Origin of the sequence: Rahnella sp. RFA10(1/100), assembly GCF_004195115.1 — a bacterium.
Lineage (GTDB): Bacteria > Pseudomonadota > Gammaproteobacteria > Enterobacterales > Enterobacteriaceae > Rahnella > Rahnella perminowiae.
This window is the reverse complement of sequence record NZ_SEWR01000002.1, coordinates 288,085-345,755: the sequence shown is the minus strand read 5'-3', so window position 1 is coordinate 345,755 and position 57,671 is coordinate 288,085. Positions and strand designations below refer to the sequence as shown.

The 57,671-nt window shown below is 52.0% G+C and carries 53 protein-coding genes (2 of these 53 only partly in view); 32 read left to right on the top strand and 21 right to left on the bottom strand.

The window, feature by feature from the left end; all coding sequences use genetic code 11:
• On the bottom strand, positions 1–38 hold the 5' end (the start) of the coding sequence (ompX, locus tag ETV65_RS08270) for an outer membrane protein OmpX (RefSeq protein ID WP_013574702.1). It extends 496 nt beyond the left edge of the window; 38 of the gene's 534 nt are visible here — the first part of the coding sequence; it begins with the start codon at positions 36–38; its stop codon lies off the left edge, out of view.
• Positions 39–435: 397 nt separating this feature from the next.
• On the opposite strand from ompX, the gene rhtA reads away from it, so the two are divergent.
• From rhtA to glnQ, 9 genes are all read left to right on the top strand, one after another.
• Positions 436–1,422, top strand: coding sequence for a threonine/homoserine exporter RhtA (rhtA, locus tag ETV65_RS08265; RefSeq protein WP_129952416.1), 987 nt, complete (start codon positions 436–438; stop codon positions 1,420–1,422).
• Between the two features lie 186 nt (positions 1,423–1,608).
• Positions 1,609–2,172, top strand: coding sequence for a fasciclin domain-containing protein (locus tag ETV65_RS08260; RefSeq protein ID WP_129952415.1), 564 nt, complete (start codon positions 1,609–1,611; stop codon positions 2,170–2,172).
• 65 nt (positions 2,173–2,237) lie between these two features.
• A complete protein-coding gene (locus tag ETV65_RS08255) occupies positions 2,238–2,819 on the top strand; it encodes a sigma-70 family RNA polymerase sigma factor (RefSeq protein WP_129952414.1) in 582 nt (193 codons plus the stop codon).
• Entirely contained in the window at positions 2,816–3,493 is a 678-nt protein-coding gene (locus ETV65_RS08250; RefSeq protein ID WP_129952413.1) for an anti-sigma factor, read from the top strand. Before ETV65_RS08255 ends, ETV65_RS08250 begins: the two co-directional genes overlap by 4 nt.
• Positions 3,494–3,906: 413 nt before the next feature.
• A complete protein-coding gene (gene dps, locus ETV65_RS08245; RefSeq protein ID WP_129952412.1) occupies positions 3,907–4,410 on the top strand; it encodes a DNA starvation/stationary phase protection protein Dps in 504 nt (167 codons plus the stop codon).
• Positions 4,411–4,536: 126 nt separating this feature from the next.
• Entirely contained in the window at positions 4,537–4,803 is a 267-nt protein-coding gene (locus ETV65_RS08240) for a DksA/TraR family C4-type zinc finger protein (protein ID WP_129952411.1), read from the top strand.
• 400 nt (positions 4,804–5,203) lie between these two features.
• Positions 5,204–5,947 (top strand): glutamine ABC transporter substrate-binding protein GlnH, encoded by a 744-nt coding sequence (gene glnH, locus ETV65_RS08235; RefSeq protein ID WP_129952410.1) that lies wholly within the window; start codon positions 5,204–5,206, stop codon positions 5,945–5,947.
• A gap of 107 nt (positions 5,948–6,054) precedes the next feature.
• Positions 6,055–6,714, top strand: coding sequence for a glutamine ABC transporter permease GlnP (gene glnP, locus ETV65_RS08230; protein WP_013574682.1), 660 nt, complete (start codon positions 6,055–6,057; stop codon positions 6,712–6,714).
• Positions 6,711–7,433, top strand: a complete 723-nt coding sequence (gene glnQ, locus ETV65_RS08225; RefSeq protein ID WP_013574681.1) for a glutamine ABC transporter ATP-binding protein GlnQ — start codon at positions 6,711–6,713, stop codon at positions 7,431–7,433. The genes glnP and glnQ overlap by 4 nt, the downstream gene beginning before the upstream one ends.
• A gap of 332 nt (positions 7,434–7,765) precedes the next feature.
• Here the strand turns inward: glnQ and ETV65_RS08220 are convergent, their stop codons facing one another.
• The 3 genes from ETV65_RS08220 to rlmF all read right to left on the bottom strand — a co-directional run bounded on the left by ETV65_RS08220 (position 7,766) and on the right by rlmF (position 11,172).
• Positions 7,766–8,035 carry a helix-turn-helix transcriptional regulator gene (locus ETV65_RS08220; RefSeq protein ID WP_129952409.1) on the bottom strand — a complete coding sequence of 90 codons (270 nt, stop codon included), beginning with the start codon at positions 8,033–8,035 and terminating at the stop codon, positions 7,766–7,768.
• A gap of 513 nt (positions 8,036–8,548) precedes the next feature.
• Positions 8,549–9,859, bottom strand: coding sequence for a PAS domain-containing methyl-accepting chemotaxis protein (locus ETV65_RS08215; RefSeq protein WP_129952408.1), 1,311 nt, complete (start codon positions 9,857–9,859; stop codon positions 8,549–8,551).
• A gap of 344 nt (positions 9,860–10,203) precedes the next feature.
• Positions 10,204–11,172, bottom strand: coding sequence for a 23S rRNA (adenine(1618)-N(6))-methyltransferase RlmF (rlmF, locus tag ETV65_RS08210; protein WP_129952407.1), 969 nt, complete (start codon positions 11,170–11,172; stop codon positions 10,204–10,206).
• A 206-nt stretch (positions 11,173–11,378) separates the two neighbouring features.
• On the opposite strand from rlmF, the gene ETV65_RS08205 reads away from it, so the two are divergent.
• Positions 11,379–12,008: a flavin reductase family protein gene (locus tag ETV65_RS08205; protein WP_129952406.1), complete on the top strand. Its 630-nt coding sequence runs from the start codon at positions 11,379–11,381 to the stop codon at positions 12,006–12,008.
• A gap of 83 nt (positions 12,009–12,091) precedes the next feature.
• Here the strand turns inward: ETV65_RS08205 and ETV65_RS08200 are convergent, their stop codons facing one another.
• The 4 genes from ETV65_RS08200 to dinG form a co-directional block, all read right to left on the bottom strand.
• Positions 12,092–13,954, bottom strand: coding sequence for a M3 family metallopeptidase (locus ETV65_RS08200; protein WP_129952405.1), 1,863 nt, complete (start codon positions 13,952–13,954; stop codon positions 12,092–12,094).
• Between the two features lie 112 nt (positions 13,955–14,066).
• On the bottom strand, positions 14,067–14,408 hold the full coding sequence (locus tag ETV65_RS08195) for a zinc ribbon domain-containing protein YjdM (RefSeq protein ID WP_129952404.1): 342 nt from the start codon (positions 14,406–14,408) through the stop codon (positions 14,067–14,069).
• 219 nt (positions 14,409–14,627) lie between these two features.
• Positions 14,628–15,590, bottom strand: a complete 963-nt coding sequence (gene ybiB, locus ETV65_RS08190) for a DNA-binding protein YbiB (protein WP_129952403.1) — start codon at positions 15,588–15,590, stop codon at positions 14,628–14,630.
• Between the two features lie 46 nt (positions 15,591–15,636).
• Entirely contained in the window at positions 15,637–17,811 is a 2,175-nt protein-coding gene (dinG, locus tag ETV65_RS08185; RefSeq protein ID WP_129952402.1) for an ATP-dependent DNA helicase DinG, read from the bottom strand.
• Here dinG and ETV65_RS24905 point away from each other — a divergent pair.
• The 3 genes from ETV65_RS24905 to ETV65_RS08175 all read left to right on the top strand — a co-directional run bounded on the left by ETV65_RS24905 (position 17,810) and on the right by ETV65_RS08175 (position 20,255).
• Entirely contained in the window at positions 17,810–17,950 is a 141-nt protein-coding gene (locus ETV65_RS24905; RefSeq protein ID WP_165383710.1) for a hypothetical protein, read from the top strand. The two genes, dinG and ETV65_RS24905, sit on opposite strands and share 2 nt — an antisense overlap.
• A 185-nt stretch (positions 17,951–18,135) precedes the next feature.
• Positions 18,136–19,245, top strand: a complete 1,110-nt coding sequence (gene ompC, locus ETV65_RS08180; RefSeq protein ID WP_047608711.1) for a porin OmpC — start codon at positions 18,136–18,138, stop codon at positions 19,243–19,245.
• A gap of 203 nt (positions 19,246–19,448) precedes the next feature.
• Positions 19,449–20,255: a 5'-nucleotidase, lipoprotein e(P4) family gene (locus tag ETV65_RS08175; RefSeq protein WP_129952401.1), complete on the top strand. Its 807-nt coding sequence runs from the start codon at positions 19,449–19,451 to the stop codon at positions 20,253–20,255.
• An 89-nt stretch (positions 20,256–20,344) separates the two neighbouring features.
• Here ETV65_RS08175 and ETV65_RS08170 read toward each other — a convergent pair whose 3' ends face one another.
• The 4 genes from ETV65_RS08170 to yieE form a co-directional block, all read right to left on the bottom strand.
• A complete protein-coding gene (locus ETV65_RS08170) occupies positions 20,345–21,181 on the bottom strand; it encodes an ABC transporter ATP-binding protein (protein WP_129952400.1) in 837 nt (278 codons plus the stop codon).
• The gene (locus ETV65_RS08165; RefSeq protein WP_129952399.1) at positions 21,181–22,263 is read right to left on the bottom strand and encodes an iron ABC transporter permease; all 1,083 of its coding nucleotides are present in this window, start codon (positions 22,261–22,263) and stop codon (positions 21,181–21,183) included. The genes ETV65_RS08170 and ETV65_RS08165 overlap by 1 nt, the downstream gene beginning before the upstream one ends.
• A gap of 233 nt (positions 22,264–22,496) precedes the next feature.
• A complete protein-coding gene (locus tag ETV65_RS08160; RefSeq protein WP_129952398.1) occupies positions 22,497–23,972 on the bottom strand; it encodes an amino acid permease in 1,476 nt (491 codons plus the stop codon).
• Between the two features lie 131 nt (positions 23,973–24,103).
• The gene (gene yieE, locus ETV65_RS08155) at positions 24,104–24,976 is read right to left on the bottom strand and encodes a DNA-binding transcriptional regulator YeiE (protein ID WP_129952397.1); all 873 of its coding nucleotides are present in this window, start codon (positions 24,974–24,976) and stop codon (positions 24,104–24,106) included.
• A gap of 188 nt (positions 24,977–25,164) precedes the next feature.
• Here yieE and ETV65_RS08150 point away from each other — a divergent pair, with 188 nt between their 5' ends.
• Both ETV65_RS08150 and nfo read left to right on the top strand, forming a co-directional pair.
• Positions 25,165–26,271: a YeiH family putative sulfate export transporter gene (locus ETV65_RS08150; protein ID WP_129952396.1), complete on the top strand. Its 1,107-nt coding sequence runs from the start codon at positions 25,165–25,167 to the stop codon at positions 26,269–26,271.
• 90 nt (positions 26,272–26,361) lie between these two features.
• Positions 26,362–27,228, top strand: coding sequence for a deoxyribonuclease IV (gene nfo / locus ETV65_RS08145; protein ID WP_129952395.1), 867 nt, complete (start codon positions 26,362–26,364; stop codon positions 27,226–27,228).
• 160 nt (positions 27,229–27,388) lie between these two features.
• Here nfo and fruA read toward each other — a convergent pair whose 3' ends face one another.
• From fruA to fruB, 3 genes are read right to left on the bottom strand one after another with little or no spacing between them, the layout of a single operon-like run.
• Positions 27,389–29,089, bottom strand: a complete 1,701-nt coding sequence (fruA, locus tag ETV65_RS08140; RefSeq protein ID WP_129952394.1) for a PTS fructose transporter subunit IIBC — start codon at positions 29,087–29,089, stop codon at positions 27,389–27,391.
• A gap of 15 nt (positions 29,090–29,104) precedes the next feature.
• Positions 29,105–30,040, bottom strand: coding sequence for a 1-phosphofructokinase (gene fruK, locus ETV65_RS08135; RefSeq protein WP_013574663.1), 936 nt, complete (start codon positions 30,038–30,040; stop codon positions 29,105–29,107).
• Positions 30,037–31,167, bottom strand: a complete 1,131-nt coding sequence (fruB, locus tag ETV65_RS08130; protein ID WP_129952393.1) for a fused PTS fructose transporter subunit IIA/HPr protein — start codon at positions 31,165–31,167, stop codon at positions 30,037–30,039. The genes fruK and fruB overlap by 4 nt, the downstream gene beginning before the upstream one ends.
• Positions 31,168–31,627: 460 nt before the next feature.
• Here fruB and ETV65_RS08125 point away from each other — a divergent pair, with 460 nt between their 5' ends.
• Positions 31,628–32,842, top strand: coding sequence for a sugar efflux transporter (locus tag ETV65_RS08125; RefSeq protein ID WP_129952392.1), 1,215 nt, complete (start codon positions 31,628–31,630; stop codon positions 32,840–32,842).
• On the opposite strand, the gene ETV65_RS08120 is transcribed toward ETV65_RS08125, so the two are convergent.
• Positions 32,839–33,093 (bottom strand): YkgJ family cysteine cluster protein, encoded by a 255-nt coding sequence (locus tag ETV65_RS08120; protein WP_129952391.1) that lies wholly within the window; start codon positions 33,091–33,093, stop codon positions 32,839–32,841. The two genes, ETV65_RS08125 and ETV65_RS08120, sit on opposite strands and share 4 nt — an antisense overlap.
• A gap of 244 nt (positions 33,094–33,337) precedes the next feature.
• On the opposite strand from ETV65_RS08120, the gene yeiP reads away from it, so the two are divergent.
• Both yeiP and ETV65_RS08110 read left to right on the top strand, forming a co-directional pair.
• Positions 33,338–33,910 carry an elongation factor P-like protein YeiP gene (gene yeiP, locus ETV65_RS08115; protein ID WP_015696520.1) on the top strand — a complete coding sequence of 191 codons (573 nt, stop codon included), beginning with the start codon at positions 33,338–33,340 and terminating at the stop codon, positions 33,908–33,910.
• A gap of 270 nt (positions 33,911–34,180) precedes the next feature.
• Positions 34,181–35,650, top strand: a complete 1,470-nt coding sequence (locus tag ETV65_RS08110; RefSeq protein WP_129952390.1) for a fructuronate reductase — start codon at positions 34,181–34,183, stop codon at positions 35,648–35,650.
• Positions 35,651–35,710: 60 nt separating this feature from the next.
• On the opposite strand, the gene ETV65_RS08105 is transcribed toward ETV65_RS08110, so the two are convergent.
• A complete protein-coding gene (locus tag ETV65_RS08105; RefSeq protein WP_129952389.1) occupies positions 35,711–36,442 on the bottom strand; it encodes an FCD domain-containing protein in 732 nt (243 codons plus the stop codon).
• 351 nt (positions 36,443–36,793) lie between these two features.
• Between ETV65_RS08105 and ETV65_RS25315 the strand changes: the two genes are divergently transcribed.
• The 9 genes from ETV65_RS25315 to yejF all read left to right on the top strand — a co-directional run bounded on the left by ETV65_RS25315 (position 36,794) and on the right by yejF (position 47,494).
• A complete protein-coding gene (locus tag ETV65_RS25315; protein ID WP_255466707.1) occupies positions 36,794–36,928 on the top strand; it encodes a hypothetical protein in 135 nt (44 codons plus the stop codon).
• A gap of 289 nt (positions 36,929–37,217) precedes the next feature.
• Positions 37,218–38,192, top strand: coding sequence for a GTP-binding protein (locus tag ETV65_RS08095; protein WP_129952387.1), 975 nt, complete (start codon positions 37,218–37,220; stop codon positions 38,190–38,192).
• Between the two features lie 60 nt (positions 38,193–38,252).
• On the top strand, positions 38,253–38,966 hold the full coding sequence (locus ETV65_RS08090; RefSeq protein ID WP_129952386.1) for a phosphatase PAP2 family protein: 714 nt from the start codon (positions 38,253–38,255) through the stop codon (positions 38,964–38,966).
• 428 nt (positions 38,967–39,394) lie between these two features.
• Positions 39,395–39,970 (top strand): bifunctional murein DD-endopeptidase/murein LD-carboxypeptidase, encoded by a 576-nt coding sequence (mepS, locus tag ETV65_RS08085; protein WP_013574652.1) that lies wholly within the window; start codon positions 39,395–39,397, stop codon positions 39,968–39,970.
• Positions 39,971–40,135: 165 nt separating this feature from the next.
• The gene (locus ETV65_RS08080) at positions 40,136–41,719 is read left to right on the top strand and encodes a cyclic di-GMP phosphodiesterase (RefSeq protein WP_240782819.1); all 1,584 of its coding nucleotides are present in this window, start codon (positions 40,136–40,138) and stop codon (positions 41,717–41,719) included.
• A gap of 194 nt (positions 41,720–41,913) precedes the next feature.
• Entirely contained in the window at positions 41,914–43,719 is a 1,806-nt protein-coding gene (locus tag ETV65_RS08075; protein WP_129952385.1) for an extracellular solute-binding protein, read from the top strand.
• Between the two features lie 10 nt (positions 43,720–43,729).
• Positions 43,730–44,824 carry a microcin C ABC transporter permease YejB gene (gene yejB, locus ETV65_RS08070; protein ID WP_129952384.1) on the top strand — a complete coding sequence of 365 codons (1,095 nt, stop codon included), beginning with the start codon at positions 43,730–43,732 and terminating at the stop codon, positions 44,822–44,824.
• Positions 44,824–45,873 carry a microcin C ABC transporter permease gene (locus ETV65_RS08065; protein ID WP_165383709.1) on the top strand — a complete coding sequence of 350 codons (1,050 nt, stop codon included), beginning with the start codon at positions 44,824–44,826 and terminating at the stop codon, positions 45,871–45,873. Before yejB ends, ETV65_RS08065 begins: the two co-directional genes overlap by 1 nt.
• Position 45,874: 1 nt before the next feature.
• Positions 45,875–47,494 carry a microcin C ABC transporter ATP-binding protein YejF gene (gene yejF, locus ETV65_RS08060; protein WP_129952383.1) on the top strand — a complete coding sequence of 540 codons (1,620 nt, stop codon included), beginning with the start codon at positions 45,875–45,877 and terminating at the stop codon, positions 47,492–47,494.
• Between the two features lie 43 nt (positions 47,495–47,537).
• Here yejF and ETV65_RS08055 read toward each other — a convergent pair whose 3' ends face one another.
• Complete coding sequence (locus tag ETV65_RS08055; protein WP_129952382.1) at positions 47,538–47,882, bottom strand: YejG family protein; 345 nt, start codon at positions 47,880–47,882, stop codon at positions 47,538–47,540.
• 678 nt (positions 47,883–48,560) lie between these two features.
• On the opposite strand from ETV65_RS08055, the gene ETV65_RS08050 reads away from it, so the two are divergent.
• From ETV65_RS08050 to ETV65_RS08040, 3 genes are read left to right on the top strand one after another with little or no spacing between them, the layout of a single operon-like run.
• Positions 48,561–49,178, top strand: a complete 618-nt coding sequence (locus tag ETV65_RS08050) for a sorbitol dehydrogenase family protein (protein WP_129952381.1) — start codon at positions 48,561–48,563, stop codon at positions 49,176–49,178.
• The gene (locus ETV65_RS08045) at positions 49,178–50,833 is read left to right on the top strand and encodes a GMC family oxidoreductase (RefSeq protein WP_129952380.1); all 1,656 of its coding nucleotides are present in this window, start codon (positions 49,178–49,180) and stop codon (positions 50,831–50,833) included. The genes ETV65_RS08050 and ETV65_RS08045 overlap by 1 nt, the downstream gene beginning before the upstream one ends.
• Positions 50,830–52,242, top strand: a complete 1,413-nt coding sequence (locus ETV65_RS08040; protein WP_129952379.1) for a c-type cytochrome — start codon at positions 50,830–50,832, stop codon at positions 52,240–52,242. Before ETV65_RS08045 ends, ETV65_RS08040 begins: the two co-directional genes overlap by 4 nt.
• Before the next feature lie 73 nt (positions 52,243–52,315).
• Here ETV65_RS08040 and ETV65_RS08035 read toward each other — a convergent pair whose 3' ends face one another.
• Entirely contained in the window at positions 52,316–53,071 is a 756-nt protein-coding gene (locus tag ETV65_RS08035; RefSeq protein WP_129952378.1) for an SDR family oxidoreductase, read from the bottom strand.
• An 11-nt stretch (positions 53,072–53,082) separates the two neighbouring features.
• A complete protein-coding gene (gene idnO / locus ETV65_RS08030) occupies positions 53,083–53,847 on the bottom strand; it encodes a gluconate 5-dehydrogenase (RefSeq protein ID WP_129952377.1) in 765 nt (254 codons plus the stop codon).
• 205 nt (positions 53,848–54,052) lie between these two features.
• Between idnO and ETV65_RS08025 the strand changes: the two genes are divergently transcribed.
• A complete protein-coding gene (locus ETV65_RS08025) occupies positions 54,053–55,036 on the top strand; it encodes a LacI family DNA-binding transcriptional regulator (RefSeq protein WP_129952376.1) in 984 nt (327 codons plus the stop codon).
• Between the two features lie 326 nt (positions 55,037–55,362).
• A complete protein-coding gene (locus ETV65_RS08020; protein ID WP_129952375.1) occupies positions 55,363–56,715 on the top strand; it encodes an MFS transporter in 1,353 nt (450 codons plus the stop codon).
• Positions 56,716–56,896: 181 nt separating this feature from the next.
• Here ETV65_RS08020 and ETV65_RS08015 read toward each other — a convergent pair whose 3' ends face one another.
• A protein-coding gene (locus ETV65_RS08015; RefSeq protein WP_129952374.1) for a Bcr/CflA family multidrug efflux MFS transporter crosses the window boundary here: on the bottom strand, positions 56,897–57,671 show its 3' portion. The gene runs 422 nt beyond the window's last position; 775 of the gene's 1,197 nt are visible here — the last part of the coding sequence; the start codon falls outside the window, past its right edge — the gene reads right to left on this strand; the stop codon is at positions 56,897–56,899.

Genomic DNA, 57,671 nt, shown 5'->3' with positions numbered 1-57,671 from the left:
ACGCAAGCTAATGCGGAAAGACATGCAATTTTTTTCATAAACCACCTCAAAAATAGAAACCAAAGTAACCTTCACGTTTGAAAATATAACAAAAACCAGTGTGAAACTCTGCCTCAATTAAGGTGTCCAAAGCATCATATGGTGTAACAGGAAGTTTCCAGTGAGTCCTATCCTTTTAATTTTATTGATATTTTAGCCCCATAAACTATAAGGTAAACTTATTGAACTTTTTGAGATTAGCAGATAATTCCTAAAATTATGCTTAAAAAAACACCGCTTTTTGCGTCTTTTTAACAGAAACGTTCCGGAAAAAACTTTTCTTTGAGGATTTTTTCTCGCCACATTTCCCTCTACACTGACAGCACTTTACCTTTCTTTTCAAAACTATAAATCTTGAGTTTGCGGATTCATGGATCACCTCAAAAGGCGCAAAGGATGACACAGTCAGGACAACATCAGCCGCAGGAACCGCAGAACACGCTGCAGACGGCGACGCATAACAACAGCCCGCCGGTTCCAGTGTTAGCAAAAAAAACCTCACCGCTGATAGCGATTTTATTGTTACTGATCGCCATGTTGTCATTACAAGGCGGGGCGTCGCTGGCCAAAACGCTTTTCCCGGTAGTCGGTCCGCAAGGTGTCACGGCATTACGTCTTGGGCTCGGCTCTGTTTTATTACTTCTCTATTTTCGTCCGTGGCGTCTGAAAATGCGCGGCGGTAATTTGCGTGCGCTGCTGATGTATGGACTGGCGCTGGGCTGTATGAACTATTCGTTCTATCTGGCCCTGCAAACGGTCCCGCTGGGCATTGCCGTTGCACTGGAATTTACCGGCCCGCTGGCAGTCGCGATGTTCTCCTCGCGACGCCCGGTAGATTTCATCTGGGTAGTACTGGCTGTGACGGGGTTGCTGTTGCTGTTGCCTCTCGGGCAAAGTGCTGGCGGTGTTGATCTCAAAGGCGCGTGCTTTGCGCTGATCGCCGGTGCCTGCTGGGCCGTTTATATCCTCGCAGGACAACGCGCAGGCAGCAGTTACGGGCCGGGTACCGCGGCGATGGGGTCACTGATTGCCGCGTTAATTTTCTTCCCGATTGGGGCAGTACAGGCTCACACCTCTATTTTTAGTTGGGAGATTTTACCGCTCGGTTTGCTGATCGCCCTGCTCACTTCTGCCATTCCTTATTCCCTGGAAATGATGGCGCTGACCAAATTGCCAGCCAAAACCTTCGGCACGCTGATGAGCATGGAACCGGCAATGGCGGCACTTTCGGGCATTATCTTCCTCGGTGAATTCCTGACCGCGACCCAGTGGATGGGTCTGGCAGCGATTATCGCGGCGTCGGCAGGTTCCACACTCACTATCCAGCGGAAGACCAAAATCGAGACAGTCGATATTCCCGGCAACCATCCTTCTGGCAAATAATCCTGCCCCTGCAACACATAAAGCCACGTTTGGCCGACGTGGCTTTTTCTTTTCAATCAACAGGTTGAAAATATTTTTCATGTAATTCTTTTTTTTATCGTTTTTCCTGCATCCAAAAGCGGGGGGTGATTCGTATGTATAGATGTGAGGCAAGACCTTACCTACTCAACTCCCAAGGACACCATCATGAAAACATTAATCCGTACCGCTATCTGTGCTTCTCTTCTGCTGAGCACCGCGTCAATGGCTGCAATGATGTCCCAAAGCACCACCATGGTCGGTGGTGCAGAAATGTACCCGTCCAAAAATATCGTAGAAAACGCCCTTAACTCGAAAGACCACACCACGCTTGTCGCTGCCGTGAAAGCCGCCGGTCTGGTAGATACCTTGCAAGGTAAAGGTCCGTTCACCGTATTCGCCCCGACCAATGCCGCCTTCGCAAAATTACCGGCAGGCACCGTGGATAATCTGGTGAAACCTGAAAATAAAGCCACCCTGACCAGCATCCTGACCTATCACGTCGTGGCCGGTAAATATGAGATGAAGGATCTCGAAAAACTGCTGAAAAAAGGTAACGGCACAGCGGAACTGAAAACCGTTAACGGCCAGCCGCTGTGGATCCTCAACAACGGCCCGCACAATATTCAGCTCAAAGACGCCAAAGGGAATATCGCCAATATCAGTACTTATGATGTCCAGCAGAAGAACGGTGTGATCGACGTCATTGATACCGTGCTGATGCCAAAATAATACCGGCTATACTGAGTGCATGATTTCTCTTATGAAACAGCATCTCAGCAAGTCAGGACGGGCGAATGCATGACAATCTTTTAATAAAGCCAACACCAGAGAAAGCGCTGGAAATCCAGCGGGAACTGATGAACGCGATGGCCGTTGGTGACCGACAGGCATTTGAACAATTATACCGTCTGACGTCACCCCGGCTGTTCGCCGTTGCATTACGTATGTTGCGGCGACATGCCTGGGCAGAAGAAGTATTGCACGACAGCTATATCACCGCGTGGAATCGCGCTGCCTCGTACAATCCGGCACTCAGTTCCCCGATGACCTGGCTCACCCATATTGTCCGCAACCGCGCTATCGACTGGATGCGCGGAAGCGACAACCAGTTAGATGAACTGGATGAGACAATGAGTGACGGTGATGCCAGCGACCATGATGAACCCTTGCAACGGCTGCAACAGGACAGTGATGCCAAAATTTTGGCCGCCTGCCTTGCACACCTGCCTGCCGAACAAAGACAAAGCCTGATCCTTGCCTATTATCAGGGCCTGTCGCACGGCGAGGTCTCATCGCATCTTCAACAACCTCTGGGGACGATCAAAAGCTGGATCCGTCGCGCCCTGGATCACTTAAAGAGCTGCGTAGGATTATGAAAAGCAGAAGCCATTATCATGCCGCCCTCGCGGCTGAATATGCGCTCGGCACCTTGCGCGGCGCGGCACGGATTCAGTTTGAGCAAAAAATGCAGGCCGACCCTGAACTGGCGGCCGAAGTGGCCCGCTGGCAGGAAGCCTTCACGCAACTGGATAATCAGATAACCCCGGTCATCCCGCCAGCCTCGGTGTGGAAACGCATTCAGCATAACCTTGCGCTACAACCGACAAGAGTTCCGGTAACGGCACGACGACCGGTGCGGGCTTATATGGGCTGGGCACTGGCCGCCGGGCTGGCCGCCTTATTGTTGATCCCACGCTTACTGGTTCAACCGCAAGCGCCGATGCCGGTGGCAATACTGGCCAGCAGCAACGCGCCGCAGGCCGGGCAATGGGTGGTCAGTGCTGACAGGAGCACCCGCAGTTTGTTGCTGACACCGATTAATGCGCAGAATATCGCCGCAGACCACAGCCTCGAACTGTGGGCCATCGCGCCGGGCGGAAAGCCGCATTCTCTCGGGTTACTGAATACGCAGCAACCGACACAACTGGCGCTGGCAACGAACATGCCGGATGCGGGCTTTACGCTGGCGATAAGCCTTGAGCCTCGCGGCGGTTCTCCGACGGGGCAACCCACAGGTGCCGTATTGTATAGCGGTGCGATGGCGCTTTGAAGGCAACACGCGCTGATTAACGGCGGGGATTATCCCGCCGTTATATTTCCCCTAATGAATACTACAGGTTGTTACCTTTTATTATTCCTATGCCCTGCCGGAAAAAACCTGATAAAGATATATCCGCATACTGTCACTTACACTTAAAAATATCCTGACCCCCGTAATGAAAATAATTATCAGTCCTGATTTATTTTATCCGGGTAATAGTAGATGAAGTTCCGGATGAATCCTATCTACCTTATAAATCAGCATGATAATTTAAAAGCGAACCTGTTGCAGAGCTTATAAGTCATACACTATCAGAACGATAGGAATGGTCGCCCTGCAATTTTTCAATTTATTGCTATACTGAATACAGTTATGAAATACATTAATAGCAATTAATTTTAATGAAACAAGGAGATATGTATATGAGTACCGCTAAACTGGTCAAAACGAAATCTTCTGAGCTTATCTATACACGCAATGATTTAGATGAAAGCGTCAAACTCAATACTATCAAGGTGCTGAACCGTCTGGTGACCGAATACATCGACCTGTCACTGATCACCAAGCAGGCACACTGGAATATGCGTGGTGCAAACTTTATTGCCGTACACGAAATGCTTGATGGCTTCCGTACCGCGATCATCGATCATCAGGACACCATTGCAGAACGTATTGTGCAGTTAGGCGGCGTGGCGTTGGGTACCGTTCAGGTTGTTAACGATAAAACTCCCCTGAAGAGCTATCCGACCAATATCCATAGCGTGCAGGAACACCTGAAAGCCCTGGCAGAACGTTATGGCGTCGTCGCTAATGACACGCGCAAAGCCATAAGCGAAGTCGAAGATGAAGACACCGCTGATATTTTCACTGCCGCATCGCGCGACCTGGATAAATTCCTGTGGTTCATTGAATCAAATATCGAGTAATCAGCGCCCCGGTAGCTGAAGGCATGTAACCGCAGCTACCCTACTTCTTCAAGTTCAGTACAAAACGGGCAGATGATAATCATCTGCCCGTTTCACCTTTTTACGAACCCTTGCGGGGAGGTCATAATGGCAAGCGGATGGGCGCAAGATGGCGCCGTGCAGGAACAGATTGATTCTACGGTAAATGATGCGGTCGATCGCGCACGTCAGTCTCTCGGGCATGGCGAAAGTGCGCATTACTGTAAAGAGTGTGGTGACCCGATCGCGGAGGCACGCCGTAAAGCGCTTCAGGGCGTGCAGTACTGCGTCACCTGTCAGGCAGTGCTGGATAAAAAGCAGCAGGATCACGCTGGCTACAACCGACGCGGCAGCAAAGACAGTCAGCTACGCTAATATTTTGTCATATGTCAGACTGCACCATTATGGTTCAATGAAAGTCCTCCCCCCCGTTATTATCTCCCCCTCATTGATATGTTTGCTTCAAAATTGAGCACACATTTTACTCATGTATCAATAAAGTTAGAGCAAGTTATCATTTGAGCAGCGTAGTTGTTAATTAATGATTGTTTAAAATACAAGATATGGTTAATGATAAAACCACGCACCATAAAAGAACATTGCCACATGTAACAATGCACTCATTTGGTGCTAACCGGCTTTCAATCACTGCTTAAACGGTTCAGCAACGCGATAAGACATTGAATTTTAATAAATATAAAATTTGGCATAAATATTGCATTATAGCGCCGTAACATAAAGTCGTTCCCATAATATGTACAAAGGAAATTCCCTGATGAAGTCACTCTTAAAAGTTTCCCTGGCCGCGTTAACCCTGGCCTTTGCCGTTAGCTCACACGCAGCAGACAAAAAATTGATCGTAGCTACCGACACTGCGTTTGTACCGTTTGAATTCAAACAAGGCGACAAGTACGTCGGCTTCGACATTGACCTGTGGGACGCGGTCGCAAAAGAGATGAAAGTCTCCTATGAACTGAAACCGATGGACTTCGGCGGCATCATTCCTGCCCTGCAGACACACAACATCGATCTGGCGCTGGCGGGGATCACCATCACACCTGAACGTAAAAAAGCCATCGACTTCTCTGACGGCTATTACAACAGCGGCCTGATGGTGATGGTTAAGAGCAATAACGACAGCATCAAAAGCGTGGCTGATCTGAAAGGCAAAACCGTTGCAGTGAAAAGCGGCACCAGCTCCGTTGATTACATGAAAGCTAACGTACAGACCAAAGATCTGCGTCAGTTCCCGAACATCGACAGCGCTTATATGGAACTGGGCACTGGCCGCGCTGATGCGGTAATGCACGACACGCCAAATATCCTGTACTTCATCAAAACGGCCGGTAAAGGTCAGTTCAAAGCAGTCGGTGATTCACTGGCTGGACAGCAGTACGGTATTGCTTTCCCGCAAGGCAGTGACCTGCGTGAAAAAGCCAACGCGGCGCTCAAAACCATCAAAGAGAATGGGACTTACGCGGCGATCTACAAAAAATGGTTTGATAGCGAACCTAAATAAGCCCTTTTTCATTTAAGTCGTTCCTTTTTCAGAAAGAGCACTTGATAAGAAGCGCCTGCCAGTGATGCTGACCAGGCGCAGTTTGTTGTTATACCAGGAGATAATCCATGCAGTTTGACTGGAGCGTAATTTGGCCCGCTCTGCCTATCCTGCTCGAAGGCGCCAAAATGACATTGTGGATTTCGGTCCTCGGTCTGGTTGGCGGCCTGATTATTGGTGTGATTGCGGGCTTTGCCCGCGCGTTCGGTGGCTGGTTTAGCAGCAACGTCGCACTGGTGTTTATCGAGCTTATTCGCGGCACGCCTATCGTCGTACAGGTGATGTTCATTTATTTCGCACTGCCGATGATGGTGCCCGATCTGCGGATCGACCCTTTCAGCGCGGCGGTGGTGACGATCATCATCAACTCCGGTGCTTATATCGCTGAAATTACACGAGGCGCGGTGTTGTCGATTCACAACGGTTTCCGTGAAGCCGGTCTGGCGCTGGGCCTGTCGCGCCGTGCGACGCTACGTTACATCATCATGCCGCTGGCATTGCGCCGTATGCTGCCACCGTTAGGTAACCAGTGGATTGTGAGTATCAAGGATACGTCGCTGTTTATCGTTATCGGTGTGGCCGAACTGACCCGTCAGGGCCAGGAAATTATTGCCGGTAACTTCCGCGCTATGGAAATCTGGAGTGCGGTTGCTGTTATCTATCTGATCATCACGCTGGCTCTGAGCTTTGTTCTGCGCCGCTTAGAACGCAAACTGAAAATTATATGATTGAATTCAAGAACGTCTCAAAACACTTTGGTAAAACCCAGGTGCTCCACGACATCGATCTGAACATTTCTCAGGGAGAAGTCGTGGTTATCATCGGGCCATCCGGCTCCGGTAAATCCACGCTGTTGCGTTGCATCAATAAGCTGGAAGAAATCACGTCCGGTGAACTGATTGTCGATGGCCTGAAAGTGAATGATCCGAAAGTGGATGAACGTCTGATCCGCCAGGAAGCCGGTATGGTGTTCCAGCAGTTCTATCTGTTTCCGCACATGACGGCGCTGGAAAACGTGGCTTTCGGCCCGATCCGCGTTCGTGGTGCGTCGAAGGATGAAGCCAATAAACTGGCGAAAGAGTTGCTGGCAAAAGTGGGCCTGTCTGAACGCGCCAACCACTATCCGTCAGAGCTTTCCGGTGGCCAGCAGCAGCGTGTGGCAATTGCCCGTGCTCTGGCGGTGAAACCTAAACTGATGCTGTTTGATGAGCCAACCTCTGCGCTCGATCCTGAACTGCGTCACGAAGTGCTGACCGTCATGAAACAACTGGCGGAAGAAGGCATGACGATGGTTATCGTGACCCATGAAGTCGGCTTCGCCGAGAAAGTGGCATCACGCTTAATCTTTATCGACAAAGGTCGCATTGCAGAAGACGGCAAACCGGCTGATCTGGTGAACAATCCGCCGAGTGAACGTCTGCGTGAGTTCCTGCAACACGTTTCGTGATGCAGAAGGCCGCTGCAACGGGGCGGCTAACCGAACGCTTTCTCACTCGCCGTGAAGGCTGAATTGTGAAAATTTCGGTTTCTCAAGTGCGGTGATCGCTTAACGCGCTGCGCCGAAACCGCCCAAAAGGGGAAAGTGCTTTTCCCCTTTTGGATTTCCCCTCGCTTTTTTACTGCGTGCTATCGCTGGAACGACGGACATGTTCTGTTACATCGGCAAGTGGCGCAAAATGTCATCGCTCCGCGATTCCCTCATTTCAGGTTTCGAGCCTTGGGTCTCGAACCATTCATTCGGTGCCATTTTTGAGCGCGCCATTCGACAAATTCAAAAAACTAGTCTCTTGATTTATCGTGGCTATTTCTTAATGTCTTGCTTATGAGTTGGCCTTGCGCATCAAAATAACGGCTTGGCCAGATTTGTGCTGGTGCAATATTGAGTGCAGAAGCAATCAGCATTTCGCCTTTCGGCCACGAACGTGACAACGCATTTGAAAGAGTCGAAGAGGACAAACCCGCTGCGCGTGAAACGGCGGCAAGCGTTGTTCCTTGCTTACGCAGTGCGGCAATAATGTCGGCCTGATGCCAGTCTGTATAGGTTTTCATTGGTATCCTCCATGCCAGAGGACAAAGTGAAGGTTGGGTATAAATGGCAGGAAAGTGGGATTGTGGAGAGTTCGCATATTTGCATTTCCAGTTTTGATGGAATTACGCCACCACCGGAGAGCCGCAATACTCTTGGGTGGTAGCCCAGACAGGGATTGCGGTACCGGATTACTGGAAACCGGCCTGACCGAAGTCAGCCCCACCTGAGCCACCATAGAACATCTATATTCACGCATGATGCGATCATTTTCGATGGATGTGACAAGGCATCAGTAAGAAACGAACGCGTTGAACGTTCCTTACCTCCAGTAATCTGGGCCGCAACTCCCAACTGCGGATGAGCCGCAGCGAAGTGATCATACCGTAATGACTTACCGCGTGCCAATTGCGAAATCAAGAAGTTGAGAACTTGATTCAGAGTAAATTTTAGCCGTTACATGGAGTTACATCAGATACAGGTTTTTTGCCCAAGGGCGATTCAGAAATCTTGCTGAACGGAGCGGCCTCCTGCCACTAATGCCTCGTCTGTTCCTTTTCCCTCGCGACGACAGAAAACTCCGCCATCATTCGCACCAGATCTTGCATGCCGAGATTTACCTGATTGATCACATCACCCGCATTGCGGCTCAGTGCAACGCCGCCGCCCGCGCGGCTGACACAATTCCCCATGCCGTCAATCGCAGCCATCACACCGTCGCGGATGTTTTGTGTGAGCTGATCTATCTCAACAGCCGCTTTGCGGGACTGATCGGCCAGTGACCGGACTTCCCCCGCCACCACAGCAAACCCCCTCCCTTGCTCACCCGCGTGCGCAGCTTCAATAGTCGCGTTGATGGCCAGCAAATTGGTCTGTGAGGAAATACGGCGGATGGTGTCAACCATTTCGCCAATGCGTTCCGAAGTCTGACCCAGTTGTCCGATGATATCGGAAGTCCGCCGTGCCAGCGCTTCCACTTCCTGCATATCTTCCACGGCTTGCCGGACGATGGTTACCCCCTCTGCCGCCGTTTTATCAGTGGTCAGCGACAGTTCATGCACATGTGTCATCATGCTTTCCTGCTGACGCTGCTGATGCATCTGATCCGTAATGTCATGCGCAATTTTAACGATCTTTATCACTTTGCCGTCATCATCTATCACCGGATTATAACTCGCTTCCAGCCAGACAGGCTGGCCGCGGCCATTGATGCGCTCAAAACGCCCGAGAATAAACTCACCGCTTCGCAGACGCTGCCAGTGATGGCGGTAATCGATGGAATCACGGTATTGCGGGAGACAAAACATCGTGTGGGAATGGCCCTTAATTTGCTGTAAAGAATATCCCATGAGTTTCAGGAAGTTATTGTTCGCAGAAATCACACTCCCCTCAGGTGTAAAGGTAATCAGTGCCATCGAGCGGTCTAGCGCTTGTAAAATTCCCTGGTGTTCGTGCGATTCGTTAATTCTTTCGGATACATCGCTGGCAATTTTAATTATCTCAGTCACTTTTCCTTGTTTGTTTTTTACCGGAACATACGTCGCTTCGAGCCAGATGATATTTCCATTCTTCTGTACACGTTTAATATTCCCGCTGACCGACTTTCCCTGCCGTAAACCTTCCCAATGGAGACGGTACGCATCACTGGCAACAAATTCCGGGGTGCAAAAAATCCGATGAGGCTGGCCCATCACCTCGCCTCTGCTGTACCCCATGCTGCTGAGAAACAGATCATTGACCTCAAGCACCACGCCTTCCGGCGTAAAGGCAATCATCGGAACCGCCAGCTGGATCGCAGCGAATTTATCACGCCATGCCGCACTAAACTGATGAGAAAATAATTGCATAGGACAGACACCCTGTGGCTGATAACGTGAATTAATGCGTAAACGCAATTAATTGATAAAAAATGCACGTGCTAATTTCCACAGGTGATAAGTAAAGTTACTCATACTCTGCGAAAGATTAGTCTGACCCCTGGGTGGGTTTTAGGCAGGCGTGTACAAAATATAAATATTGCGGTAATAAACAAACTCACCCGCAAAATCATTACTCTGATAATTAATCAATTTTATTATAGTGAATTAAGCTTAATTTAATTTACCGAAAAAGAAAGGGGCTGGCACCAGTATTTTTTCCAGCGCATACATCGTCAGATGAACACGCTGGGATACAGGAATTCACAACGTGATCAGGCTGACCAGCGTTTGATTGCCCAACTTTTTTGCTGCGAAGGTGTCAGGAAGGTCCAGGCGACAAAACGGCTGATCTTGTTGCCATGCACCATTTCGACCGTGCGGACATCTGTCGCGCCTTCTTCGCGAAGTGCATCATACAATAACGGCAGCGTGGTTTTTTTGGAAACCAGCACGGTATACCAGAAGCAGTTCTGCGCCTTACCGGCACTTTCTTCTGCCATGCGGACAACAAAGGCTTCTTCCCCGCCCTCACACCATAATTCGTTGTGCTGACCACCGAAGTTAAGCTCCGCCGTACCCGCACGTCTGTCCAGACCGAGATTCTGGCGTTTGCGCTGGCTACCGGATGCCGCATCTGCCGCCGACGCGTGGAATGGCGGATTACATAACACTGCATCGTAACGCTCATCGTGGCGGATAATGGTGTCGAGAATACGCTGCGGTTTCGCCTGTAAACGGAAACGCACCTGGTTGGTCAGTTGCGGGTTGGTGGCGACGATTTTTTTAGCCGCCGCCATCGATACCGGATCGATCTCACTGGCGGTAAAGCGCCAGCCATATTCGCGCAAGCCAATAATCGGATAAATACAGTTCGCGCCAACACCGATATCCAGCACAGAAATGTCTTTTCCCTGTGGGATATTGCCATTATTGCTGCCAGCCAGTAAGTCAGCCAGATGATGGATATAATCCGCACGCCCCGGGATTGGCGGGCACAGATAGTCCGCCGGGATATCCCAGTTTTCAATCTGATAGCAATCGCGCAGTAAAGCACGGTTCAGGGCTTTTACCGCCTGAGCATTGGCAAAATCAACCGACAAATCGCCCCATTTATTTTCGACCACGAACGGTGCAAGTTCCGGGCTGCTGGCAATCAGGGCCGGGAAATCATAGCGGCTGCGATGACGATTTCGCGGGTGAAGACCGCTTTTTTCCTGAGGGAAGACTTTCTTTTTTTCCACCTGAGTGACTCTCCGAAAGGTGTGCGCGACGCATAAGATATGCGATGGGGCGTTAGATATTCATCAATGGCGCACAAGATACCACAAAGTGCCGCCGCCTGCCGGATGCATACAGACTGAGACGGGCACATAAAAACGGTCACCCCCCGGTTAAATCGGGTAATGTACAAATCATAGTCTTTATGAATTATTTGCTGAGGAAAATCATGAGCACTGATGATCGCTATTACTATGAACCCGCTAAAGGCCACGGCCTGCCCCATGACCCGTTAAATGCCATTGTCGGCCCGCGTCCGATTGGTTGGATCTCATCACGTAATGCCGCCGGACAGCGCAATCTCGCACCCTACAGCTTTTTCAACTGCTTCAATTACCGCCCGCCGATCATCGGTTTCGCCAGCAGTGGCTGGAAAGACAGCGTGGCAAACATTGTCGAAACCGGTGAATTTGTCTGGAACCTGACCACCCGCGGGCTTGCCGTTAAAATGAATGAGAGTTCGGCTTCGCTGGAACACGGCGCGGATGAGTTTGAATTCGCGGGCCTGACGCCACAACCCGGCAGCCTCGTTGCCGCCGACCGCGTACTGGAAAGTCCGGTGAATTTTGAATGCCGGCTCACGCAATGCATTCAGCTGAAAACGGCAGCCGGCGGCGATATTGATACCTGGCTGGTCCTGGGCGAAGTCGTGGGTGTTCATATTGCCCGGCATTTACTGGTTGATGGTGTGTATCAGACGGCCCTCGCTGAACCGGTATTACGCGCGGGTGGCCCTTCCGCTTACTATGGTATTTCCGAAGATTTGCGCTTCGATCTTATCCGCCCGGACGCCCGCTGAGTTCAGATTCAGCCCAAAAAAAGCCACCGCACGATGGATACCGGCGGTGGCTTTTACAGGCGTATTATAACGTGCTGGCGTAACTATTTACGGCCGTAATTCTGCTCAACAAAATCGGCAAAGTCCTGACACATAGCATCATCGCCGTCCGCGCTGTCTGCCAGGATCAGCGTGCCATCCACTACGCGGATATGTACATTCAGGTCAAAGTCCGCTGCAGGCTGCTCACGTTCAGATGCTTTTTCAATCGTCCGCTGCGCGTCCTGCCAGGCCGCATCCACCGTCTGATTACAGGCCTGCGCCAGATAATCCGGATTAAATCCTTCACCGGTCAGACTGCGCAACGTATCGTCGTGACTGACGCTGTTCCCCGGCGTCCAGTAGTGTCTGGCCAGATCCGGGCCAATGGCCGGATTATCGGTCAGATAGCCATCACGTTTAAGGAAGAAGGCACGCGTCTGTTCAACGGCCATCATCGCCAGCAGATAGCCCTGATAGGAACAGGCAGATTCCATAGAAAGTAAGTGCGGAATGGCAAGCGTCGGACGCGGACTGCCGGTTACGCCCAGAATATGGGTTTCGACATCACGCGCCAGCGCTGTCATGGCTTCCGGTGTGCGCTTCTCATCCGGCCACTGATAAAGCTGCCACTCGAAATACGGCACCAGCAGAATGTGGCGTTCATTGAAGGAACGCATCGGCTGACGGGCTTCAATGCTTGCACGGATCAGTTCATCCGGCACCGGTTCACCCGCAGTATTTTTCGCGTAACGCTTCAGCCAGTCTGCATCTTCCAGCAGGCTGTCGCAGAACATGGACTGCGTTTCCGCATAGGCCATCGACGTCGGCGGAAATTCCTGCGAGAAGCATGGCGCATTCTGGCGGATATTGGCGAAGTGCGCCGCATGGCCACCTTCATGGAACAACGTATTCAAACCATTCGCACCACTCCCAATCTGATCAGGTTTCGCCAGGCTGGTGAAATTGATCACCGCCGGCACCCATTTACCGTTGTCGTAGAACGGCGGTACCGGCCCGTGCATAAAACCATTTTCAAACTTGCCTTCGCGCACCAGTAAATCCAGCTGCATCTCTGCACCGTTAAAACCGATATTCAGGCGTTTGAAACTGTCTATCCAGCGACGCAGGGAATCAGCGAACGGAAAGTAAGGATCGAGCTGACGGGTGACGTCACCGGCGCTGGCAAAGCGAATATTCCATGGCAGCAGCGCGGCGTCGCCTTCACGCGCCACCAGTTCATTGAGGCTGCGGGTGTTGCTTTCACGGGTTTGTTCTTCGAAACGATCGAGGATGGCGAATAATTGTTCCGGCGACATGCGCTCGGTTTTATTCACTTTGTAGTCGAAGTAATTGCGGTAACCAAGCTGACGCGCAAAGCGGTTACGCAAGCCAATCAACTCAGGTAAACCGTTATGCAGCAGCCAGTCCTCCAGTTCGCGCAACGCATTTTGCGAGCTCCGGCGATAAGCTTCGTTTTCGTTATTCGCCTGATTAGTCAGCAGCTCACCGAGGGAGGCATTAACACGCTCGCCTTTGCTGTTGATGTGCGTCATACGGTACTGCTTACGTTTGCCGAACAGTACGGATTCCGCCTGAATAATTTCATCAAGCAGCGCCTGCGCTTTGGGGTCTTCAATCACATTGCAGTCAAAGAAATTCAGCCAGCCATGCAGGCCATGCAGCAAGGCATCACGCGTCTCACTGGCAGATTCTTTTTCGACGCGGGTAATTGCATCACGTAATTCCTGCGGGCGGGAAGGTTCAGCGATAAAACGTTTGTAAGCCGTTTCGGCAGCGGAGAAAGCGGCGGAAACGCTATCATCACCGGTGCCCATATAGTATTGCCAGAATAAATTCTCTTTATCCTGATGGACTTTGAGGTAATCGCGATTGAGGGCGTTAAAGTAGTCCTGAGCCTGTGTCATGCATTCGTCTCTGCTGAAAGTTAACGAGATTATGCATTGAGTGTATGTTCGCAAAGCGGTTATGTCGATATGGCAGAACCGCTTTTGAATGTCAGGCTGGGGTGTGCGGAGATCAGTTTTTCTTAACAAATTCTGATTTGAGTTTCATCTGACCGAAACCGTCAATTTTGCAGTCGATGTTATGATCGCCCTCGACTAAGCGGATGCCTTTCACTTTAGTGCCGATTTTCAGCATTGAAGAACTGCCTTTCACCTTAAGGTCTTTGATCACGGTGACAGAATCGCCATCCGCCAGCAAATTACCATTGGCATCTACCACTTTCAGCACATCATCATCCGCAGCGGCATCGCCGTTCATGGACCACACATGTCCACATTCAGGGCAGTTAAGCATTTCACCGTCCTGCCAGGTGAATTCGGATTTACAAGTCGGGCAAGCGGGCAATGTTTCCATAGTTAAGTCTCCATAAATATTTATAAAAAAACGAATGAAATCATAAAATAAATTTCGTAGTTCCTTTATTTTAACGTTTAACCCCCCTTTTGAACAGGGTAACGGAGTTTTTGGGGAGCTGAGACAAACCTAAACGCAGGATTTATAGAGTAATAAGGGCTGTTTTTTAACTCCTCCCCTTCGCAGGAGAGGGAGCGGATCGAGTTCGCCAGAACGTAATCAGAAAATCTGATCCACAATCATTTTCGCTTCGGCCATATCGGCACAAACGCCGGTCGCCACCAGGCAGCACATCAGTTGAGTCAGAATTGCCTGCGGGATAGCGCGCTCGCCATTCAGACACTGGGTGATGTACGCGACGGTGGTCTCCACGTCTTTGGTTGCCGGTACGTCCGCGCTGAAAATCTCTTCCTTTTCTGCCAGTACACGCTGTTCACCACCGGCGATAAAGTGTGTCTGCGGGAAGCGTGAAGGGTTAGCATACACTTCACCTTCGGTGCCCTGTGTCAGAAGTGCACGGCCATCAATCTGGCGGAAGAACGACGAAACACGCTGCACATATTCAGGGTGCGAAACGCTTGATAAACGCAGGGAGTCCTGGCCGGTAAAGGGTGTGATAAGTTTCGCCAGTGTATGGCTGCTGTTTCGCACCCCCAACTGCCAGCGCAACGCGAGTTGTTGACTGACCGGCGGGCAAAGCACGGAAACCGGCACAAATACCGGCGCATTAGCGGCATCTGTCAGTTGTTGCGCGTCCTGTTGGCCTTGGGCTGCGCGGATACCCAGCGCGCGGAAAATCTCAGCGCTGGTGATGCGGGTCGGATCTTCATCCACGCCATGCACCAGCACCGGCAAACCAAGACGGCTGAGCAGGATCGCCAGCAGCGGCGTCAGATTCGCCTGTTTGCGTGCACCGTTATAGGAGGGGATCACCACCGGCAGCGGGCGCTCAGCAGGTGCCTGAAGGCGCATTACGCGCTCCTCCATCGCCTGATAAAAACCGAGCATTTCCTCTTCCGCTTCGCCTTTAATACGTAACGCAATCAGCAGCGCACCGAGTTGCAGATCCGCCACCTTGCCCGCCAGCATGTCGCGATATAACGCATACGACTGCTCACGATCCAAATCGCGGGCGTGATTTTTGCCCCGTCCTACTTCTTTGATGAGTCTGGTGTAATCCATCGTAGCCTTACCTTAATCTGTGCAAGCATATATGGGTGCAAAGACGCTACCGTCTGCGCGTGCGGCGGCGAACCGGGTCTTTCTTCGCAGCCTTGAGAATATCCGGGCGCTTCACTGAACCGGGCGCGGGCATTTCACGGTGTTCAATCGGGAATACCGGCAAAGCAGCCAGCAGGCGTGCACCATAATTTTTGGTCAGCAGGCGCTTATCGTAAATCACGATTTCGCCCGTACATTCATGGCTGCGGATCAGTCGCCCGACCTGCTGAATCAGATTGAATGATGCGCTGGGTAAACTCTGCACTTCAAACGGATAACGTTTCAGCGTTTTCAGCCACTCGCCTTCCGTCAGAATAACCGGACTGTCGACAGGGGGGAAAGCGATCTTATGGATGTGCACCTGCGTCAGCAGTTCCCCTTTGAGATCTAAGCCTTCCGCGAACGATTGCAGGCCGACCAACACGCTGGTGGTGCCGGCCGCAACCCGTTTACGGTGTTCCTCAACCAGCCGGTAACGCGGCTGATCGCCCTGAACCAGTAACATCAGACGTAAGTCCGGTAACAGGGCCACAAATTGTTGTAACGCACGGTTGCTGGCAAATAACACCAGCTGGCCGGTATGCAACCCTTTCGCCAGTTCAGCGCGGAAAAAATCCGCCATTTCCCCGATGTGCGCGGCTTCATTCGCCATCACCGGCTCCAGCGTCATTTGCGGAATGACCAGCTTGCCCTGCGTAACATGGCTGAACGGCGAATCCAGACTGACAAAGCGGTCACCGGCCTTTTCCGTCAGTCCGCTCATTTCCTGAAGCCGGGAAAAACTGTTCAGTGAGCGCAGTGTCGCGGAAGTGATGACGACATGCGGCACCTTTCGCCACAGCATTTTTTCCAGTTGTTCACTGACACGGATCCCCGCGCAATGAAATACCAGATGTGTCTGGTTATCGAAATAGGAACGCGTTACCCATTTACCAATCGGTGCATTCGAGGCTTTATCCAGCGCCGCCAGTCGCCACAGTTTACTCATGGTTTCGAGATAACCCTGCATGCGGCTCATATGTAAAATCGCGCGGTGTAAACGCAAAATATCGTGCTTGCCGGTTTTCTCGCTCAGATCGTTGACCATGTATTCTGCCAGGCTGCGCAAACCATCGGTGAGTTTAAACAGGCGGCTGCATTGTTCAGTCAGTTCCGGCGGCAAAATGCCCAGTTCAAAGCGGTACTCCGCTTCCGGTTCAGCAGGCGGCAGAGACTGGCTGACCGATTGCTCGACCAGCACCAACAGTTCGCGCATTTCAGCGCAGTGATTATGCAGGCGTTCCGCATTGGTCAGCGGTGGCGGATTTTTCGGGGTGAACAGCGTCAGACATTGCTCAATCTGGCGCACAAAGTTATCCAGTTGCAGGTTATTCCACACCGCCGTAATTTCGGCATCGACTTCCAGTGCATCCCGCGCCACGTCCGGTAAATGGTGGCCTTCATCCAGCACCAGCAGCAAATCTTTCGCTGGCGGCAATACCGATTCAGATTCCAGCGCGGCCATCACCAGTGCATGGTTGGTCACTACTACATCGGCGCTTTCAATTTCTTTACGCGCCACAAAGTACGGACATTCGCGGAAATAATGACAGTTACGGCTGAGGCAGTTGGCTTTGTCCGTGCTGATTTTTATCCACAGCGGATCGTCAATCGTTTTCTGGTAATGATCGCGCAATCCGTCCCACTCGTACCGGGAGAGTGCGGTTTCCAGCGTTTTACAGAATTTCTGCTCCTCTCCGCTGGAAGGCGCCAGCTCATCGCCGAGGAATAACCCGAGATCGCCCTGCGCATTCTCATTACTCATTGCCGCCAGGTTGCGCGGACAGACATAACGACCACGCCCGAACGCGCCCGTGAATTTCAGGTCAGGGATGATTTTTTTCAGCAGGGGTAAATCCTTACTGAAAATCTGATCCTGCAACGCCACATTCGCGGTGCTGACGATCAGCGGTTTTTCTTCCTCACGGCTGACGGCAATGCCGGGGATCAGGTAGGACAGCGTTTTCCCGACGCCGGTTGGCGCTTCGATGGCCAGATGCCGTGCCGAGTCACCCGAGAACGCTTTAGCCACCTCTGCAATCATCTGACGTTGCGGAGCGCGGGAAATAAAGTCCGGGATTTGCTGTTGCAGGGCTTTGTACCACTGGCTTATCTGATTTTTTACTGCGGGGGAAAGCGCCATGCATCTCTTTTTAGTTGAAAGTAAGACCGGAGTGTCAGCGGCTATTGTCACACAGACCGGCGGCTGGCGCAGCCCGAAATCGCGGATCCGGGCATTTGACGTGGTCGAATTTTATGGAGAAAAAAGGGAGGACGTGTAAAAAAAGAAAAAGTTCATTTCTGACTGTCATAAATTGATCACAAATATACGGTAAAAAACTCTCGCTGAGAAAAATCCGAGCCCACACGGAATGCACAGCAAAAAATGATGATTAACGTCTTTCCATAAGACTTCATATAAAGCTTTCCCGAAAAGCTTTTAATAGAAAATGCAGGGTAAAAATTCATGAAACGTAATATTCTGGCACTTTTAATTCCTGGTTTACTGATTGCATCAGGAGCTCACGCAGCGGAAGTTTATAATAAAGACGGTAATAAACTGGATCTGTACGGTAAAGTAAAAGGTCTGCATTACTTCTCTGACTCGGCCAGCAATGACGGTGACCAGAGTTATATTCGTTTCGGTTTTAAAGGCCAGACACAAATTAATGACCTGATCACCGGCTACGGCCAGTGGGAATACAACGTCATGGCTAACCATGCTGAATCTGACAGCAAAACGCCAAGCACCACCGGCACGAAAACCCGTTTGGCCTTTGCAGGTCTGAAATTCGGTCAGTACGGTTCCGTCGATTATGGCCGTAACTACGGCGCACTGTACGACGTTGAAGCCTGGACCGATATGTTCCCTGAGTTCGGCGGCGACGGTTATACCAAAGCTGACCGCTTCATGACCGGCCGTACCAACGGCGTAGCCACTTACCGTAACCGTGGCTTCTTCGGCCTGGTTGACGGTCTGAACGTTGCCGTTCAGTACCAGGGCAAAAATGAAAACGACGGTCGCGGCAGCAGCACAGCGAACGGCGACGGTTATGCACTTTCTACCACGTACGCACTGGGTGACACCGGCGTGAGCTTCGGCGGCGCGTATGCGTCTTCAGACCGCACCACGGCTCAGAGTAATTCCACTTACGGCAAAGGTGATAAAGCGGACGCATGGACAGGCGGCATGAAATATGATGCTAATGGCGTTTATTTAGCCGCCATGTATGCTGAAACCCGTAATATGCTGGCTATTACTGTGCCTGGCGGAATCGCTGGCGCACCGGCTGGCAGCGGTTTTGCGAATAAAACACAAACCTTCGAAGCTGTTGCACAGTATCAGTTTGAAAATGGCCTGCGCCCTTCACTGGGTTATGTCCAGACTAAAGCGAAAGATATTGAAAACATCGGTGATGCCGACCTGGTTAAATACGTTGACGTCGCAGCGACCTATTATTTCAACAAAAATATGTCCGCTTATGTTGATTATAAAATCAACCAACTGTCTGACGACAATAAACTGGCTCTGAACAACGACGATGTCACTGCTGTTGGCCTGGTTTATCAGTTCTAAATTTAAGCGTTAACCCCCTCATTGTTATTTCTCTGTCTTTGATTTTTTTGGCCGGACTCACCCTCCGGCCCTTTTCATTTCTGCCATTTTCCCGCTATATCTCGCGTAATGCGTCATTTATTCTTCCACACCCCGCTGAATCTGCTACAGTTTTAACGATTTTCATGAATGCGAATCTTTCTTAACAAGCATAGGGACAACCAATGAATAAAATTTCGCTTTGCACCACCAGTGCTTTAATCATGCTGGCCCTCAGCGGCTGTGCGCAGCAAAAACCAGATGCCCAACAGAAGCTGAACGATCAGTCCGTCATGGCGCTGAACTGGTTCCAGCAATCTGGTGAATATCAGGCACTGGCTTATCAGGCATTTAATACGGCAAAAATGGCCTATGACCAGGCGCAGCCTCTGGCCGGTCAGAAGAAAGCGGTTGTCGTTGACCTCGATGAAACTATGCTCGATAACAGCGCATACAGTGCGTGGCAGGTCAAAGCGAACAAGCCATTCGACAGCAAAACCTGGGCTCAGTGGACCGCAGCCCGCCAGGCAATGGCCGTTCCGGGCGCTGTTGAATTCGCCAATTACGTCAACACCCACGGTGGCACGATGTTCTATGTGTCTAACCGCAAAACCAGCGAATACGCCGCAACACTGGATAACATGAACCGTCTGGGCTTTACCGGCGCCAACGAAAAAACCTTGTTGCTGAGTTCTGATACCTCCAACAAACAGCCACGTTTTGATTCCATCAAGGCTGCGGGCTATCACGTGGTGATTTACATCGGCGACAACCTGAATGATTTTGGTTCTGCAACCTACCATCAGGGTAACGAGCAGCGCCGCGCGTTTGTGAATCAGAACCATCAGCACTTCGGCACACAATATATCGTGCTACCGAACCCGCTGTACGGCGACTGGGAAAGCGGTCTGGCGAAGGATTACAACAAGTTAACGCCTGAGCAGAAATTGTCAGCGCGCGAGCAGAATCTGAAAGCGTGGAACGGGAAATAAGCCCGTTGCGGTTTGCTCCTCCCCTTCGCAGGGGAGGAAGCGGATCGGTGAACGCCTGAGTAATGTCTGCCTTTTGTCAGGACATAACGTTAAATCTCCGGATCCCCCACTAACCCGTCAATCAGTATCTGCGGAGTCCCTTGCGAGCAGCGCTCAATTCTGCCGCGCACCCCGTAGACCCGCGCCAGACTGTCGGCGGTGATCACCTCTTCCGGTTCGCCATCGGCAATCAGATTGCCATCTTTAAGCATCAGTATACGGTCGCCGTGACGCAGGGCGATATTGATGTCATGCACGACAACCACCGTCACGATATTGCGTTTCCGGGTTTCCTTACGCACCAGATCCATGACATGGAACTGATAGTTGAGATCCAGTGCGCTGAGCGGTTCGTCGAGCAAAAGTAACGAAGGCTGACGGATCAGGGATTGTGCCAGGCCGACCAGTTGCTTCTGGCCACCGGAAAGCTGATCAAGATAACTCAGCGCCAGATGCTCGATACCCAGCTGGCGCAAAAGCGCCATCACTTTCTCCGTGCCTTGCGCATTCCTGCCTTTCCCACCGGAGGCGCGCTGTGCCACGATGATCGACTCCAGCACATGCAGATGCACACCCGCAGGCAGAGTTTGCGGCAGGTAAACCACCTGCTCTGCACGTCGCGCAAACGGCATCGGCATTAAATCATGTCCGTCAAGCATCAGCTGCCCTTCTGCCCGGTTAAGCCCGGCGAGGGCACGCAGCAACGTCGATTTACCGCTACCGTTTGGCCCGAGCAGTACCGTAATTTTCCCACGGGGTAACATTGGCACATTAAGATGGCGGATCACGTGGCGCTTCGGGTATCCCGCGTTAAAATCGCGGATTTGCAACCCCTGCGTAGCGACATTCAGTAAATCTTCAGGACGCATTTCTAACATCTCAGACATCAGACATTCCCCCGGTGACGAAGAATAATACTCAGGAAGAATGGCACGCCAACCAGAGACGTTACGATGCCGACAGGAATAATGACGCCCGGTACCAGATTTTTAGAGGCCACCGAAGCCATCGATAACACCAGTGCGCCAATCAGTGCACTGGCGGGCAGGTAGAAACGGTGATCTTCACCAAACATCAGGCGGGCGATATGCGGTGCCACCAGCCCGATGAAACCGATCGGCCCGACGAATGCCACCGCCAGCGCGGAAAGAATACTGATGCGCAGCAGCGTCCCCAGACGCAGACGGCGTACATCAATACCAAAGCTGACAGCGCGATCTTCACCCAGCCGCAGCGCCGTGAGTTTCCACGCGCTCATCATCGACCACGGCAGCAGGATCAGGAAAGCCAGAACCATCACACCGAGTTTGACCCAGGACGCCCTCGCCAGGCTGCCCATCGTCCAGAAAACCAGCCCCTGTAAGGTATCTTCGGTGGCGATAAATTGCATCAGCGAAACCAGTGCGTTGAAAGTAAAGACCAGCGCAATACCAAACAGCACGACGCCGGAGCTGGCAACGCGCGTCCAGCGGGTGATGCCGTCGAGCATCAGTGCGGCAAATAAGGCAAAAATGAAGGCGTTGGCGGAGATAAACCATTGATCCGGTACCCCCGGAATACCGATGCCAAGCACAATCGCCAGCGCGGCACCGAATGCCGCAGCAGAAGACACGCCCAGCGTAAACGGGCTGGCCAGCGGATTATTGAGGATGGTCTGCATTTCAGCACCGGCCAGGCCCAGTGACATCCCGACCGCCACCGCCATCAGCGCGTAAGGCAGACGAATGTCCCAGACAATGACCCGCGTACCCGGATCCGCCGCCGCAGCATCAAACAGCGTTTTCCACAGCGTGCCAAGTGATAACCCCGAAGGCCCCATAATGAAATCAATCACCAGTGAGACGACAATCGCCAGTACCAGGATCAGCATAATAAACAAACGGCGACGTACGATATTCTGGTATCGCCCCATAACGCTGTCTTCTGCGTTGCCTTTCACCGCCAGGGCGGGTTCGGTAGTTGCACTCATTTTCGCTACAATCTCATTAAGTTAAAAACTTACGGCGGAAGAACCTGTTCTGCGGTTCCCGTAGGAAGGCAATAAATGATAATAATTATCAATGTGTTTTGCAAAACCTATCAGGCATGCAGATTAAACAAGGGGTAACAAAGCATGACGTTATAAGTCTCCCGGCATGGATCGCAGGCAAAAAAAAGCGGAGCCTGAGCTCCGCGTTTCCAGAATATGAAAATCCGGGTCTGTTACTTATCGACGTGATCCGGGAATTCCATGTCGCTGTATTTCACCACTTTGGTGCCTTTGCTCAACTTGTAGCCGAACCAGATGATCAGGAACAGCGGCAGGCCGATGTAAGTTGCCGCAACACCGCCCCAGTCAATGGTGTCCTTGAGGAACGCCTGATAGTTCTGGCCCAACGTAATGATCAGACAGAGTACAAAGGCAAAAACCGGACCGAACGGGAAGAAACCTGACAGATAAGGCAATTTCTTCAGGTCACGTCCCTGCAGGACATAACCACGACGGAAGCGGTAATGGCTGACTGCAATCCCCAGCCAGGCGATGAACCCCGTCATGCCCGAGGTGTTAAGCAGCCACAGATAAACCGTCTGATTACCAAACATTGAACTCAGGAAGCACAGCGCAGCCACGATGGTGGTGGCATACAGCGCGTTACGCGGCACACCGCCTTTTGACAATTTGGCGAACATGCGTGGCGCTTTACCTTCACTTGCCAGTGTAAACAGCATACGGGTTGAGGCGTACATACCAGAGTTACCGGCAGACAGTACCGCGGTCAGGATCACGGCATTCATCACTGCCGCTGCTGACAACAGACCGGCATTACGGAACACCAGTGTGAACGGGCTGACGGAGATATCGCCAACTTCGTTACGCAGCAGGCTTGGATCGGTATAAGGAATGATCAGGCTGATGACCAGAATCGCCAGAATATAGAACAGCAGGATACGCCAGAAAACCTGACGCACGGCACGCGGAATATTCTTGCCCGGGTTCTCCGATTCACCCGCTGCCACACCGATCAGTTCTGTACCCTGGAAGGAGAAGCCGACAATCATTGCCACACCTATCATCGAGGCAAAACCGCCCGCAAATGGCGCATCACCGATGGCCCAGTTATGCCAGCCCGCTGTTTCAGCACCACGCATGATACCGGTGATCATCAGTACGCCGACGGCAATAAAGATGATGACAGTGACCACTTTGATCAGCGAGAACCAGTATTCCGCCTCGCCAAAACCACGCACGGAAATGTAGTTGAGCAGGAAGATCAGACCGAGGAACAAAGCGCTCCAGATCCAGCCAGGCGTGTCCGGGAACCAGTAATTCATCACCAGTTGTGAGGCCACCAGGTCAACCGCGATGGTGACAGCCCAGTTGTACCAGTAGTTCCAGCCCAGGGCGAAACCGAAGCCTTCTTCAACATAGCGGGAGCCGTAGGTAGAGAACGAACCTGAAACCGGCATGAACGCCGCCAGTTCACCCAGACTGGTCATCAGGAAGTAAACCATGATGCCGATTAATGCGTAGGAAAGCAGTGCCCCACCCGGGCCCGCCTGGGAAACTGTCGCACCTGAAGCAACAAATAATCCCGTACCAATTGAACCGCCGATGGCGATCATCGTTAGGTGACGTGCCTTAAGCTCGCGACGCAGTGTGGGAGCCACCTGCGTATTTTTTGTAGGTTGTTGAGCCATTTTTTCCCTATATCCGCTCGTCATGTGGAAATTTAAGCGCGGATTGTAGCAAAACCTGCCGCTCTGAATAGCAGGAACGACCTGTTATAAGACACCTTCATAACTGGCTGCAGATCATTAGTGAAAGACCGTTATTGGGCTTCGCGACAATAGGTCAGAAACCGTGATAATGCGCCGGAGATATGTTTTTGCCGATGATGGATCAGGTAAAGTTTGCGCACCATCGGCGCGACCGGCAACCGGATCTCTACCAGAGAACCACTGCTTAGCTGCTCAGAAATCACCCGACGTGAAAGGCAACTGATCCCGATGCCATGCCTGACAGCATGCTTAATTGCCTCGGAATTCCCCAGCTCCATGACCAGATTAAAATCCGGTAGCTGCGGCAACAGCAGGTGATCTAACACTTCACGGGTACCGGAACCGCGCTCGCGCAGGATCCAGGGTTCACGCGCCAGCGACTCCAGCGAAACCACCCGCCCCGCCAGCGGGTTTTCCGGTGCGACAAACACCACCAGTTCGTCATCCAGCCAGGGCTGTGTGATCAGTTCAGGCAACTGACACGGGCCTTCAATCAAACCGAGATCGACACGAAAGTCCGACACTGCATTAATGACATCGTTGGTGTTACCCACGTTCAGTTCCAGCGGTGTGTGGGGGAAATCCAGACGATAATCCGCAATCATCGCCGGCAGCATATAGTTGCCAATAGTGCTGCTCGCGCCGATGCGCAGCGAACCGTTGTCGTGATTAAACAGATGCTCGATTTCGCCAGCCTGTTCGAGCAATGCCAGCGCTTTCGGATACAACAAACGCCCATGCTCATTAATGACCAGCCGCTTACCGACACGGTCAAATAACTGCACGCCCAGTTGCCCTTCAATATCGGCCAGCGCCGCACTGACCGCAGATTGTGATAATGAAAGCACAACTGACGCCTGCGTGGTCGAACCGCTTTTCAGCACCTCGGCGAAAACCTCAAGTTGTCGCAATGTTATGTGCATAAATGTCCCGCTATTCTCATGCGCCCTATAGCACGCTGTGCTTTTAGTATAGACCCTTGCCTTGCAGGCCTCTTTTGAATGGATACTCTATACCACTTTTATAGATAGGTTATAAAGTAATAATCTATTTCATTTTTATATAAGCGCGGCGTAGCCTTATCTCATCACTCCTGAATGAGGAACGGACAATGAATACACTTGCGCTTAAAAACGAAAATAAAAAAGCGGCGGATAACCCGCATCTCCCTCATTTTTCGGGCTTTCGCCGCGTGTTACCCGGCCTGGCGCTGACCGGTATGATCACTGCACTGGCGATCTGGCTAAGTGATATTCCTGCGCTAAATCATCTCGGCCTGAGCGCACTGACGCTGGCGATTGTCATCGGCATGGTAATCGGTAACACGGTGTATCCGGCGGCAAAACCCTGGTGTGAGGAAGGTGTGACGCTGGCGAAGCAACGTCTTCTGCGTCTGGGCATTATCCTTTACGGTTTACGACTCACGTTTGCGCAAATTGCGGATGTCGGCGCGACCGGTATTCTGACTGACGCGCTGATGCTGTGTTCCACTTTCGCCCTCGCCTGCTGGCTTGGACAGCGGGTCTTTAAACTGGACCGCGATACCTCGATGCTGATTGGCGCGGGTAGCAGCATCTGTGGCGCAGCGGCGGTGATGGCGACGGAACCGGTGCTTAATGCCAAAGCCGAGAAAGTGACGGTTGCGGTGGCAACTGTCGTGATCTTCGGAACAGCAGCCATCTTTTTGTATCCGTGGTTATGGCATCTGAATGCTCAGTATCACTGGCTGAGCTTTACCGCTGCCCAGTTCGGCATCTATACCGGTTCGACGGTGCATGAAGTTGCGCAGGTCGTGGCAGCCGGTCAGGGTATCAGCCCGGATGCGGAAAACGCGGCAGTGATCGCCAAGATGATCCGCGTCATGATGCTGGCGCCGTTCCTGTTGCTGCTCTCTGGCTGGACGTCACGGAAAGCCGGGCAACAAGGCGGTCAGATGACGGGCATGCGTAACATTACTATCCCGTGGTTTGCCCTGCTGTTTATTCTGATAGCGGCAGTTAATTCACTCAATATTCTGCCCCACAGCTGGATCCCGATGCTGATTACGTTCGATACCGTGCTGCTGGCGATGGCGATGGCAGCGCTCGGGCTGACCACCCACATCAGCGCATTACGTCAGGCGGGCCTTAAACCGATGCTGCTGGCGGCGGTATTGTTCATCTGGCTGATTGTCGGCGGTGCCGGTATCAACCAGCTGGTTCAGCAGCTTTTGGGCTGATGTTGCTGCTTTTAACACTTCAGTGCTGCGCCTCCTGCCAGGAGGCGCTATCATTTGCCCATAAACGCGATGAATAACTGAGGAGCAAAAATGAAGTTTGTGGGAGCACACGTGAGTGCAGCCGGGGGGGTCGATCAGGCGGTTCTGAGGGCACACGAGCTGGAAGCCACGGCTTTTGCGCTTTTCACCAAGAATCAGCGTCAGTGGAAAGCCGCACCGTTGCCGGAAGACGTCATCGGAAAATTCAAAGTGGCTTGTGAAACATACGGCTACCAAAGCAGTCAGATTTTGCCGCACGACAGCTACCTGATTAACCTCGGTCATCCGGTCGCCGAAGCGCTGGAGAAATCACGCGAGGCGTTTCTTGATGAGTTGCAACGCTGCGAACAACTGGGCCTTTCACTGCTAAATTTCCATCCGGGCAGCCACCTGATGCAAATCGCAGAAGATAAATGCCTGGCGCTGATTTCTGAATCTCTGAACATTGCGTTGGATAAAACCAAAGGCGTGACAGCGGTTATCGAAAACACCGCCGGTCAGGGCAGTAATCTCGGCTTCCGTTTCGAGCATCTGGCCAAAATTATTGAAGGCGTGGAAGATAAAAGCCGCGTGGGTGTCTGCATCGATACCTGTCACGCCTTTGCGGCGGGTTACGATCTGCGTACGGTGGAAGAATGCGAGAAAACCTTTAAGCACTTTGACGATGTGGTAGGTTTTCAATACCTGCGTGGTATGCATCTCAATGATGCGAAAAGCGCATTCAACAGCCGCGTTGACCGCCACCATAGCCTCGGCGAAGGTAATATCGGCAATACCGTCTTTAGCTGGATCATGAAAGATGCACGTTTCGACGGTATCCCGATGATCCTCGAAACAGTCAATCCGGACATCTGGAAAGATGAAATCGCCTGGCTGAAAGCACAGCAAACGTCTGAAAGTGGCGAAGCGGCAGCTTAGTTTTTACAGTAAATTCCGGTCGGCTCCCTCCCCCTGCGAAGGAGATGAGTAAAAAAGAGAATGACTCATGCTCCATACTCTCTTTTCTTTCGCAGAGAAGGCGCAATAAAAAAGGCGCGACATTCACATGTCGCGCCTTTTGGCTTTTAACGATTTACCGTTATGCAGCAGCTTTCGCAGCTACCGCAGCATCTGAACGTTTCAGAATCGCGTATGCACCACCCGCCAGAACCGTACCGGCGATAATTGCCACCAGATAACCGAGTACCGGTGTGATTGCGCCAGGGATCAGCAGCACGAACAGACCACCGTGTGGTGCCATCAGTTGCGCATGGAATGCCATCGATAAAGCACCGGTCAGTGCACCACCTGCGATACAGCATGGCAGAACACGCATCGGGTCACGGGCTGCGAACGGAATCGCACCTTCAGAGATAAAGCACAGACCTAATACCAGCGCCGCTTTACCCCCTTCACGTTCGCTTTGCTCAAACTTATGACGCGCCAGCAATGTTGCCAGTCCCATCGCCAGAGGAGGTACCATACCGGCAGCCATGATGGCGGCCATAGGGGCGTAGACGGAAGAACTCAGCAATGCCACGCCGAACGCGTAAGCGGCTTTGTTCACCGGGCCACCCATATCGGTACACATCATCGCACCGAGAATTGCTCCAAGCAGTACCGCATTGGCTGTACCCAAAGATTGCAGCCATGCAGTCAGACCCGCCATGATTTTGGCAACCGGCGTACCGACCACGTAAATCATTACCAGACCGGTAATCAGGCTCGCCACCAGCGGAATAATCAGGATAGGTTTCAGCGCTTCCATACTTTGCGGTAATTTCAGCTTGCCGCTGATGGCTTTCGCCACATAACCCGCCAGGAAACCTGCAATGATACCGCCGAGGAAACCAGCACCGGTGCTGACAGCCAGCATGCCGCCGATAAGACCCGGCGTCAGACCCGGACGGTCAGCAATAGAGAAGGCGATGAAACCGGCCAGAACCGGCACCATCAGCGCGAAGGCTGAAGCCCCCCCGATTTGCATCAGCGCAGCGGCCAGCGTGCCTTTCACTTCAAAGGCTTTGATACCGAAGACAAATGACAGCGCGATACACAAACCACCCGCTACCACCATTGGCAGCATGTAAGACACCCCGGTCAGCAGATGGCGGTACGGGCCTGCGCCACCCGCTTCTTTTTTCCCTGTGCCCGTTGCTTTGCCCTGAGATTTCGGCTCAAACACATCAGCTTCAACCAGCGCTTTGTCCAGTTCCTGTTTGGTCTTTTTCAGGGCCAGACCGGTAGATGTACGATACATCGGCTTACCGGCAAACTTCGCCAGATCCACCTCTATATCAGCCGCGACGATCACCAGATCAGCCGCTGCAACTTCTTCCGGCGTAATAGCATTACCGGCACCGACAGAACCGCGGGTTTCGACTTTTACCCACCAGCCGCGTTTTTTTGCTTCGGTTTCAATGGCTTCAGCCGCCATAAAGGTATGTGCAACACCCGTCGGGCAGGCTGTGATAGCAACGATACGTTTCGGGCCGCTGGCGGCCGGAGCCGGCACAGCTGCCGCAACCGGGGCGACATACGGTTTCGCTTCAGCCAGCGCGCGTTGCAGGAAAGTCTCCGGATCACGGACTGCGTCAGACACGTCACCGGTATAAATATTTTTGCCAGCCAGGGCGGGCTCATTAGGTACGGTTTCACCGGCCACAACCACCACATCAGCCTCAGCGGCCTGTTCAGTCAGCTGGTGGCCTGCTTTCGCCGCAGCAGCAGCGAGCAAATTTTTCGCCAGTTGGCTGCGAGCCTGTCCCAGCGAACTGTCTATCATCAGCAGCATTTTCATTCTGCCTCCTGCGGGTTAAAAGGGTTTCAGATCAACACGGGCCATCATCGCCGCAAGTTGCGGACGATCGGTGACACCAACATTACTCTGGCTGACAGCCAGGGCAGCAACTGCGGTTGCCAGCCGTAACGTATGTTCACTGGATTCACGCATCAGCAAACCGTAGATCAGGCCACCGACCATGGAATCGCCGGCACCTACGGTGCTGACAACTTCACAGGCTGGTGGTTTGGCGATCCAGGCACCGGATGCGTTAACCCACAATGCACCTTCAGCCCCCAGAGAAATCACCACATGGGCGATCCCCTGATCACGCAAGGCGTGTGCGGCTTCTACTACGTCACTCAGTTCCGGTAATTTACGGCCAGCCCAGATTTCCAGCTCACGACGGTTAGGTTTAACCAGCCACGGAGCAGCTTTCAGACCGGCAACCAGCGCTTCACGACTGCTGTCGAAGATGATGCACGGGCACTGTGCGCGCAGACGTTTCATCCAGTCGGTGAAGGCATCAGGATCAACACCCGCTGGCAGACTGCCACTGACAGCCACCATGTCGAACTGACCCAGCCATGACAGTGAATCCGTCACGAAACGTTCCCAGTCCGCAGGCGTGACATTAAAGCCTGAGAAGTTGAAGTCGCTGACTTCGCCGTCTTTTTCAGTCAGTTTTACATTGATGCGGGTACGGCCGTTGACGACCTGGAAGCGGTTCGCGATACCCAGATCGCTGAATAACAGCTGGAAGCCATCCTGGTTTTCTTTTCCCAGGAAACCGCCAACGGTGACGTCAATGCCGAGATCTTTCAGCACTTTGGCAACGTTAATCCCTTTACCCGCCGCGTGCAGGCCGGTGGTTTGTACCAGATTGACTTCACCCCGTTCGATTTCAGGGCAGTAACCGACCAGATCGTAGGCCGGATTTAAAGTAATTGTGGCGACCCGACGGCTCATGCGCCCTCCCCAAGACCTTCAGCAATCGCTTCACCGATGGTTTTTAATGCCAGTTCTGCATCTTCACCGCTGGCAGTAAAGCGCAGGTGGTGACCTTTTTTAACGCCCAGCGCCACGACTTTCATCAGGCTGCGGCCGTTGGCAGGTTTACCGCTGCCATCAAGATTCGTTACCGTGATTTCACTGCTGAACTGTTTGATTACGTTCACCAGTGCGGTGCCCGGACGTGCATGCAAGCCGTGTTCGTTACGGATAACGTATTCAGCGGTCAGCACATTGGCTTGTTCTTCGACTTCGCTGGTCAGCAAGGCCAGCACACCGACGGAATCTGCCGTCAGCAAGCGTTCAGCTTTGTTGGCAATCAGCAAATCGCTGAGATAGTTCAGCACATCGAGCGGCTGACCGTCGGCAACGGAAATCGTCAGCAGCATGGAGACTTTTTCGCCATCCAGATCAAACGCCTGCTGCGCACGGCTTACTGTTGCCGCACTTTTCAGGTTGCCTTCGGTGCTGTCGCTCAGCCAGATGCCCTGCCCGAGGTTCAGCGGTTTTCGGCTGATGACATCGCTGACAAAAGCGTTATCGACCGCACCAATCTCTTTCAGGCGGCCTGCGTTCAGCGCCTGTAATGTGATCAGGTTTTCAGCGGCCACATCGACCGCGATAAGCTGGGTATCAAACAGGAATTCAGCCGCATTTTTTTCGCCCATCAGCAGGCTGCGTAATTCTTCAGCAGAATCTGTTTTTGCCAGGCGATCGGCCACACTGTCATCACTTAATACGTGCGTCAGCTGGCGAAGCAAACCGAGGTGTTCATCAGAACGGGCTGCGATGCCGATCACGACATATGCCGTCTGACCTTCACCCCAGGTAATCCCCTGCGGGAACTGGAAAACCTGCACGCCGGTATCAAGTACCAGGTCACGGGTATCCGTGGTGCCGTGCGGGATTGCGATGCCGTTGCCAAGGTAAGTCGAGGTTTGCAACTCACGCGCCAGCATGCCGTCTACATAACCTTCGCTGACGCGACCGGCCTGAGTCAGTGCTGCTGCAACCTGGCGAATAGCGTCCTGCTTATCGCTGGCAGCCGCACCGAGATGAATATCTTGCTGTGACAGTTGGAACATAATTCTCCTCTCCTGCTGAAATTGAATCGTTTCAGCTTTACTGAGAAAAAAGGAGCGCCATCAGATCTCAGGAGAAAAATGACAACGCTGAAACGTTTCAAGGAGTCTCAATCCGGCCTGTTTTTAAATCAAGCTTTCCCTGATTTTGCATAACAATTTTTTGATGTTACGCACAGTTTCCTTTTTGAGGGCTTTCCGAAACAGATTACTTAACGCAAATGCTGAAGCAGGCTGACGTAAAATGCTGACACAAGCTGACCGGTGGTGGTCAGGCATGATGCCGTAAAAAAAGCCCCCCTGATCTGGCGGTTTTTGACACAAAGTGCGGTTTTATTCTTCAGTATGGCAAATTCACGCCGGTTTACATTTTTGATGATCAAAACCTGTTTTTGTTTTTTTTAAACTGACGTAACATTCGCGCAAATTTTGTCCCCTCCCCTACATCCGGTTCATTTACCTAATGCGAATTTCTACAACGTCAGCCCGCCGTTTACCCGACATGACGTCGACTGCTTTTCTGATCATCGCCTTTCTCACGGGCATTGCGGGCGCATTACAGACGCCAACCCTCAGCCTGTTCCTGACGTCTCAGGTGCACGTCAGCCCGTTTATGGTCGGTATCTTCTTTACCGGCAGCGCCGTGATCGGTATTTTCGTCAGCCAGTTGCTGGCGACGTGGTCTGATAAACGCGGTGACCGCAAAACGCTGATTTTGTATTGCTGCATACTGGGTGCGCTGGCTTGTGTGCTTTTCGCCTTCAACCGTAATTACTTTATTCTGCTGTTCATCGGCGTTTTGCTGTCGAGTTTCGGTTCTACGGCAAACCCGCAGATGTTCGCGTTAGCCCGGGAGCATTCCGAAAAAACCGGCCGTGAAGCCGTGATGTTCAGCTCAATTTTGCGCGCACAGGTTTCGCTGGCATGGGTGGTCGGCCCGCCGCTGGCCTTCGCCCTGTCGATGGGATTTGGTTTTACCTTTATGTACTGCGCTGCCGCGCTGGCCTTCTTACTGTGCGGTGTAATGGTGTGGATGTTCCTGCCTTCAATGCCTAAAGCGCACATCAAAACCACCGCCACGCTGGAAGCACCCCGCCGTAACCGCCGCGATACACTGATGCTGTTCATTGCCTGTTCGCTGATGTGGGCAGCAAATAGCATTTATCTGATTAATATGCCGCTGTATGTGGTGCGTGAACTGGGACTGCCGGAAAAACTGGCGGGCGTGCTGATGGGCAGTGCCGCCTGTCTTGAAATTCCGACCATGCTGATTGCCGGGTATCTGGCTAAGCAGTTAGGGAAACGCTTCCTGATGCGTTTTGCCGTGCTGGCGGGGGTGATTTTCTACGGCTGCCTTCTGTTTACAACCGGTGCAGCCATGCTGATTGCTTTACAGTTGCTGAACGCGATTTTCATCGGCATTCTGGCCGGGATCGGCATGCTGTATTTTCAGGATCTGATGCCGGGTCAGGCAGGAGCCGCCACCACGCTTTTCACCAACTCAACACGGGCGGGCTGGATCCTCGCCGGTTCGCTGGCCGGAGTGATCGCGCAGTTCTGGACATACCATGCGGTATTTTACGCCGCACTGGTGATGGTGATCGGTTCAGTGTTGTGTATCTGGAAAGTGAAAAACGTCGATAAGCCGGCTGAAAGTATGCCAGCGGCGGCGGTTTAAGGCGCCGTATCCGCTTCCAGCTTAATCAGATAAGTCAGTGCCTGGTCGCGATGTGTAAAACACATTTCGCGGCTGGCCTGCAGACTGGCGCACACTTTCGGGCGCAGCGGTGAGGCGAAAATTTTACACAGGAAATTATCGGCCAGCTGAACACAGCGTGTATTCGCCGGCTTGCCGTCTGGCATCCCCGGGATCGGGCTTGAAATTGAGGGCGCTATGCAACAGGCTCCGCAATCAGTACGACAGTCCATCAACAGCCTCCTCAGGCCTCATTTTGAGCCGCGACAATAGCAGGCGAGGTAATGCGCCACCAGCGAAATATTGACGGCTTTTTAACATCATTACCCGAACATTTTTCATACCGGCAGGCGGAGCGCAAAAAATGCGCCGTAACGCGGAGTTTCGCGACTCTTTTTACGCTATCTGCTTGCCTGAAATCAGCGGCGCGAGTAACGTGTCGCAAATTATTTATCTCTCTGCTGACAGGTTATTTATATGGCACGTGCTAACGAAATTAAACGCGGCTTCGTTGTGAACTACGACGGCAAATTGCTGCTGGTAAAAGATATTGATGTTCAGAGCCCGAGCGCCCGTGGTGCCAGCACCTTGTACAAAATGCGTTTCGCTGACGTCCGTACGGGTGGCAAAGTGGAAGAGCGCTTTAAAGGCGACGATATCCTGGATACCGTTACCCTGACCCGTCGTAAAGTTAACTTCTCTTACGTGGATGGTGACGAATATATCTTTATGGATGATGAAGACTTCACGCCCTACACCTTTAATAAGGCACAGATCGAAGATGAACTGCTGTTCATCCCTGAAGAAGGCTTGCAGGGCATGCAGGTTCTGACGCTGGACAGCCAGCTGCTGGCGCTCGAAATGCCACAGACTGTGGATCTGGAAATCGTGGAAACAGCTCCGGGCATCAAAGGCGCATCCGCCAGTTCCCGCACCAAACCTGCGGTAATGAGCACCGGACTGAACATTCAGGTTCCTGAGTACCTGAGTTCTGGCGACAAAATCCGTATTCATATTGCAGAACGCCGTTATATGGGCCGCGCGGATTAATCAGCGCCCTGCCCTTAGGTAAAAGGAACGCTCCGGCGTTCCTTTTTTATTGTCTGCATTTTGCAATTCATCTCTCAGACAATGGATCTGTATCACAAAATGAGTGGCTGTCTGGACTTACCAATTCCCCTTTCTATCATATGACTTTACACTCTACACCCTGATTTCGGCTTAAATCGTCGCTTTATCCAGCATAAAATTGAACTGACGGGTAAACAGCCCCAATTTGGCCTGACCAATTATTTATTTCTGACTTGTCTGGAGTATTGCATGAAAACTATTGCCACAGCGTCCCTGCCTGCAGCAGTGTCATTGCCTGCTTATGATCGCGATGCGTTAAAAAGCCGTATTGTTCATCTCGGATTTGGCGCCTTCCATCGCGCTCACCAGGCACTGCTGACCAACCGCGTACTGAACCTTCAGGGGGGCGACTGGGGCATTTGCGAAATCAGCCTGTTTGGCAATGAAACCCTGATCAAAAGCTTACGTCAGCAAAATCATCTGTTTACCGTGCTGGAAAAAGGCGCGGACGGCAACCAGGCGATTATCATCGGCTCCGCGCATGAATCAGTGCATGGCGGGATTGACGGGCTGACAGCGGTACTTGAAAAACTCACCGAACCTCAGATAGCGATTGTTTCCCTGACCATTACCGAAAAAGGCTATTGCATTGAGCCAGGCACTGGCGAACTGGATCTGCAAAATCCAAAAATTCAGCAGGATCTGGCCGGTGATCAGGCACCCAGTACTGCGCCAGGCGTACTCGTTGAAGCGCTGCGCCTGCGCCATGAACGCGGCCTGCCGGGCTTCACCGTTTTATGCTGCGATAACATTCCTGAAAACGGTCTGGTCGTAAAAAAAGCCGTCCTGGGCATGGCGAAAGCCCGTTCCCCGGCGCTGGCGAAATGGATCACTGAAAACGTCTCTTTCCCAAGCACTATGGTTGACCGCATCGTTCCTGCGGCGACAGAGAACACGCTGGAAGAAATCACCGAAGCACTCGGTGGCGTGACCGATCCTTGTGGTATCGCCTGCGAACCGTTCATTCAGTGGGTGGTGGAAGACCATTTCGTGGCAGGCCGCCCTGACTGGGAGAAAGCCGGTGCGCAGATGGTTGACGACGTTCTGCCTTTTGAACAAATGAAGTTGCGCATGCTGAACGGCAGCCATTCTTTCCTCGCATACCTTGGCTATCTGGCCGGCTATCAGCACATCAATGATTGCATGGAAGACGCCAACTACAAAGCCGCTGCCCATCATCTGATGCTGCATGAACAGGCCCCGACACTCAGCGTCGGGGGGGTTGATCTTAACGCCTATGCTGACAGCCTGATTGCGCGTTACAGCAACCCGGCGCTGAAACACCGGACCTGGCAAATCGCGATGGATGGTACACAGAAGCTGCCACAGCGTATGCTCGACTCAATCCGCTGGCATGTTAAAAATGGCGGTTCCTATGAATTGCTGGCGCTGGGCGTAGCAGGCTGGATGCGTTATGTGGGCGGGACTGATGATGCCGGACAACCGATCGAGATTAAAGATCCGATGGCTGAAACAGTCGCTGAAATTGTGGCGTCGACTGAAGATGGCGAACCGCGTGTGAAAGCCCTGCTGACCTTGACAGGTGTATTCGGTGAACAGTTGCCTCATGAAGAGAAAGTCGTAAACGCCATCCTGAGCGCATATGGCGATCTCCAAAGAATCGGCGCGAAGAAGACTGTCGCAAAATACATGCGTTAAGCCCGACAACTGACACAGAAAACGGCTGCTGCGGCAGCCGTTTTTATTTGTTCTGCGCGATTAATCGTTCAGCCCGGAGGGGACCGAAGAGAACAGGAATCCGTCAAAAGACGGATCATCAGCATCCGAAACCTGTAACAGCATATCTTTTACATTTTCCAGATGCTGCCACATCGCCTGTTTGGCAGCTTTCGGATCCCTGCGCAGTACCGCCTGCAAAATTCTCTGATGGTCCTGCAACCAAATCTGGCCGTAATTTTTATTGCCGACATGCTGATGGATCCCCTGCCACATTGGGCTGCGCTGGCGGATCAGCCACAAATCATCCACCAGTTTAACCAGCACGCTGTTCTGGGAAGCCTGCGCCAGCAAGGCATGAAACCGCTGATCTTCAGCATCATCGGATACGCCACGGGCAATGCATTCACGTTGTGCATCAATGGCATCGCGCATTTGCAGAATATCCGTCTTAGTGGCCTGCATCGCCGCAAAAGCCGCGACTTCACTTTCCAGCAATTGCCGCGCCTGTAATAACTCAAACGGGCCATATCCGCTGTCAGCATCTTCCGGCTGGCCGTCTTGCGGCTGATGCAACACATAGACGCCGGAACCTTTACGCACTTCTACCACTTTTTCGAGTTCCAGCATGATCAGCGCTTCACGCACCACACTCCGGCTGACGGAATAAGATTCAGCAATGTCACGCTCCGGAGGAAGGCGATCACCAGGGGCATACTTCCCGGCATGGATATCGCGGCGCAGATGACCGCCTATCTCCTGATAAAGTCGCATGTTTTGCCTCTTTTCTCTGCCACAGTCTTAATTGGTCTGACATCTGATAAATCGTTCTGATGCCTGAAATAAGAGGGAAAATTATAACATGTCGGCAAAAAGGGAAAGGACAGGAATGGAAAACTGACGGTCCGATCAAAACCGGGCCAGCCACTTTACAAAGTTGTCCGGCCAAACTCGGTGGTATCATACTGACGCGCTCAATGACCGGGTTACAAATCATTAGCCGTGTTAATTCATTTCCGGCATTTAATTATAATTCACCGTCATTACGGCAAGACGAGGATCATTATTAATATGCTGCGTTGTGACCTTTCCGAGAGACAAAGGTAGTGCGAAAGAGGATGGAGTATGGACATTTACCGTATGAACCTGTCTTATCTGCCGGCCGTCACGCTCACAATGACTGATCACCCGGTTCTGTTCAGCGTTAAACTGGCATCCTCCGTCAACAATCGCGCCCGTAAAGTGAATGATTCCGCCTGATGCAGCGGCAGTGGCAAACTGAATCGTCCCTGAGGCCATGACTCCCAAAAACAGTACACAGGTCATTCTGTTCATGGTGACACCTCATCATAATTATAAATTTTAAAGTTCCCATAACTGCAATTTAACATTAATACATCTCATTGAATTCACACGCCTGAATACAAAATAAACCGTGCCCGCCTGCCGCTAAAAATAAGCAATCCATGTCTTACATCGGCACAACGCTGGATTTTCTTAAGAAGTCGCTGCACATTGACGGGGAATTTTTCAAAAAGGATGTGCAACCATGACCAAAACCAACCTGATCACCGGTTTTCTGGGAAGCGGCAAAACCACCACACTGCGCCATCTGCTGGCTCAGAAGCCTAAAGGTGAGAAGTGGGCCGTGCTGGTAAATGAATTCGGCGAAGTCGGCATTGATGGTGCATTACTGGCTGACAGTGGTGCGGTCCTGAAGGAAATCCCCGGTGGTTGCATGTGCTGCGTGAACGGTTTGCCCATGCAGGTGGGCCTGAATATGTTATTGCAGCAGGCAAAACCTGACCGCTTGCTGATCGAACCCACCGGGCTGGGGCATCCGAAGCAGATCCTCTCTTTACTGACGTCCGCCGTTTACAGCAACTGGCTGACACTCAATGCCACGCTTTGTCTGTTGGATCCACGTCAGTTAAGCGATCAGCGCGTCATTGAGAATGAAAACTTTCGCGATCAGCTGGCCTCGGCAGACATCATTGTGGCGAATAAGTCTGATGTGACGCAGGCGCAGGACAAACAGAAGCTGGACGAATGGTATCAACACAGTGGCCGCCAGCGCCTTCTGATCACCGCTTCGCAAGGTAAGATAGACCCGGCTTTACTGGATTTACCGCGCCAGAATCGGGCTGAGTTACCGCAAGGTAAACATCATCATGCTCATGCCGAAAAACCTGGGCTGGCCGCGCTGAGCCTGCCGGCGAAACAGCGCTGGCGTCGCGCACTGAATCAGGCAGACGGTTATACCAGTTGCGGATGGATATTTGATGGCGAAACACAGTTTGAGGCGGCGGACATTCTCGACTGGGCGCGTGCAGTACCGGTTGAACGTGTCAAAGGGATTATGCGCATTAAAGAAGGCACCTTAATGATTAACCGGCAGGGCAATGACTTACATATCGAAACCAGACCGGTGCCGCCTTCAGACAGCAGAATTGAGCTTATTACGCAAAACGAAGTGCAATGGAATACATTACAATCATCTTTGTTGAAGATTCGTTTAAGTTGATCGGATTAAGTTAACGCTAACTACGTTATTCCTTACCCTGCTAAGAATAGGTTTTCCTTTATGTGGCGCCGCAATATCCCGGCAATCCTGATACTCAATGTATTAGGCGTTGCCTTATTTTTATCTTTCTATCTGCCAGCAAACCATGGTTTCTGGTTCCCGATTGATAAATCGATTTTCTTCTTTTTTAACCAACATCTGGCAACCGATGCGTGGTTCCTGCACCTGGTCGCCGTGACCAATAACCGTGCCTTTGATGTTATTTCACTCCTGGCGATGGGAATATTGTATCTGAGCTACTTCGTGAAGCAGGATGGCAACGGGCGTCGGCGTTACATCATTATTGGTATTGTGATGCTGCTGACCGCGGTGGTGCTCAACCAGATAGGGCATTTATTGCCTGTCAGCCACAAGAGTCCGTCGCTGAGCTTCCCGGGTGTAAACCGGGTGAGCGAGCTGACCGGCATTCCTACCAAAGATGCTTCCGGAGACAGTTTCCCGGGCGATCATGGCATGATGCTGATTATTTTCTCATGCTTCATGCTGCGCTACCTGGGCAGGTCAGCATTCGCTATCGCTTTGATCATCACCCTCATCTTCTCCCTCCCCCGGGTGATGATTGGCGCACACTGGTTTACGGATATCGCGGTCGGCTCAATGTCCGTCGTGCTGGTCGGTGCCAGCTGGTGGCTAATGACGCCTGCGAGCGATATGCTGATTAACTGGCTTGAGAAAAAGTTACCCGGTAAAAAAAATCCTAAGTCACAGGCATAATTTCAAATTACATACATAATAATTATGGCCCGACAGATGTTTATGATCTGCCGGGCCTTTTTATAAGAAACTTTTCAGCACTTCTCTCTCGTATTATGTGCCAGGAACGCACTAATGATGCGGCTTTAACCCAAATTTGTATAAATATCACCCATCACTTTTAACATGTTTACTTACATCACCTTACATCACAATTTCTTATAAGAAATCTCATAATACCTCTCGCAATCACCTGTTCATTACGGTAATCTCCAATTCGCCTGCATAGAATTGTGCTAAAAACGCCCCGGTTCAGGAAAAAAACGTGCTCTGACACACATTTTCCCTTCAAGGCATTTGTCCCACAGATGTACGGCAGGTAGTCTCGCTTCGTTTGGCAATTTTAATAACGATTTAATCGTTAAGGACACCAAGGGATAACAACAATAATGGTCAAGTCTCAACCGTTTCTGAGATATATCACGCGGATAATTCCCGCGATTGGTGCAGCAATTATTCTCTCTGCATGTAGTGGTACACATTCTTCGAACACAGAAAACGCACAAACTGATATGCGTGCAGTAAATGGCAATGATGGCCTTCTACTGCAAGCCTCTCAGGATGAATTCGAAGCAATGGTTCGCAACGTCAACGTTAAATCCAAAATTATGGATCAGTACGCTGGCTGGAAAGGCGTTCGTTATCGGTTAGGCGGTGACAGCAAGCGTGGTATCGATTGCTCAGCGTTCGTACAGGTAACATTCCGCGAACAATTTGGTATGGATTTACCTCGTTCAACCTATGAACAGGAAGAGAAAGGCAAGAAAATCCAGCGCACGAAACTGCGTCCGGGTGATCTGGTTCTGTTCCGCGCGGGTTCTACAGGCCGTCACGTCGGTATTTATTTAGGTAACGATCAGTTTGTGCATGCATCCACCAGCAACGGTGTGATGATTTCCAATCTGAAAGAGTCCTACTGGAATGCACGTTATCGTGAAGCAAGACGAGTTTTAGCTAACGGTTAATGCCGTTACCTGATGATTTAGTTCTTGTTGTCCTATGCCAAGCGAATAAAAAAACGTCATCTTTGGATGGCGTTTTTTTATGCCTGTAATAAAGTGTATTAAATATCTATTGTTTTTTTTGACAACGTTATACTTTTATTCTTTCCGCGCAAAAGGGCAAAACATATGGGTTTAAAAACGGCGTTAGCACACACCGTATTGCCCAAGCATCTGTATTTAAAGAGAAGTCTGTTTTTTTCAGCCCTGTTTTTCATTTTATTTACTGCCGTCACCCTCACCGTGATTAAAGCTAACGCGCTGCGTGAACAACATCAAATCGCGCAGAGAACAGCAACATTCACGTCTGACTACCTGCGCCAGTTAACCGACACAATGCTCAGAATCGGGTTGCTTACGGCGGAACCCTGCCCTTCCATTGCAGGGGAATTAAACCGTGACGCCGCATTCAGCGTGGGCGTTCGTGATTTTCAACTGGTGCGTAATGGCATAGTTTTTTGTTCCTCGGCTTCCGGCAATCAACACGTTCCGGCAAACAGTGCCCTGCATGACATCGATTTTGATAAAAACATGAGTATCAGCTTGCAGATGGGAACGCCTGCCGTTCCGAACCGCGCGGTGATCCTTATATGGCAGCGTAATGCCGGGGCAGCGGATGATGGCGTGATAGCCACACTGGAACTGACACTTTCACCTTATATGCTTTTTGCGCAGCCAGGATCCGGCTACCGGGGTTTTGCACTCCTGGTGGGAGATAGCGCATTGATTTCTTCCATGGCGGGGCTGATCCCTGTCAGTGATTTGCCTCGCAGCCACTTTACTCAAGTCAACGTTGACCATTATCCTTTCAGTATTCGCCTCTATTCCCCTGTACTGACCCGCGATAATATTCTTTTTACGATCTCAGGCGGCCTGCTGCTTAGCCTGCTGGTGTGTGCACTGATTTATCACAGCTTGCTGAACCGCCATAACGTAGAGCGGGAGATCCTCCGCGGGTTGAAAAATAAAGAATTCTTTGTGGAATATCAGCCAGTTATCGACGCTAAAAGCCTGAAAGTGACCGGCGTTGAAGCCCTGCTGCGCTGGCAGCATCCGATTGAGGGACGCATTCCGCCCGATATTTTTATCAGCTACGCTGAAAATCAGGGGCTTATCGTCGAACTGACGCAACACATGATGGCACTGGTGGCGGCGGATGCTCATACCCTGCAGCACGCGTTTGCAGCTCCGGGTAAACTCAGTATCAATATTTCCCCTCACCACATGAATAAAATCAGCTTTCATGACGATGTGATGAATTTTATTGAAGCACTCCCTGAAAATGCTTTCCAGGTGATTTTCGAGATTACAGAACGCGGAATGATTGATACGCAAGGCGCATTACGGGAATTTAACTGGCTGCGCCGCCACAAGATTGAAATAGCCATTGATGATTTTGGTACCGGACATAGCGCACTGATTTATCTTGAGAAGTTTACGCTGGATTATCTGAAAATCGACCGCGGATTTGTCATGTCAATTGATCAGAAAACCCTTATCGCGCCAGTATTGGATACCGTTCTCCGGCTCACGGAAGAACTGAAGATCAAAACCGTGGCAGAAGGTGTCGAAACCCCGATGCAGGCTGAATATCTGCGTAACCACGGCGTGACCTATTTACAGGGATTCCTGTACAGCAAGTCGTTAGGTGTTGCGGAACTTGTGGCCTTTATACGTGATTTCAACGAGAAAGAAGCCACCTGGCAGATTTGACCTGCATCAGTCCTGCATCTTTTGTCCCATTTTTCTTTTAGGCGTCTGCATCCGGTTGTGATAAAAAGGCCAAAATCAGGGAAGAAAGCGAAAAGTAGTGGGTGACAAAATCATAGCTTTCAATTGATTACTCTCGAAATAGCCTGCGGTACTGCCGCATCATGCCGTCGTCGTCACAGGAGTGCATATTCAGGATGTTTTCTCGCGTTTTTGCCAGTGTGCTGTGCCTGCTGAGTCTCAGCGCACAAGCCGAAGTCATACAGGACAGCTACGCATTCGCCATATTAGGCGAACCCAAGTATGTCTCAAACTTCACCAGTTTTGACTACGTCAATCCTGCCGCCCCGAAAGGCGGTCAGATTACCCTGGCGGCTATTGGTACCTACGACAACTTTAACCGCTTCGCATCACGCGGTAATCCGGCGGTACGCAGCGGATCGCTTTACGACAGCCTGTTCACGACGTCAAGCGACGAAATCGGTAGCTATTATCCGCTGATTGCCGACTCAGCCCGTTATGACAGTCAGTACCGCTGGGTCGAAGTCGATATCAATCCGCGTGCACGTTTTAACGACAATACGCCAATTACCGCCAGCGACGTGGCCTTCAGCTTTCGCAAGTTCATGACCGAAGGCGTTCCGCAGTTTCGCGTGGTGTATAAAGGCGTGGAAGTGAAAGCTATTTCGCGCCTGACGGTGCGTATGGTGTTGCCGAAAGCGGATAAAGACATGATGCTCGGTCTGCTGGGCCTGCCTGTTCTGCCGCAGGCATTCTGGGAAAAACATAAATTCAATGAACCGCTGAGTACACCACCGCCGGGCAGCGGCCCTTACCGCATCAGCGATTACAAACTCGGACAGTACATTACCTATTCCCGCGTGCCGGATTACTGGGCTGCCAATTTGCCCGTTAACCGGGGCCGCTATAATTTCGATACCATCCGCTACGACTATTACCTCGACGACAACGTCGCGCTGGAGGCGTTTAAGTCAGGTGCATTCGATTTACGTATGGAAACTTCACCCAAAAAATGGGCATCACAATATCAGGGCGGTAATTTCAGTAAAAACTTTATCATTAAAGCTGATGTGATAAACCAGGCGGCACAGGATACGCGCTGGCTGGCATTCAATATTCATCGCCCGCAATTTGCAGACCGCAAGGTTCGCGAAGCCATCACACTGGCTTTTGATTTTGACTGGATGAACAAGGCGCTGTATTTCGGCGCATACCAGCGGGTGAACAGCTATTTTCAAAATACCGACTACGCGGCGAAAGATTATCCAAACTCTGCAGAGCTGGCCTGGCTTGGGCCGCTGAAAGATAAGATCCCCGCAGAGGTCTTCACCACGCTGTATCACCCCCCGCATTCTGACGGTTCCGGCAATGACCGGACGAATTTGCTCAAAGCCACCGCACTGCTGAAAGAAGCGGGCTGGGAAGTGAAAAACCAGGTGCTGGTAAACAGCAAAACCGGCAAGCCGTTTACTTTCGAACTGTTGTTGCCGGGGGGCGGGAACTCGCAATACGTCTTGCCGTTCCAGCATAATTTACAACGGCTGGGTATCAATATGTCTATCCGTGAAGTGGATAACTCACAGTTTGTACGCCGTATGCGCCAGCGTGATTACGATATGATCCCGACGGTTTACCCCGCCACGTCTTATCCGAGCAGTGATTTACAGATTTACTGGAACACCCAATATCTCGATTCGAGCTACAACAAATCAGGCGTCAGCGATCCGGCCATTGACCAGCTGACCGATGACATCGCCGCCAATCAGGGAAAACCCGACGCTTTATTGTCGCTGGGCCATGCGCTCGACCGGGTGCTGACATGGAATATGCTCATGATCCCGATGTGGTACACCAACCACGAGCGCTACGCATACTGGGATAAGTTCTCTATGCCAGCTGTCACCCCGTCCAACGGAATGGAACTTGATACATGGTGGTACGACGTTAACCGCGCAGCCCGTTTACCTGCGCAACGCCGCTGAGGAGCATATTGTGGCCGCCTATTTGTTAAGACGACTGCTTCTGGTGATCCCGACGTTGTGGGCAATCATCACGATTAACTTTTTTATTGTGCAGATTGCCCCCGGCGGCCCGGTTGATCAGGCCATTGCCACCATTGAGATGGGTCAATCCAGCGGTTTGCCGGGTGCCGGCGGTGGCAGCGGAAATGGCAAAGCGTCACCGGGCTTAGCGCAGTTTGGTGAGGGGCAGTACCGTGGTGCGCGTGGCCTGGACCCGGAAGTCATTGCCGAAATAACGCATCGGTTCGGCTTCGACAAACCCCTGCATGTGCGCTATTTCGAGATGTTATCCAATTATGTTCGCTTCAATTTCGGGGACAGTCTGTTTCGTGGCGCATCCGTTATGGGACTGGTGAAAAGTGCATTGCCCGTATCCGTTAGCCTCGGCCTGTGGAGCACACTGATCATCTATCTGGTGTCGATCCCGCTGGGTATCCGCAAAGCCGTGCGCAACGGCACGAAATTCGATACCTGGAGCAGTTCGTTCATCATCATCGGTTATGCCGTTCCTTCTTTTTTATTCGCAATCTTATTGATTGTGTTATTCACCGGCGGCAGCTATCTCGACTGGTTCCCGCTACGTGGCCTGACATCGCCGAATTTCGACACCTTACCCTGGTACGGTAAAGTGACCGATTATCTCTGGCACATCACCTTGCCGGTGCTGGCGACCGTGATTGGCGGGTTCGCAACCCTGACGATGCTGACCAAAAACGCGTTTATGGATGAAATCGAAAAACAATATGTGGTGACCGCCCGTGCGAAAGGGCTGAACGAAAAGCAAATTTTATACCGGCACGTTTTTCGTAATGCGATGCTGCTGGTGATCGCCGGTTTCCCGGCCACCTTTATCAGTATGTTTTTCACCGGTTCGTTGCTGATTGAAGTCATGTTTTCATTACAGGGGCTCGGAATGCTGGGCTACGATGCCATTGTGCAACGCGATTTTCCGGTCATATTCGGCACGTTGTACGTTTTCACCCTGATTGGTTTGCTGCTCAATATCGTCAGCGACATCACTTACACCCTGGTCGACCCGCGTATTGATTTTGAGGGCCGCCACTGATGAATATAAAACTCTTTAAGCTGGGCACCATCAGCCAGGCACGTTGGGCACGTTTCTGTCAGAACCGTCGCGGCTTCTGGTCACTGTGGATTTTCATGGTGATGCTGGTTCTGGTGCTGTTATCCAATGTGCTGGCGAATGACAAACCCCTGCTGGCGCGCTATCAGGGGCACTGGTATGTGCCCTTTATGGTCAGTTACAGCGAAACGACATTTGGCGGCGCGCTGGAAACGCCAGCCGATTATCAGGATCCGTTTGTTGTGCGCCAGATCGAAGATCACGGCTGGGCGCTTTGGGCACCGGTTCGCAGCAGTTATAGCTCCATTAATTTTTCCACTGCACAGCCCTTCCCTTCCCCGCCATCCGCGCAGAACTGGCTGGGCACCGACAGTAACGGGCACGATGTACTGGCGCAAATTCTCTACGGGCTGCGGATTTCGCTGTTCTTTGGCATTTTATTGACGATGATAACCTCCGTAATTGGCATTATGGTCGGTGCCACGCAGGGTTATTACGGCGGATTAATCGATTTGCTCGGGCAGCGCTTTATCGAAATATGGTCGAGCATTCCGACTCTGTTCCTGATTATTATTCTGGCCAGCGTGATTCAACCCAACTTTTGGTGGCTGCTGTTGATCACCGTGCTTTCCGGCTGGATGATGCTGGTCAGCGTGGTGCGTGCCGAATTCCTGCGCACCCGAAACTATGATTACGTCCGCGCTGCCCAGGCAATGGGCGTCAGCGACCGTGCCATCATGTGGCGTCACATGCTGCCTAATGCGATGGTCGCCACACTGACTTATTTGCCGTTTATTCTTTGCGGCTCGATCACCACGCTGACATCACTGGATTTCCTCGGTTTCGGCCTGCCGCTGGGCTCGCCATCTTTGGGCACATTGCTGATGGAAGGTAAGAATAACTTGCAGGCACCCTGGCTTGGGATCAGCGCTTTCGTGGTGCTGGCCGCGCTGCTGTCATTATTGATTTTCATTGGTGAAGCCGTTCGTGATGCCTTCAATCCGTCCGCACACCACAATGAGGTGCTCTGAAATGACAGACGCTGCGTTATCCGCCCCGTTACTGCAAATCAAAAACCTCAGCGTCGCCTTCCGTCAGGGAAAACAGCAACGTGAAGTCGTCAGTAGTGTGTCGCTCGATATCCGTGCCGGCGAAACGCTGGCGCTGGTCGGTGAATCCGGTTCAGGGAAAAGCGTAACGGCGCTGTCAGTATTGCGTCTGCTGCCCTCAGCGGCGGTTTATCCGCAGGGTGATATTCTGTTTGCCGGTCAGTCCTTGCTGCAAGCCAGTACCGGTACATTGCGCCAGATCCGCGGCAACCAGATTGCGATGATTTTTCAGGAACCGATGGTGTCGCTCAATCCGCTGCATACCATTGAAAAACAGCTGACCGAAGTGCTGACGCTGCACCGTAATCTCCGCGGTGACGCGGCGCGCACTGAAATATTGCGCTGTCTGGATCGGGTTGGTATCCGGCAGGCCGCCTCGCGCCTGCGGGATTTTCCGCACCAACTTTCCGGTGGTGAACGCCAGCGCGTGATGATTGCCATGGCGGTGCTGACAAGGCCGAAGCTGCTGATTGCCGATGAACCCACCACCGCGCTCGACGTGTCCGTGCAGGCACAAATTTTATCCCTGCTCGATGAACTTAAGCAGGAAATGGGGATGGCAATGCTGTTTATCACCCATAATCTGCGCATTGTGCGCCGTCTGGCGGACACCGTAGCGGTAATGCAAAACGGGCGTGTGGTTGAGCAACAGCCGCGAACCGCGCTGTTCAGTCAGCCTCAGCATTCTTATACACGCCAGCTGTTACAGGCCGAACCCCAGGGGCGTCCGCAGCCGCTGAAGGGCAATCCCCCTGTTCTGCTGGATGTGAAAAATCTGGATGTCGGCTTTCCCGTCAAACGCGGTCTGCTACGTCGCACGGTCGGCATCAAACACGCGGTAAATCAGATCAGTTTCCAGCTCCGTCGCGGAGAAAGTCTCGGTGTTGTGGGCGAATCCGGTTCGGGAAAAAGCACCACCGGGCTGGCATTGCTGCGTTTGCTCAAATCGCAAGGCGAAATATGGTTTGACGGCCAGCCGCTGCATGCCTTCTCACGCAAGAAAATGCTGCCGTTCAGAAGCCGGATTCAGGTGGTGTTTCAGGATCCTTTTTCTGCGTTAAATCCACGTTTTACCGTCGGGCAAATCATTGCTGAAGGTTTACGGGTACATCGCGCCGTCAGTGAACAGGAACGCGATACAGAAGTGATCCGCGCAATGCAGGAAGTCGGGCTGGATCCGCAATCCCGCTACCGTTACCCGACTGAGTTTTCCGGCGGCCAGCGTCAGCGTATCGCGATCGCCCGCGCATTAATTTTACAGCCGGAAATGCTGATACTTGATGAGCCCACTTCGTCGCTGGATAAATCGGTTCAGGCACAGATTCTGACCATTTTAAGTCAGTTACAACAACGCTATGGTCTGTCGTACCTGTTTATCAGCCATGATTTACACGTGGTGCGGGCTTTATGCCATCAGTTGATGGTTTTGCGAAACGGAGAAGTTATTGAGCAGGGAGAATGTGAACAGATTTTTACTGCACCGCAAGAGGCTTACACCCGCACATTGCTGGCCGCATCAGAGGCTTTCGATATCCAGCCCTGACTCGCGGGGGGAAGACGCCGGAATGCATTATGATGCCGGCGTGTCAAAAAGGATAAAGTGCAGTCACAGATTCTGCGATGGCTGCGCCGATATTTTTCAGGCAACAGAGCGTTGCACTTTCATCTTCCCGATGAACGAATAAACAAGGCTCACCGTCAATTTCTACAATCGCCGCTTTAACCTGTATATCTTCCAAAGCCTCGGTCAGCTGATGCATCACCTGCCAGGCGAATTCACCTTCATGACTGAGTAATTTAAGGCCGATCAGATTGTTATCTTCATCATTACCAGGCAGCGGAATCGGTTCAACTTTAATCCCCGTAAAACCTGATAACCAGCGATAACTTTGCGGCAAACGATGTACTACCGAAAGTTGGATATTATTCACGTGGTTCCCCAGACAATGATTCATGCAAATCATTTACATCATGTTTTTACAAAATAGCTACAACAGCACTGTTTAAGTTATAGCCGACAGGCGGCACTTTGCCCACTCAACGCCCAAATAATTAACATTAAATTAACGTTATTGGATACAAAATGACAAACTGTCGTTATTTTTATCTCTGCTCCCGGACATACTGAGATGCAGATCTCATTTTGGCTTATTTGTAACCTTTTCCGCCTTTATTCACAACCATTTTAATCATTTGATGCTACTTTCCGTTACTTATTTATTTACATTTAATATACAAATCAGGCAGTCAATACCTTCATCTTTATGCAATAACTTCATATACATCAAAAGTATAGAAAAATAAGAACGACCAAACGTAACGAGGCGATGGTTAATTTCACTTTGAAATGAACCAGATGGTTACATTTTTTAGCGTCGCGCATCATACGTTAAAATCTGGATCTAATGTTAATTAATCAGCACAATTTGTTTGCACAAATCCCTCTTCTCTGGCTTATCATCCGCACCGTTATAAATGGTATACCCTACCGGGACCGACATCAGCAGAACTTAACCCGCTGATAAATCTCGTGTTACGCAAATTATAATAAAAACCAGATAAGCGAACTCCCTGCCTTTTGGCAAAAACCCATTCCCAGCGAGAAAGAGATGGAAAACGATCCTTCAATCATTGGAAGTAACACCACCGAAAATGGAACCGGTTTCAGTCGTCGAGAACTTCTAAAAGGTCTGACATCAGCCATGGTGGCAACGACCCTGCTCGGCTTCCCGTTCCTGAGCCAGGCGGAGAAAGAAACCGCCACACAGGATCCGGTCATCTTCGGCCAGTTCTATCTGGTCTCACAGGCCATCACTGAGCACAGGAATATCAGCGAGGGTTCTTCTGCGCAGATTTTCAACGCTTTTTACCGCTCACAACCTGACTTCCCTGCGCAGGTCAGCAAGTTACATGCGCTGGTGAAACCGGGCCAGGCGGCAAAAGATTTGCAGGAAGTGGCGAAACAGAATGGCCTTGGTGAACTGGTGACCCGCATCGTTACCGCCTGGTACACTGGCACGGTTGGACATGGAACCGATTCCATTTTGATTGCCTATAAAGACGCGCTGATGTATCGCCCGGTCAGTGACGGCCTGATTGTGCCTACATACTGCGGTAACGGTCCGCTGTACTTCACCGCAGCGCCTCCTGCCGCAGCCATGCCGGAATCCATGAATGCAGATCGTTTTACCCATCCTTCTGAAACAAACGTTGTGAGCAAAGCCTGATGAAAAAACCAGAATTTACGGCAGACGGCGATGCGTCTGCTGATGTGATTGTTGTCGGTTCCGGCATCGTAGGCGGCATGATTGCCGATCAGCTGGTCAGCCAGGGATATTCTGTTCTGGTACTGGAAGCGGGTTTGCGCATTGAACGTGCTCAGGCCGTTGAAAACTGGCGCAATATGCCCTTTGAAAACCGGGCCGGTTCTGATTTCCAGGGGCTTTATCCGCAGTCGGAAAAAGCGCCCGCGCCACTGTATTTCCCGGAAAATAATTACGTCCATCTGACCGGGCCAAGCGCCAGCAGTTTCAAACAGGGTTATCTGCGCACTGTTGGTGGCACCACCTGGCACTGGGCCGCGTCCTGCTGGCGTCATGTTCCCAACGATTTCAAAATGAAAACCTTGTACGGCGTGGGTCGTGACTGGCCAATTTCTTATGATGAACTTGAACCTTATTACTGCCGCGCTGAAGAAGAGATTGGCGTTGCCGGCCCGAATGACCCCGAGTTGCAGTCACCGTCTGAGCGCAGCAAACCCTATCCGATGGAGCAGGTGCCTTACGGTTACGGCGATACCCGTTTTGCTGAAATCGTGAATCCGCACGGTTACCGCTCCGTGCCTATTCCGCAAGGTCGCAGCACCCGCCCGTGGAATGGCCGTCCGACGTGTTGTGGTAATAATAACTGTCAGCCGATTTGCCCGATTGGTGCAATGTATAACGGAATTGCGCACGTCGAACGCGCTGAGAACAAAGGTGCCGTGGTTCTGGCTGAAGCGGTGGTCTACAAAATTGACACCGATGAAAACAACAATGTGACGGCTGTTCACTGGCTGGATAATCAGAAGAAATCGCATAAAGCGACCGGTAAAGTCTTCGCGCTGGCCTGTAATGGTATCGAGACACCGCGCCTGTTGCTGATGGCCGCCAACGAAAAAAACCCGAACGGTATTGCTAATTCGTCTGATCATGTGGGTCGTAACATGATGGATCACTCCGGTTTCCACTGTACCTTTATCGCCAAAGAGCCGCTGTGGATTGGTCGTGGCCCGGCGCAGAGCAGTTGTCTGGTAGGGCCGCGTGACGGCGATTTCCGCAAAGATTATTCCGCCAACAAAATGATCCTCAACAATATCAGCCGTGTGATCCCGGCAACGTCCAAAGCGTTGCAGATGGGGCTGGTGGGTAAAGAGCTGGATGAAGAGATTCGCCGTCGTGCGATTTTCGGCGTAGATCTTTCCATCAGCCTTGAGCCGTTACCGGATCCGGATAACCGCCTGACACTCAGCACCACACGTAAAGATCCCCACGGTTTACCTTGCCCGGACATTCATTACGATGTCGGGGATTACGTGCGTAAAGGCGCAGAAGCCGCTCATAAACAACTCGAGCATATCGGTTCCCTGTTTATGGCCGAAGAATTTAATATCACTACCAGCCTGAATGCTAATAACCACATTATGGGCGGCACCATCATGGGCAGTGATCCGAAGGATTCCGTGGTGAACGGCAACTGTCGTACACATGACCACGCTAACCTGTGGTTACCGGGCGGCGGTGCGATCCCGTCTTCCAGTGTGGTAAACAGTACGCTGACCATGGCTGCGCTGGGTCTTAAAGCCGCCGATGACATGGCGAAAAAACTGGCAGGTGCCGCATGAAGACACTTCTCACCGTCTGCCTGCTGAGCGCCGCCTCCGCAGGCTTTACCGCCTGCGCCACGGCAGATGAAACCCAGGCTGCGCTGATCCGTCAGGGCCAGGAAGTGGCCACAGCAGCTGACTGTCAGGCCTGTCACACTGCGCCGGAAGGGGGAAAACCTTTTGCCGGTGGTTATGAAATCCACTCACCGATGGGCACGATTTATACCACCAACATTACGCCATCGAAGCAGTTCGGTATCGGCAACTATACTGAAGAACAGTTCGTCCGCGCAGTGCGTGAAGGCGTTCGTCCTGATGGTGCCAATCTTTATCCGGCCATGCCTTATACCTCTTACAGCCATATGAGCGATGCCGACATGCACGCGCTGTATGTTTACTTCCTGCAAGGGGTAAAGCCGGTCGAGCAACCGAATGTTGAAACCGCCCTGCCGTTCCCGTTCAGCATGCGTATTGCCATGGCGGGCTGGAACATGATGTATCTCGACAGCACGCCGTTTAAGCCGGATACATCGAAAAGTGAGCAATGGAACCGCGGTGCGTATCTGGTCAACGGTGCCGGTCACTGCGATACCTGTCATACGCCACGTAACCTGATGATGGGTTCTGTGACCGATCAACCGCTGGCAGGCGGCATGGTCGGCCCGTGGTATGCCCCCAATATCAGTTCGGATCCGGTCAGCGGTATTGGCAACTGGTCGCAGGCTCAGCTGGTGGAATACCTGAAAACCGGCCGCACCGCCGGGAAAAACCAGGCTGCGGGCGGTATGGCAGAAGCCGTTCAGAACAGCCTGCAATACATGTCGGACAGCGACCTGAACGCGATCGCCTTCTACCTGAAAAACAGCACGCCGGTTCGCGACCCGCGTGATACGCAGGCGGCGGACACCTTCGGTAAACCGGTGAATGTGGAAGAAGGTTTACGCGGCGCACATCCGTTTAATGCGAATAAAACCATCGACAACGGCGCAGCGTTGTTCAGTGGTTATTGCGCCAGTTGTCATCAGCCGGATGGCTCAGGCAGTGAAAATCAGGCTTATCCGTCGCTGTTCAATAATACCGCGACCGGCATGGGCAATGCGTCGAACCTGATTTCAGCCATCCTTTACGGCGTGGATCGTCAGGTCGGTGACCACCATGTGCTGATGCCGAAATTTGGCGTGGGTTCGTATGTCGGTCAGCTCGATGATCAGCAAATTGCTGACATCTCCAACTACGTGCTAAAGAACTACGGTAACGCAGCCATTCAGGTCAATGCGCACGATGTCGCGGTGTTACGCGCCGGCGGCCCGGTCACATTGCTGGCAAAACTACAGCCGTTCATGGCGCCGGCGATGGTGGCCGGGGTGATTGTACTGCTGGTGCTGATTTTCTGGCTCGGCCGGAAACGCAAAACGAAAGTGGCGTAATCCGCAGACTGAAACGCAAAACGGCCCAAAAGGGCCGTTTTTTTGGGTCCGAACGGCAGAAAGGAGGCTAAAACTACCCTCTTCCCACCAGCGGCATAGCACTCGCCATCACGGTCATGGTCAGTACGTTGGTGTCGAGCGGCAAACCGGCCATAAACGCCACGGCCTCGCCGACGCGTTCCACCGGGATAACCGGTTCTTCAGCAATATGTCCGTCCGCCTGCATCCTGCCTGCCAGCGCTTTATTCCCCATATCCGTTGCTGCATTGCCGATATCAATTTGCCCGCAGGCAATATTAAAGGCACGTCCGTCCAGCGCGGTGGATTTCGTCAGGCCGGTGATCGCATGTTTACTGGCAGTATACGGTGCGGAATTCGGCCTCGGTGACTGCGCCGAAATCGAACCGTTGTTAATGATACGCCCGCCCTGCGGCGACTGGCGTTTCATCAGCTTAACCGCCGCCTGCGTACACAAAAATGCACCGGTCAGATTGGTATTGATCACCGACAGCCAGTCTTCTACCGGCAGTTCGTCAATGGGCACATCCTTCACGTTATTACCGGCATTATTGAATAACAAATCCAGTCGTCCGAAGGTTTCCTGAATATCCTCAAACAGTGCGGCGACCGATTGCGGACGGGTCACATCCAGCTCACGGGCTACCGCCTGTCCCGGCGCAAACAACGACACAGCCTGCTCCAGTTTTGCCTGATTACGCCCGGCCAGTATCACTTTAAATCCGATAGCTTCCAGCGCTTTTGCAGCACTTAACCCGATGCCGCTCCCGCCGCCTGTCACTAATGCAATTTTGGTGTCTTCAGTGCTCATATCAGCTCCTTCTACACAGCGGCCAGCATACCGCCATCAATAAACAGCAGATGTCCGTTGACGAAATCAGAGGCTTTGGATGACAGATAGACTGCACCGCCGACCAGCTCTTCCGGATTGCCCCAACGTGCGGCCGGTGTGCGTTTGCACAGCCATTCTGAGAATTCTTTGTTGTCTACCAGCGCCTGTGTCATGTCGGTTTTGAAATAACCCGGCGCGATTCCGTTCACCTGAATATTGTAGCGCGCCAGCTCAACGCACATGCCCCGGGTCAGCATTTTTACCGCGCCTTTCGATGCCGCATAAGGTGTAATGGTGTCACGCCCCAGTTCGCTTTGCATCGAACCGATATTAATGATTTTGCCGTGCCCGCGCGGGATCATGTAACGCGCCACCGCCTGCGACACCAGAAATACGGATTTCTGATTCACGGCAATGACATCGTCCCAGTCTTTTTCCGGAAACTCGGTGAATTTATGGCGGCGCTGGATCCCGGCGTTATTTATCAGTACATCAATGGGCCCGATGGTGCTTTCGATATGCTCAATCGCCTGATTCACCGCCTGACTGCAGGTGACATCAAACGACACCGCATGGGCAATAAAGCCCTCTGCCCGCAGGGCTTCAGCGGCCTTCTGCGTTGATTCCTGTTGGGTGCCGTTGATGATAATTTCTGCACCGTGCTGCGCCAGCCCTTTCGCCAGCAGGAAACCCAGACCGCGCGTCGAGCCGGTAATCAGAATCTTTTTATTATCCAGTGAGAAGAGATTTGTCATGACGTTGGCCTTATTGAATGCTGATTTAAAAAGTTAGCTTCACTACACCGGTTTACTCTGCGCTAAACTGTGATGCAGATCACCTGCCGGAATGTTAAAAAACCCTGTTACTCCCGGTGTGATCATCATCATTTTGGTAACAATCTCCGGCACTTTCTGTTTCAATAATCAGGACTATTTGCAGGCCCAACCAGGAACTTTCCGCATGAGAAACCAGCGCGTGACATTACAGGACATCGCCCAACTGGCGGATGTCACGAAGATGACGGTGAGCCGTTTTCTGCGCACGCCGGAAAAGGTGTCTCCTGAAACCCGTGATCGCATCACGAAGGTCATGGAAGAGGTGGGATATCCGCTGGAAGAAGCCCGCGGACCGGCCAGAGCGCCGCGTATCGGCATTTTAGTGCCGTCGTTTAACAACCAGATTTTCTCGGACTTACTGGCGGGCATTGAGTCGGTCACTTCCGCGCAGGGCTTTCAGACGCTGGTAGTCAATTACGATTACAGCAAAGAACGCGAGGAAGAACACATCATCAATCTGCTCGGTTATCAGCTGGCCGGATTGATCCTCACTGATTCCGTGCATACGCTGAAAGCCGATAAGTACCTGAATGCGGCAGAAATTCCTGTGGCCCAGGTGATGGATCTCGACGACCCGCACGGGCGCATCGCCGTCGGTTTTGATAATCAGCAGGCGGGTTATGATATGGCGAATACCTTGCTCGCCAGCGGCAAAGAACATGTGGTGTATTTCGGTTCGATGTCTGACGCCCGTGACCAGAAGCGTTATCAGGGTTACAGCCGCGCCATGAATGAACGCGGACTGACGCCGGTGCATATCACGCCGAATAAAGTGTCGTCGGTATCTATCGGTGCGGGCATGCTGGCCATGGCGCGTCAGTTATATCCGCAGACCAACGCGATTTTGTGTACCAATGACGATATTGCCGTCGGCGTGTTACAGGAATGTATCAAACTGCGGATCCGCGTCCCGCAGGATATGGCAATTTCCGGTTTTCACGGGCTGGATATCGGTCTGGCAACCACACCATTATTAGCCAGCGTTATCACTCCGCGCTTTGAAATGGGGAAAGTGGTGGCGGAGATATTGCTTAAAAAAATCAGAAACCTGCCCACGATCGAACGCGTGGATTTGCATTACCGGATCTCCCTCGGCGGCACCATTTAACTCTCCTTTTCCCTCTATTTCCCCCCTGCGGACCTGCACACAAACTCCGGTGCAGGATCACGTAAGTGGTAACACCTTTTCTTAACATAATTCAACGTGACGTCTGTCACGAAATACTTTCCTCAAAATGCTTTTATTAAGTCATCGCCGAAAGACGAGATATTTAATAAAACGTCGCATTGAACATGCTCTAAATAATTCAGATTACAGGAAGGCGGCAAGAGCGTTAATCCCCGGGAACTGAAACAAGTCAGTGACCGGCGTTAGCGGGTGCGGACAACGCATCTGTAGCCTGAAGTATGACGAGCATCACCGAGGAGCACAGAATGGATAATAAGATTCCTAAGGCACGCTGGCTGCGCGTAATAACGCCAATTCTTATTGCTTGCATTATTTCCTTCATGGACAGGGTCAATATTAGTTTTGCTATGCCTGGCGGCATGGATGCTGAATTAGGAATTACCGCTTCAATGGCCGGTCTGGCCGCCGGTATTTTCTTTATCGGGTATTTATTCCTGCAGGTTCCGGGCGGCAGTCTGGCAGTACATGGCAGCGGACGAAAATTTATCGCCTGCTCTCTGGTTGCCTGGGCAATTATTTCGATTCTGACCGGTGTGATTACGAATCAGTATCAGCTGCTGTTCCTGCGCTTTGCGCTGGGTGTGGCAGAAGGCGGGATGCTGCCGGTCGTGCTGACGATGGTCAGTAACTGGTTCCCCGATAAAGAACGTGGCCGCGCCAATGCTTATGTGCTGATGTTCGCCCCGCTCGGCGGAATGATCACCGCGCCGCTGTCGGGTTTTATTCTGGATACGCTCGACTGGCGCTGGTTGTTCATCATTGAAGGGGCATTATCTTTTGTCGTGATGCTGTTCTGGTGGTTTACCATCAGCGATCGGCCTGAAGAAGCAAAATGGCTGTCTGAGCGTGAACGCGACTATCTGATTACCGAGCTGAACCGAGAACGCGAAGCCCTGAGAGCCCTGGCACCGGTGAATAACGCCCCGCTGAAAGAAGTGTTCCGCAACCGGTCTATCGTCAAACTGATCATTATTAATTTTTTCTATCAGACCGGGATTTACGGCTATACCCTGTGGCTGCCCACCATTCTGAAAAACCTGACCGGCGGAGATATGAGTTCAGTGGGTATGCTGGCGATTATCCCTTACGTGGGCACTATGTTGGGGATCCTGGCGATGTCCGTGCTGTCGGATAAAACCGGTAAGCGCCGTATGTTCATTGCCCTGCCGCTGTGTGGTTTCGCAGCCTGTCTGGCGGCATCTGTCGCATTCGGCCATAACATCATGGCGGCATATGGTTTCCTGGTCGGTGCCGGTTTCTTCCTGCAAGCCGCAACCAGCGCCTTCTGGACGATTCCGGGCAAAGTCACCACGCCGGAAGTCGCAGGCAGTGCGCGTGGTGTGATAAATGGTCTGGGGAATCTGGGCGGATTCTGCGGTCCGTATCTGGTCGGCGTGCTGGTCAGCCTGTACGGTCAGAGCACCGCGATCTACGCGCTGGTGGCATCCTTGCTGATTGCCGCAGCGGTCACGACGTTGCTGCCAAAAGAGTGCGATATGGCGCTCGTGCCGGGGGCAAAAGCCAAAGCCATGGCAGACGAATACGCCCGCGCTAAAGCGGCGCGACGGGTTCAGGGAGTGAAAGCGGAAATGGTTTAATACTCAAGCTCCCACATGAAGCAGAGAAGACCGTTTTGGTTTTGCTCCTCCCCCTGCGATGAACTGAACCCCGAATGTTGGGAGGGGGTTTTAAGAGCTAACACCTTGTCAAACCACACTTTTCCTTTTCGGTTTTGACCTTGATACTCCACCCCGGCCCTCCCCTTCGCAGGGGAGGGCGTTATGCAGCCACTTTCACCGGACGGCTGGCATAGAGATACAACAAGGTGGCGGCAAGTATGCAGAACGCCATCGACCCAACCATCGGCCAGGCGCTTTTCGCGGTAAACAGTGACAGCACAGAACCTATCGCCGCACCGGTGCCGAAACGAATCGTGCCGGCCAGAGAAGCGGCTGTACCCGCCATGTGCGGGAAGTCATCCATAATGACCGCCATCGCGTTAGACGTGACCATCGCAATCACACCAACGTATCCCGCCACACCAATCACCATCGCCCAGAACGGCAATCCGAAGGTACAGACGATCACCAGCCACATCCCCATCGTCAGTTGCACAAACAATCCGAAGCGGAACATTTTTACCGCACCCGTACGGCGTACGTTACGGCTGTTGATGAGTGTCAGAATCACCAGAGCGACGATGTTCAGCGCAAAGTAAAAGCCGAAACTTTGCGGCGAAACGCCATTGAGCTCGATGTAGACAAACGGACCGGCGCTGAGGAAAGAGAACATTCCGGCAAATGAGAAACCACTCGCCAGCATATAACTGAGCACACGTTTGTGTCGGAACAGGGAAGCAAAATTGCCGACGCTGGTGCGCAGGTGGAATTTTTGCCGCCGTTCTTTGGGCAGCGTCTCTTTGATATACACGCCCACCAGCGTTGCGGCGATAAGCGCGGCAATCGCCATCGCCCAGAAAATGGCATGCCAGCTGAAAATAGCCATCAGCAAACCACCGAGCATTGGCGCCAGCAGCGGCGCTACCGTCATCACC

Excerpts from the sequence above, each read along its gene's own strand:
- yejF (WP_129952383.1), top strand. The coding sequence starts at position 45,875 with ATGACAGACGCTGCGTTATCCGCCCCGTTACTGCAAATCAAAAACCTC.
- ETV65_RS08035 (WP_129952378.1), bottom strand. The coding sequence starts at position 53,071 with ATGAGCACTGAAGACACCAAAATTGCATTAGTGACAGGCGGCGGGAGC.
- dinG (WP_129952402.1), bottom strand. The coding sequence starts at position 17,811 with ATGGCGCTTTCCCCCGCAGTAAAAAATCAGATAAGCCAGTGGTACAAA.
- ybiB (WP_129952403.1), bottom strand. The coding sequence starts at position 15,590 with ATGGATTACACCAGACTCATCAAAGAAGTAGGACGGGGCAAAAATCAC.
- ETV65_RS24905 (WP_165383710.1), top strand. The coding sequence starts at position 17,810 with ATGCATCTCTTTTTAGTTGAAAGTAAGACCGGAGTGTCAGCGGCTATT.
- yieE (WP_129952397.1), bottom strand. The coding sequence starts at position 24,976 with ATGCACATAACATTGCGACAACTTGAGGTTTTCGCCGAGGTGCTGAAA.
- ompC (WP_047608711.1), top strand. The coding sequence starts at position 18,136 with ATGAAACGTAATATTCTGGCACTTTTAATTCCTGGTTTACTGATTGCA.
- ETV65_RS25315 (WP_255466707.1), top strand. The coding sequence starts at position 36,794 with ATGGACATTTACCGTATGAACCTGTCTTATCTGCCGGCCGTCACGCTC.
- ETV65_RS08050 (WP_129952381.1), top strand. The coding sequence starts at position 48,561 with ATGGAAAACGATCCTTCAATCATTGGAAGTAACACCACCGAAAATGGA.
- nfo (WP_129952395.1), top strand. The coding sequence starts at position 26,362 with ATGAAGTTTGTGGGAGCACACGTGAGTGCAGCCGGGGGGGTCGATCAG.
- glnQ (WP_013574681.1), top strand. The coding sequence starts at position 6,711 with ATGATTGAATTCAAGAACGTCTCAAAACACTTTGGTAAAACCCAGGTG.
- ETV65_RS08220 (WP_129952409.1), bottom strand. The coding sequence starts at position 8,035 with ATGAAAACCTATACAGACTGGCATCAGGCCGACATTATTGCCGCACTG.
- mepS (WP_013574652.1), top strand. The coding sequence starts at position 39,395 with ATGGTCAAGTCTCAACCGTTTCTGAGATATATCACGCGGATAATTCCC.
- ETV65_RS08065 (WP_165383709.1), top strand. The coding sequence starts at position 44,824 with ATGAATATAAAACTCTTTAAGCTGGGCACCATCAGCCAGGCACGTTGG.
- fruB (WP_129952393.1), bottom strand. The coding sequence starts at position 31,167 with ATGTTCCAACTGTCACAGCAAGATATTCATCTCGGTGCGGCTGCCAGC.
- ETV65_RS08040 (WP_129952379.1), top strand. The coding sequence starts at position 50,830 with ATGAAGACACTTCTCACCGTCTGCCTGCTGAGCGCCGCCTCCGCAGGC.
- rhtA (WP_129952416.1), top strand. The coding sequence starts at position 436 with ATGACACAGTCAGGACAACATCAGCCGCAGGAACCGCAGAACACGCTG.
- ETV65_RS08150 (WP_129952396.1), top strand. The coding sequence starts at position 25,165 with ATGAATACACTTGCGCTTAAAAACGAAAATAAAAAAGCGGCGGATAAC.
- ETV65_RS08255 (WP_129952414.1), top strand. The coding sequence starts at position 2,238 with ATGCATGACAATCTTTTAATAAAGCCAACACCAGAGAAAGCGCTGGAA.
- ETV65_RS08160 (WP_129952398.1), bottom strand. The coding sequence starts at position 23,972 with ATGGCTCAACAACCTACAAAAAATACGCAGGTGGCTCCCACACTGCGT.
- ETV65_RS08195 (WP_129952404.1), bottom strand. The coding sequence starts at position 14,408 with ATGGAAACATTGCCCGCTTGCCCGACTTGTAAATCCGAATTCACCTGG.
- ETV65_RS08215 (WP_129952408.1), bottom strand. The coding sequence starts at position 9,859 with ATGCAATTATTTTCTCATCAGTTTAGTGCGGCATGGCGTGATAAATTC.
- ETV65_RS08020 (WP_129952375.1), top strand. The coding sequence starts at position 55,363 with ATGGATAATAAGATTCCTAAGGCACGCTGGCTGCGCGTAATAACGCCA.
- ETV65_RS08105 (WP_129952389.1), bottom strand. The coding sequence starts at position 36,442 with ATGCGACTTTATCAGGAGATAGGCGGTCATCTGCGCCGCGATATCCAT.
- ETV65_RS08120 (WP_129952391.1), bottom strand. The coding sequence starts at position 33,093 with ATGGACTGTCGTACTGATTGCGGAGCCTGTTGCATAGCGCCCTCAATT.
- ETV65_RS08045 (WP_129952380.1), top strand. The coding sequence starts at position 49,178 with ATGAAAAAACCAGAATTTACGGCAGACGGCGATGCGTCTGCTGATGTG.
- ETV65_RS08250 (WP_129952413.1), top strand. The coding sequence starts at position 2,816 with ATGAAAAGCAGAAGCCATTATCATGCCGCCCTCGCGGCTGAATATGCG.
- ETV65_RS08080 (WP_240782819.1), top strand. The coding sequence starts at position 40,136 with ATGGGTTTAAAAACGGCGTTAGCACACACCGTATTGCCCAAGCATCTG.
- fruA (WP_129952394.1), bottom strand. The coding sequence starts at position 29,089 with ATGAAAATGCTGCTGATGATAGACAGTTCGCTGGGACAGGCTCGCAGC.
- yeiP (WP_015696520.1), top strand. The coding sequence starts at position 33,338 with ATGGCACGTGCTAACGAAATTAAACGCGGCTTCGTTGTGAACTACGAC.
- ETV65_RS08165 (WP_129952399.1), bottom strand. The coding sequence starts at position 22,263 with ATGAGTGCAACTACCGAACCCGCCCTGGCGGTGAAAGGCAACGCAGAA.
- ETV65_RS08125 (WP_129952392.1), top strand. The coding sequence starts at position 31,628 with ATGCGAATTTCTACAACGTCAGCCCGCCGTTTACCCGACATGACGTCG.
- ETV65_RS08025 (WP_129952376.1), top strand. The coding sequence starts at position 54,053 with ATGAGAAACCAGCGCGTGACATTACAGGACATCGCCCAACTGGCGGAT.
- ETV65_RS08095 (WP_129952387.1), top strand. The coding sequence starts at position 37,218 with ATGACCAAAACCAACCTGATCACCGGTTTTCTGGGAAGCGGCAAAACC.
- glnH (WP_129952410.1), top strand. The coding sequence starts at position 5,204 with ATGAAGTCACTCTTAAAAGTTTCCCTGGCCGCGTTAACCCTGGCCTTT.
- ETV65_RS08075 (WP_129952385.1), top strand. The coding sequence starts at position 41,914 with ATGTTTTCTCGCGTTTTTGCCAGTGTGCTGTGCCTGCTGAGTCTCAGC.
- idnO (WP_129952377.1), bottom strand. The coding sequence starts at position 53,847 with ATGACAAATCTCTTCTCACTGGATAATAAAAAGATTCTGATTACCGGC.
- ETV65_RS08170 (WP_129952400.1), bottom strand. The coding sequence starts at position 21,181 with ATGTCTGAGATGTTAGAAATGCGTCCTGAAGATTTACTGAATGTCGCT.
- ETV65_RS08205 (WP_129952406.1), top strand. The coding sequence starts at position 11,379 with ATGAGCACTGATGATCGCTATTACTATGAACCCGCTAAAGGCCACGGC.
- dps (WP_129952412.1), top strand. The coding sequence starts at position 3,907 with ATGAGTACCGCTAAACTGGTCAAAACGAAATCTTCTGAGCTTATCTAT.
- ETV65_RS08260 (WP_129952415.1), top strand. The coding sequence starts at position 1,609 with ATGAAAACATTAATCCGTACCGCTATCTGTGCTTCTCTTCTGCTGAGC.
- glnP (WP_013574682.1), top strand. The coding sequence starts at position 6,055 with ATGCAGTTTGACTGGAGCGTAATTTGGCCCGCTCTGCCTATCCTGCTC.
- ETV65_RS08175 (WP_129952401.1), top strand. The coding sequence starts at position 19,449 with ATGAATAAAATTTCGCTTTGCACCACCAGTGCTTTAATCATGCTGGCC.
- ETV65_RS08090 (WP_129952386.1), top strand. The coding sequence starts at position 38,253 with ATGTGGCGCCGCAATATCCCGGCAATCCTGATACTCAATGTATTAGGC.
- ETV65_RS08110 (WP_129952390.1), top strand. The coding sequence starts at position 34,181 with ATGAAAACTATTGCCACAGCGTCCCTGCCTGCAGCAGTGTCATTGCCT.
- ETV65_RS08240 (WP_129952411.1), top strand. The coding sequence starts at position 4,537 with ATGGCAAGCGGATGGGCGCAAGATGGCGCCGTGCAGGAACAGATTGAT.
- fruK (WP_013574663.1), bottom strand. The coding sequence starts at position 30,040 with ATGAGCCGTCGGGTCGCCACAATTACTTTAAATCCGGCCTACGATCTG.
- ETV65_RS08200 (WP_129952405.1), bottom strand. The coding sequence starts at position 13,954 with ATGACACAGGCTCAGGACTACTTTAACGCCCTCAATCGCGATTACCTC.